At 66.9% G+C, this 55,493-nt stretch carries 49 protein-coding genes and 1 riboswitch (1 of these 50 cut by a window edge); of the genes, 18 read left to right on the top strand and 31 right to left on the bottom strand.

Going from position 1 to position 55,493, the window contains the following annotated elements; all coding sequences use genetic code 11:
- From pqqE to nosP, 13 genes are all read right to left on the bottom strand, one after another.
- A protein-coding gene (pqqE, locus tag ACFOLG_RS17360; RefSeq protein WP_386094398.1) for a pyrroloquinoline quinone biosynthesis protein PqqE crosses the window boundary here: on the bottom strand, window positions 1–154 show its start. The gene continues 974 nt to the left of window position 1, outside the view; only the first 154 of its 1,128 coding nucleotides appear in the window; the start codon lies at window positions 152–154; its stop codon lies off the left edge, out of view.
- Window positions 147–419: a pyrroloquinoline quinone biosynthesis peptide chaperone PqqD gene (pqqD, locus tag ACFOLG_RS17355; RefSeq protein WP_386094396.1), complete on the bottom strand. Its 273-nt coding sequence runs from the start codon at window positions 417–419 to the stop codon at window positions 147–149. Before pqqD ends, pqqE begins: the two co-directional genes overlap by 8 nt.
- Window positions 413–1,165, bottom strand: a complete 753-nt coding sequence (gene pqqC / locus ACFOLG_RS17350) for a pyrroloquinoline-quinone synthase PqqC (protein WP_386094393.1) — start codon at window positions 1,163–1,165, stop codon at window positions 413–415. The genes pqqD and pqqC overlap by 7 nt, the downstream gene beginning before the upstream one ends.
- Window positions 1,158–2,084 (bottom strand): pyrroloquinoline quinone biosynthesis protein PqqB, encoded by a 927-nt coding sequence (gene pqqB, locus ACFOLG_RS17345; RefSeq protein WP_386094390.1) that lies wholly within the window; start codon window positions 2,082–2,084, stop codon window positions 1,158–1,160. Before pqqB ends, pqqC begins: the two co-directional genes overlap by 8 nt.
- A gap of 10 nt (window positions 2,085–2,094) precedes the next feature.
- On the bottom strand, window positions 2,095–2,175 hold the full coding sequence (gene pqqA / locus ACFOLG_RS17340; protein WP_088964997.1) for a pyrroloquinoline quinone precursor peptide PqqA: 81 nt from the start codon (window positions 2,173–2,175) through the stop codon (window positions 2,095–2,097).
- Between the two features lie 223 nt (window positions 2,176–2,398).
- Entirely contained in the window at window positions 2,399–3,334 is a 936-nt protein-coding gene (locus ACFOLG_RS17335) for a quinoprotein relay system zinc metallohydrolase 1 (protein ID WP_386094387.1), read from the bottom strand.
- On the bottom strand, window positions 3,331–4,164 hold the full coding sequence (locus tag ACFOLG_RS17330; protein WP_386094384.1) for a quinoprotein dehydrogenase-associated SoxYZ-like carrier: 834 nt from the start codon (window positions 4,162–4,164) through the stop codon (window positions 3,331–3,333). The genes ACFOLG_RS17335 and ACFOLG_RS17330 overlap by 4 nt, the downstream gene beginning before the upstream one ends.
- 20 nt (window positions 4,165–4,184) lie before the next feature.
- The gene (locus tag ACFOLG_RS17325; protein ID WP_386094381.1) at window positions 4,185–5,012 is read right to left on the bottom strand and encodes a substrate-binding periplasmic protein; all 828 of its coding nucleotides are present in this window, start codon (window positions 5,010–5,012) and stop codon (window positions 4,185–4,187) included.
- A 4-nt stretch (window positions 5,013–5,016) separates the two neighbouring features.
- Window positions 5,017–5,451 (bottom strand): cytochrome c-550 PedF, encoded by a 435-nt coding sequence (gene pedF / locus ACFOLG_RS17320; protein WP_386094378.1) that lies wholly within the window; start codon window positions 5,449–5,451, stop codon window positions 5,017–5,019.
- Window positions 5,448–5,840, bottom strand: a complete 393-nt coding sequence (locus ACFOLG_RS17315) for a DUF779 domain-containing protein (RefSeq protein WP_386094375.1) — start codon at window positions 5,838–5,840, stop codon at window positions 5,448–5,450. The genes pedF and ACFOLG_RS17315 overlap by 4 nt, the downstream gene beginning before the upstream one ends.
- A gap of 659 nt (window positions 5,841–6,499) precedes the next feature.
- Window positions 6,500–8,020 (bottom strand): aldehyde dehydrogenase, encoded by a 1,521-nt coding sequence (adh, locus tag ACFOLG_RS17310; protein ID WP_349589076.1) that lies wholly within the window; start codon window positions 8,018–8,020, stop codon window positions 6,500–6,502.
- Window positions 8,021–8,223: 203 nt separating this feature from the next.
- On the bottom strand, window positions 8,224–10,773 hold the full coding sequence (locus ACFOLG_RS17305; protein WP_386094372.1) for a hybrid sensor histidine kinase/response regulator: 2,550 nt from the start codon (window positions 10,771–10,773) through the stop codon (window positions 8,224–8,226).
- Window positions 10,766–11,923, bottom strand: coding sequence for a nitric oxide-sensing protein NosP (nosP, locus tag ACFOLG_RS17300; RefSeq protein WP_386094369.1), 1,158 nt, complete (start codon window positions 11,921–11,923; stop codon window positions 10,766–10,768). Before nosP ends, ACFOLG_RS17305 begins: the two co-directional genes overlap by 8 nt.
- A 141-nt stretch (window positions 11,924–12,064) precedes the next feature.
- Here nosP and ACFOLG_RS17295 point away from each other — a divergent pair, with 141 nt between their 5' ends.
- Window positions 12,065–12,613, top strand: a complete 549-nt coding sequence (locus ACFOLG_RS17295) for a PQQ-dependent catabolism-associated CXXCW motif protein (RefSeq protein ID WP_386094366.1) — start codon at window positions 12,065–12,067, stop codon at window positions 12,611–12,613.
- Window positions 12,614–13,172: 559 nt separating this feature from the next.
- Here ACFOLG_RS17295 and ACFOLG_RS17290 read toward each other — a convergent pair.
- The 4 genes from ACFOLG_RS17290 to ACFOLG_RS17275 are packed head-to-tail and all read right to left on the bottom strand — an operon-like array spanning window position 13,173 to window position 16,850.
- On the bottom strand, window positions 13,173–13,946 hold the full coding sequence (locus ACFOLG_RS17290; protein ID WP_386094363.1) for an ABC transporter permease: 774 nt from the start codon (window positions 13,944–13,946) through the stop codon (window positions 13,173–13,175).
- Window positions 13,943–14,668: an ATP-binding cassette domain-containing protein gene (locus ACFOLG_RS17285; protein ID WP_386094360.1), complete on the bottom strand. Its 726-nt coding sequence runs from the start codon at window positions 14,666–14,668 to the stop codon at window positions 13,943–13,945. The genes ACFOLG_RS17290 and ACFOLG_RS17285 overlap by 4 nt, the downstream gene beginning before the upstream one ends.
- A complete protein-coding gene (locus ACFOLG_RS17280; protein ID WP_386094358.1) occupies window positions 14,665–15,657 on the bottom strand; it encodes a YVTN family beta-propeller repeat protein in 993 nt (330 codons plus the stop codon). The genes ACFOLG_RS17285 and ACFOLG_RS17280 overlap by 4 nt, the downstream gene beginning before the upstream one ends.
- 26 nt (window positions 15,658–15,683) lie before the next feature.
- Entirely contained in the window at window positions 15,684–16,850 is a 1,167-nt protein-coding gene (locus ACFOLG_RS17275) for an ABC transporter substrate-binding protein (protein ID WP_386094355.1), read from the bottom strand.
- A 240-nt stretch (window positions 16,851–17,090) separates the two neighbouring features.
- Here ACFOLG_RS17275 and ACFOLG_RS17270 point away from each other — a divergent pair, with 240 nt between their 5' ends.
- The 8 genes from ACFOLG_RS17270 to ACFOLG_RS17235 all read left to right on the top strand — a co-directional run bounded on the left by ACFOLG_RS17270 (window position 17,091) and on the right by ACFOLG_RS17235 (window position 24,716).
- Window positions 17,091–18,863 carry a PQQ-dependent methanol/ethanol family dehydrogenase gene (locus ACFOLG_RS17270; RefSeq protein ID WP_386094352.1) on the top strand — a complete coding sequence of 591 codons (1,773 nt, stop codon included), beginning with the start codon at window positions 17,091–17,093 and terminating at the stop codon, window positions 18,861–18,863.
- Between the two features lie 51 nt (window positions 18,864–18,914).
- Complete coding sequence (locus ACFOLG_RS17265) at window positions 18,915–19,235, top strand: c-type cytochrome (protein WP_386094349.1); 321 nt, start codon at window positions 18,915–18,917, stop codon at window positions 19,233–19,235.
- Between the two features lie 180 nt (window positions 19,236–19,415).
- Window positions 19,416–20,069, top strand: a complete 654-nt coding sequence (locus tag ACFOLG_RS17260; RefSeq protein WP_386094346.1) for a response regulator — start codon at window positions 19,416–19,418, stop codon at window positions 20,067–20,069.
- Window positions 20,070–20,167: 98 nt separating this feature from the next.
- On the top strand, window positions 20,168–20,764 hold the full coding sequence (locus tag ACFOLG_RS17255; RefSeq protein ID WP_386094343.1) for a LemA family protein: 597 nt from the start codon (window positions 20,168–20,170) through the stop codon (window positions 20,762–20,764).
- Window positions 20,761–21,621, top strand: coding sequence for a TPM domain-containing protein (locus ACFOLG_RS17250; protein ID WP_386094340.1), 861 nt, complete (start codon window positions 20,761–20,763; stop codon window positions 21,619–21,621). Before ACFOLG_RS17255 ends, ACFOLG_RS17250 begins: the two co-directional genes overlap by 4 nt.
- Window positions 21,622–21,698: 77 nt before the next feature.
- The gene (locus ACFOLG_RS17245; RefSeq protein WP_386094338.1) at window positions 21,699–22,103 is read left to right on the top strand and encodes a DUF1289 domain-containing protein; all 405 of its coding nucleotides are present in this window, start codon (window positions 21,699–21,701) and stop codon (window positions 22,101–22,103) included.
- Window positions 22,104–22,188: 85 nt separating this feature from the next.
- Entirely contained in the window at window positions 22,189–22,788 is a 600-nt protein-coding gene (locus ACFOLG_RS17240) for a methyltransferase domain-containing protein (RefSeq protein WP_386094335.1), read from the top strand.
- 119 nt (window positions 22,789–22,907) lie between these two features.
- Window positions 22,908–24,716, top strand: coding sequence for a methyl-accepting chemotaxis protein (locus tag ACFOLG_RS17235; protein ID WP_386094332.1), 1,809 nt, complete (start codon window positions 22,908–22,910; stop codon window positions 24,714–24,716).
- A gap of 71 nt (window positions 24,717–24,787) precedes the next feature.
- On the opposite strand, the gene ACFOLG_RS17230 is transcribed toward ACFOLG_RS17235, so the two are convergent.
- The 6 genes from ACFOLG_RS17230 to ACFOLG_RS17205 form a co-directional block, all read right to left on the bottom strand.
- Window positions 24,788–25,348 carry a TMEM165/GDT1 family protein gene (locus ACFOLG_RS17230; RefSeq protein ID WP_386094329.1) on the bottom strand — a complete coding sequence of 187 codons (561 nt, stop codon included), beginning with the start codon at window positions 25,346–25,348 and terminating at the stop codon, window positions 24,788–24,790.
- A gap of 10 nt (window positions 25,349–25,358) precedes the next feature.
- Window positions 25,359–25,520: riboswitch (yybP-ykoY riboswitch) on the bottom strand.
- 99 nt (window positions 25,521–25,619) lie between these two features.
- Entirely contained in the window at window positions 25,620–26,183 is a 564-nt protein-coding gene (gene efp / locus ACFOLG_RS17225; RefSeq protein WP_088964968.1) for an elongation factor P, read from the bottom strand.
- Window positions 26,184–26,240: 57 nt separating this feature from the next.
- Window positions 26,241–27,392 carry an elongation factor P maturation arginine rhamnosyltransferase EarP gene (gene earP, locus ACFOLG_RS17220; RefSeq protein ID WP_386094326.1) on the bottom strand — a complete coding sequence of 384 codons (1,152 nt, stop codon included), beginning with the start codon at window positions 27,390–27,392 and terminating at the stop codon, window positions 26,241–26,243.
- A gap of 75 nt (window positions 27,393–27,467) precedes the next feature.
- A complete protein-coding gene (locus tag ACFOLG_RS17215) occupies window positions 27,468–28,154 on the bottom strand; it encodes a ParB-like protein (RefSeq protein WP_386094324.1) in 687 nt (228 codons plus the stop codon).
- Window positions 28,155–28,270: 116 nt separating this feature from the next.
- The gene (locus ACFOLG_RS17210) at window positions 28,271–29,611 is read right to left on the bottom strand and encodes a glutamine synthetase family protein (RefSeq protein WP_386094321.1); all 1,341 of its coding nucleotides are present in this window, start codon (window positions 29,609–29,611) and stop codon (window positions 28,271–28,273) included.
- Between the two features lie 14 nt (window positions 29,612–29,625).
- Window positions 29,626–29,787, bottom strand: a complete 162-nt coding sequence (locus ACFOLG_RS17205; RefSeq protein WP_386094318.1) for a hypothetical protein — start codon at window positions 29,785–29,787, stop codon at window positions 29,626–29,628.
- Between the two features lie 190 nt (window positions 29,788–29,977).
- Between ACFOLG_RS17205 and ACFOLG_RS17200 the strand changes: the two genes are divergently transcribed.
- Both ACFOLG_RS17200 and ACFOLG_RS17195 read left to right on the top strand, forming a co-directional pair.
- Window positions 29,978–33,268: a DUF748 domain-containing protein gene (locus ACFOLG_RS17200; protein ID WP_386094315.1), complete on the top strand. Its 3,291-nt coding sequence runs from the start codon at window positions 29,978–29,980 to the stop codon at window positions 33,266–33,268.
- 203 nt (window positions 33,269–33,471) lie between these two features.
- Window positions 33,472–36,351, top strand: a complete 2,880-nt coding sequence (locus tag ACFOLG_RS17195) for an adenosylcobalamin-dependent ribonucleoside-diphosphate reductase (protein WP_386094312.1) — start codon at window positions 33,472–33,474, stop codon at window positions 36,349–36,351.
- 453 nt (window positions 36,352–36,804) lie between these two features.
- On the opposite strand, the gene ACFOLG_RS17190 is transcribed toward ACFOLG_RS17195, so the two are convergent.
- From ACFOLG_RS17190 to ACFOLG_RS17170, 5 genes are all read right to left on the bottom strand, one after another.
- Window positions 36,805–37,410, bottom strand: coding sequence for an HD domain-containing protein (locus tag ACFOLG_RS17190; protein WP_386094309.1), 606 nt, complete (start codon window positions 37,408–37,410; stop codon window positions 36,805–36,807).
- Window positions 37,411–37,644: 234 nt separating this feature from the next.
- Window positions 37,645–37,875, bottom strand: a complete 231-nt coding sequence (locus tag ACFOLG_RS17185; RefSeq protein WP_386094307.1) for a vir-repressed protein — start codon at window positions 37,873–37,875, stop codon at window positions 37,645–37,647.
- Window positions 37,876–38,597: 722 nt separating this feature from the next.
- Window positions 38,598–39,287 (bottom strand): substrate-binding periplasmic protein, encoded by a 690-nt coding sequence (locus tag ACFOLG_RS17180; protein WP_386094304.1) that lies wholly within the window; start codon window positions 39,285–39,287, stop codon window positions 38,598–38,600.
- A 191-nt stretch (window positions 39,288–39,478) separates the two neighbouring features.
- Window positions 39,479–40,540, bottom strand: a complete 1,062-nt coding sequence (locus ACFOLG_RS17175) for a PLP-dependent cysteine synthase family protein (RefSeq protein WP_386094301.1) — start codon at window positions 40,538–40,540, stop codon at window positions 39,479–39,481.
- Between the two features lie 68 nt (window positions 40,541–40,608).
- Complete coding sequence (locus ACFOLG_RS17170) at window positions 40,609–41,514, bottom strand: LysR substrate-binding domain-containing protein (protein WP_386094298.1); 906 nt, start codon at window positions 41,512–41,514, stop codon at window positions 40,609–40,611.
- A gap of 100 nt (window positions 41,515–41,614) precedes the next feature.
- On the opposite strand from ACFOLG_RS17170, the gene ACFOLG_RS17165 reads away from it, so the two are divergent.
- The 3 genes from ACFOLG_RS17165 (at window position 41,615) to ACFOLG_RS17155 (ending at window position 44,813) form a co-directional block, all read left to right on the top strand.
- Window positions 41,615–42,853, top strand: a complete 1,239-nt coding sequence (locus ACFOLG_RS17165; RefSeq protein WP_386094296.1) for an MFS transporter — start codon at window positions 41,615–41,617, stop codon at window positions 42,851–42,853.
- 9 nt (window positions 42,854–42,862) lie between these two features.
- Window positions 42,863–43,354, top strand: coding sequence for a RidA family protein (locus ACFOLG_RS17160; protein WP_386094293.1), 492 nt, complete (start codon window positions 42,863–42,865; stop codon window positions 43,352–43,354).
- Window positions 43,355–43,508: 154 nt separating this feature from the next.
- Window positions 43,509–44,813, top strand: coding sequence for a hemolysin family protein (locus tag ACFOLG_RS17155; protein ID WP_386094291.1), 1,305 nt, complete (start codon window positions 43,509–43,511; stop codon window positions 44,811–44,813).
- Between the two features lie 206 nt (window positions 44,814–45,019).
- Here ACFOLG_RS17155 and ACFOLG_RS17150 read toward each other — a convergent pair whose 3' ends face one another.
- Complete coding sequence (locus ACFOLG_RS17150) at window positions 45,020–47,581, bottom strand: putative bifunctional diguanylate cyclase/phosphodiesterase (protein WP_386094288.1); 2,562 nt, start codon at window positions 47,579–47,581, stop codon at window positions 45,020–45,022.
- 246 nt (window positions 47,582–47,827) lie between these two features.
- Between ACFOLG_RS17150 and ACFOLG_RS17145 the strand changes: the two genes are divergently transcribed.
- Window positions 47,828–49,102, top strand: coding sequence for an O-acetylhomoserine aminocarboxypropyltransferase/cysteine synthase family protein (locus ACFOLG_RS17145; protein WP_386094797.1), 1,275 nt, complete (start codon window positions 47,828–47,830; stop codon window positions 49,100–49,102).
- A gap of 149 nt (window positions 49,103–49,251) precedes the next feature.
- On the opposite strand, the gene murI is transcribed toward ACFOLG_RS17145, so the two are convergent.
- Both murI and apbC read right to left on the bottom strand, forming a co-directional pair.
- Window positions 49,252–50,040 carry a glutamate racemase gene (gene murI, locus ACFOLG_RS17140; RefSeq protein WP_386094286.1) on the bottom strand — a complete coding sequence of 263 codons (789 nt, stop codon included), beginning with the start codon at window positions 50,038–50,040 and terminating at the stop codon, window positions 49,252–49,254.
- An 11-nt stretch (window positions 50,041–50,051) separates the two neighbouring features.
- Complete coding sequence (apbC, locus tag ACFOLG_RS17135) at window positions 50,052–51,215, bottom strand: iron-sulfur cluster carrier protein ApbC (protein ID WP_386094283.1); 1,164 nt, start codon at window positions 51,213–51,215, stop codon at window positions 50,052–50,054.
- A gap of 218 nt (window positions 51,216–51,433) precedes the next feature.
- Here apbC and ACFOLG_RS17130 point away from each other — a divergent pair, with 218 nt between their 5' ends.
- The 3 genes from ACFOLG_RS17130 to ACFOLG_RS17120 all read left to right on the top strand — a co-directional run bounded on the left by ACFOLG_RS17130 (window position 51,434) and on the right by ACFOLG_RS17120 (window position 55,422).
- Window positions 51,434–52,684: an MFS transporter gene (locus ACFOLG_RS17130; RefSeq protein WP_386094280.1), complete on the top strand. Its 1,251-nt coding sequence runs from the start codon at window positions 51,434–51,436 to the stop codon at window positions 52,682–52,684.
- A 217-nt stretch (window positions 52,685–52,901) separates the two neighbouring features.
- On the top strand, window positions 52,902–54,971 hold the full coding sequence (metG, locus tag ACFOLG_RS17125; RefSeq protein ID WP_386094277.1) for a methionine--tRNA ligase: 2,070 nt from the start codon (window positions 52,902–52,904) through the stop codon (window positions 54,969–54,971).
- Window positions 54,972–55,236: 265 nt separating this feature from the next.
- Window positions 55,237–55,422: a hypothetical protein gene (locus ACFOLG_RS17120; RefSeq protein WP_386094260.1), complete on the top strand. Its 186-nt coding sequence runs from the start codon at window positions 55,237–55,239 to the stop codon at window positions 55,420–55,422.
- Window positions 55,423–55,493 lie beyond the last annotated feature (71 nt).

The raw sequence follows: 55,493 nt of genomic DNA, 5'->3' as shown, positions 1-55,493 counted from the left end.
CGGTGTCCAGCTCGTGGCTGGCCGGAGTGAGCGCCAGCGGGTTGGAACAGTAGGCGCAGCGCAGCGGGCAGCGGTGAGTGAGTTCCAGCAGGATGGCCAGTGGCGGTTCCAGCTGGCCTGTGGCGGTGGTATCAGTCGCGGTGGTATCAGTCATGGCGCAGAAAACCTTTCTCGCTCATGGTGGTGAACAGCGTCAGCACGTCCTGCTGCACGGTGTCCAGCGGTGCGGCGAATTCTGCGGCCAACCCTTCGCACAGCTGGCCGATGTTGACGCCGGCGCTGCGCTCCAGGCACAGCCGCGCCAGCTCGTCGATGATCAGCATGCGCTCCGGCCCCAGCAGCACCCAGCGCTGGCGTACCTTGTCGTGCTGCAGCCGGGTGCCGGGGGCGAGGCGCACGCTGTCGGTGAGGCTCAGCATGGTGGCTGCGCCGGATCGAAGGCGCCGGGCGGGATCATGCCGGGGGCCACGTAGGCGCTGTACAGCGCGTCCAGCTGCGCCCACAGCACATTGCACTTGAAGGTCAGCGCGTCCAGCACGCCCTGCTGCTCGGCGACAGTCAGCGCATGGCGCTTGATGTAGTCCAGCGCGAAGTCGGCATCGCGCGGCGCCTGCGTCAGGCGGCGGCGGAAGTAGGCCAGCACCTTGTCGTCGATGAAGTCGTAGTTTTCCAGCAGCCCGACGATGCGCTCGCGGTGGATGGCCGGGGCGAACAGTTCGGTGAGGCAGGAGGCTACCGCCACCACCGGCGGCTGGCGGGCGACGAAGTCCACGTAGGCTTCTACCGCATACACGGTGGCCGGCAGCGCGCCCTGGCGCGAGATCACGTAATCGCGCGGCAGGCCCAGGCCGTCGGTGAGCACCAGCCAGCGCTCGATGCCGCCTTCCTCGTCGCCGTAGCCGTCGTGGTCGAGGATGCGTTGCACCCATTCGCGGCGCAGCTCGCGGTCGTGGATGCGGCTGATCAGCGCCGCGTCCTTGCGCGGAATCGCCGCCTGGTAGCAGTAGCGGTTCAGCGCCCAGGCCTGTACCTGGCCGAAGTTCAGCTTGCCACCGTGCAGCAGGTGGTGGAAGGGATGCAGGTTGTGATAGCGCGCGTGGCCGATGGTCCGCAGCGCGTCTTCCAGTTCCGCCGGCGACAGCGGGGCAGTGAGTGGCTTATTCAACGCTGAACTCCATGCCGTCGTGCGCCAGCTGCCAGCCGGCGGCGGCAATGGCGGCGCGCTCGGGGCTGTGCGGCAACAGGACGGGGTTGCTGTTGTTGATGTGGATGAAGCGCTTGCCGGCCAGCGGCACGTCGCGCCACAGCGCGATGCTGCCGGCCGCGCCGCTCATCGGCAGGTGGCCCATGCGCGCGGCGGTCTTGTTGCCAAGGCCGGCGCGGATCATCTCGTCGTCGGTGTAGGTGGTGCCGTCGAACAGCAGGCTGTCGCCGGGGCGCAGCCGTGCCTTGATGGCATCCGGCAGCGCGGCACAGCCTGGCAGGTAGATCAGTCGCCCCACGCTGTCGGTGGTGGAAAGCGCCAGGCCGATGGTGTCTTCCGCCACGCTGCCAAAGTTGGCCGCAGCCGGGTCTTCCAGCCACAGCGCCACCTTGCCGGGAATGGTGAAGGCTTCCACCCGCACGCCGCTGTCGCTGCCGTCGGCAGTCAGCACCGGCTGCAGCTCATCCAGTGCCAGCGCGCGGCGCGGTACCAGCTGCCGATCCAACACATTGAACACCGCGTTGGCGGCGAGGATGCCCTGCACGCGGCCGGTGGCGTACAGCGCGAACGGCTCGGCCTCGCGCAGCGACAGCAGGCCGGCGATGTGGTCGACATCGGCATTGGTCAGCAGCACCGCCTGCAGCGGGGTGGAACGTGGAAAGTGTTGCGGTTGCAGCGCCGGCACGGCGGCCAGCTGCTGGCGGATGTCGGGCGAAGCGTTGATCAAGACCCAGCGCGCGCCATCGGCCGAGACGGCGATGGAGGATTGCGTCTGCGCTGCCAGCCGGCCGTCACGGGCGGCGCGGCAGGCATCGCAGGCGCAATTCCATTGCGGCAGACCGCCTCCGGCCGCCGCGCCCAGCACGATGACGCGCAACATGGTGGCCGCCTCAGCGCTCGGCGCACATGTAGCAGTTGATCTCGCAGCCGAGCGAAACTTCGATCACTTGCGGGGTTGTCCAGGTACGCATGGTGAATCCTCCTGTTGGATAACGAATGCCGGGATGGCCAGCTCACTATAAGAAGCTGGCCGCGCCGGGAGAATGCGACTTTAGTCGCAGGCTTGGCCGCGGCGCGGCAGATAAAAAAACACCCGCCGTAGCGGGTGCCAAAAGGCCCGAATCTGGCCGCCCGGAGGAGGTGGGCGGTGGCAGCGGGGGGCTGCCGTTCGGGGCCGGGGTGATCGGGGCGGCCTCAGCGGCCATCCACGGCCGGTAGCGCCGCCTGCTCGTAGCGGCCATACAGGAAGCCGACGCTGCGGCGCCATTCGTCGCGCGCCTCGGCCCAGGCGGCGAACTCGGCCGGCAGCGGCAGCGCCATTACCTCGTTGGGCGTCAGCCCGCGCTCTGCCGCCGCGCGCAGGCTGGCATCCAGCCATTGCAGGTAGCGGCGCGTGGCGCGGATCGGTGCCGCATCGCGGCTGGGCGGGCCGTGGCCCGGCACCAGCAGCGTGAACGGCAGCGCCTCTAGCCGCTGCAGTGCCGCCAGCCAGTCGGCGATGCTGGCATTGGGCAGCGTCGGGGTGCGGCCATTGAACACCTGGTCGATGGCATACAGCACGCCGCTGGTGTGGTCGAACACCGCGATGTCGGACTGGGTATGGCCGGGCACGGCGATGAACTCCAGCCGGTGGCCGCCGATGTCGCGCAGGCCGGTGGTCAGCGGCGCGGTGGGCAGCTGCACCTCGGTGCCCTGCATGCGCTCGCCCACCAGCCGGTACAGGTTCTCGGCCAGCCCTTCCGCCTCGGTGCGCAACATGCTGCTGGTGCGCTCGTCGGCGCGGATCGGCACATCGCGGAACGCCTGGTTGCCGAGGAAATGGTCCGGGTGCTTGTGGGTGATGATCAACTCGTGCACCGCCTGGCCGGTGGTGCGCTCGATCACCCGGCGGTACTGCTCGCCAAAGGCGCGCGACGGGCCGCTGCCGAGCACCACCACGCCGGCCTTGGTGGCGATAAAGGCGGTGTTGACCAGAAAGCCGCCGTTGGCGGCGCTGAAGTAGCCGGTATCGGCGACCACCACCCAGCTGTCCGCCGCAACCTGCTGCGGCTGGATCGGGTAGTCCTGCGCCTGAGCGACAGGGGCCAGCAGGGCCAGCCACAGGCAGCAACGTTGGCCGCAGACTCTCATGGTTGCTCCTGCAGGCGGCCGTGATAGAAGTTGCCATCGCTGTCGCTGGCGCTGACTTGCAGCGGGCCGGGTGCGGGCGACGCCAGCTGCAGGGTGAACAGCGGGTTTTCCGCCAGCGGCGGCTGCAGCGCCAGCTCGGCCAGCGGCTGGCCGGCGGCGTCGCTCAGCCGCAGCGTGTCGAGGTGAAAGCGCGGCGTGTTGCCCACCAGCCCGGTATCCATCGGGTGCATGATGCGCAGGCGGATGCGCTGCCGGGCGTCCTGCTGCCAGACGCGGCCATACAGCCGGCCCAGCAGCGTGCCCCAGTCGGTGCTGTTGCGGGTGGCGGTGGGCAGTGCGCAGCCGCCGCCGGGGGCGTCCACCAGCTGGCCGCCGACATGCCACACGCCGTCGGCGGTGCGGGCGGCGGCGCGCACCGGCGTGGCCTGGTTGACGCGCATCGCTACCGCAAACACAGGCTGCAGCCGCAGCGGGCGCATGCGCAGCGCCAGCGGCAAGGGGTTGTAATCGGCAAACAGCAGCAGCTCGTCCACTTGCCCCAGCGCGCTGGCATCCACGCTCACCGGCACGCGCTGGCCGTCCTCCACCTGCCGCGGCAGGCTGACCTTGACGCGGTCGTCGAACACCGCCGGCTGGCCCTGCAGCACGGTGCGCTGCATCACCTCCCACATCACCGAGTGCAGCGGGTCGGCGGCCTGGTCGGCGGCGCGGGCGGCCTGCGGCAGCAGGCACAGCAGCGCCAGCAGCATGGCGTTGCGGCCAACGTTGGCCGCAGTTTGCCTGGCATCAGGGCTGCGCCAGGCGGCGGCGGGCAGTGTGCGGGGTGTCATGGCGCTCAGCATGCGGCGGCTCAATGCTCGTCCGGCGGACGATAGCTGGTGTGGTAACGCTGGAACATCGCCGCCAGCTGGCCGCTGGCGCGCAGCTCGGCCAGCGCATCGCTGACCGCCCAGGCCAGATCGCGCAGGCTTTCCTTGGTGGCCATGCCCACTTCCCAGCTGGCCTTGCGCAGTCCCGGCGTCTGCGGCTGGCCCAGCTGCCACTGGCCGCCGCGCAGCAGCCATTCCAGCTCGCTTTGCGTGCCGAACGTAGCCGTGGCACGGCCGTCCTGCAGCGCGGCGCTGGCGGCGGCCGGGGTGGGGTAGTGCTGCAGCTGGCCGCGCAGGCGGCCGGCCTGCAGTGCCGACAGGTACAGGTCGGCCAGGCTGTCGTTTTCCACCGCGATTTTTTCCGTGCCGATCTGCCAGCTGGAGGCCGGCACGCTGCTGCCGGCCCACGCCAGCTGTTCGCGGTAGTAGGCGCCGAACAGGAAGGCGTTGTCGTTGCGCCGCGCCAGCTCCGCATCGAACGGCACATGCAGCATCAAATCGGCGGTGCCGCCGCCGAGGTAATGGCCTTTCCACACCGCGTTGCGCAAGTCGCCGTCGACATCGTCGGCCGGGGTCAGCGGCATGAAATTCACCGTCAGCCCCAGCTTCTTGCCGATGGCGCGCGCCAGTTCGACATCGATGCCGCCCAGCTCGCCGTCGTGCACGAAGGAGAATGGCGGGAAGTCGCGATACACCGCCACCCGCAGCACGCCGCCGGCTTTCAGGTCGTCCAGGTTGGCCGCACGGGCGGCCGGTAGCGCGAGCAACGGGGCCAGCAGCAGCGCGGCCAACAGCTGACGGCGACGCATGGCCTTACTCCTGGTGCACGGTGTCGAGCCAGGAGCGGATCGCCCAGGCCGCTTCCTGCGACAGGATGCCCTCGAACGGCGGCATGTAGGTGACGCCGTTGCGGATGGAGCCGAAGCGGAAGCGACCCTGCAGGATGGCGTCGCCTTCCTCGCCTTCCGGCAGCTTGCGCAAATCCGGGGCGATGCCGCCGGAGATGGCGTCGATGCCGTGGCAGCGCGCGCAGTTCTGCGCGAAGGCGGAATGGCCGATGCGGATGGCTTCCGGGTTGCCGCGGTAGGGGTTGACGTCCAGCCAGTCCGGGCCGAGTTTTTTCAGATTGCCGGTATCCACCGGCTGCGGGGTCACATCGCCATGGGCGCCGGCCAGGCCGGACAGGGTCAGGCTGCCGGCACAGGCCAGCAGGGTCAGGGTAAGCAGGCGGCGGGTAACGGCTTTCATGGGATGTTTCCTTGTTGCGCGGTGGTGGGGGAATCCTTGGCCAGTGTGGCCAGTTCTGCATCGCTGAACAGGCGCGAGCGGGTGATGAAGCGCACGCCTTCCGGCGCCTCCACCGAGAAACTCGAGCCCCGACCGGGTACCAGGTCGATGGTCAGGTGAGTGTGTTGCCAGTATTCGTACTGAAAGGCGCTCATGTAGAACGGTGCGCCGGCGATCTCGCCCAGCAGCACGTCCTGTCCGCCGAGGTGGAATTCGCCCTGCGGGTAGCACATCGGCGCGCTGCCGTCGCAGCAGCCACCGGATTGATGAAACATCAGCGGGCCGTGGCGTGCGGTAAGCATGTGCACCATGTCGGCGGCTGCGGGGGTGATATCGACGCGGCTGACCATGTGAGCCTCCGTGGCCAGGCACCGTGGTGCCTTGCAGCTGGGTGGAAGGGACAGCGGTTGGCCGCAAGGGCCGGCCGCCGTGGGGTTCAGCAAGCAGTGGCGGAGGAGCCAGCGGGGGATGCAGCCAAGCTGTCCGGAGACAGACCGGCCGTTACGCGGTGCTCATCCTGCCAAACCTGCGGTGAGGTGCATTGCGTGCGGGTCGCCGCTGGGGCGGGAAGCGCCGCGGTAGCAGTGCTACCGCCAGCATCCCGGCGCCAGTTGCGGCCTGTGCAGCGGCACGGGTAACTGCAAACCAAATCTGCGGTGACGTGCGTCGCGAGCGGGTCGCCGCTGGTGCGAGAAGCGCAGCGGTACAAGTGGTACCGCGAGCATCACAGCGCCGGCCCCGGCCGCACATCAGCACGGTTAACTTCGTAAGTCTGCGGTGGCGTGCGTCGCGAGCGGGTCGCGGCTGGGGCGGGAAGCGCAGCGGTACAAGTGCTACCGCGAGCACCCCGGCGCCGGCCCCGGCCCGTGCAGCAGCACGCCAACCAGACTCCGAGCGAGTAAGCATTCGTGGCGAGCGGCTCAAGGTCGCGGCGAGAAGCACAGCGGTACAGCTGGTACCGCGAGCATCACAGCCGCGAGATTGCGCCGCGCAGCAGAATGCTTGCCGCTCAGAAGAAGCCCAGCGCGTTGGGGCTGTAGCTCACCAGCAGGTTCTTGGTCTGCTGGTAGTGGTCCAGCATCATCTTGTGGGTTTCGCGGCCGATACCGGACTTCTTGTAGCCACCGAACGCGGCGTGCGCCGGGTACAGGTGGTAGCAGTTGGTCCATACACGGCCGGCCTTGATGCCGCGGCCCATGCGGTAGGCCAGCGAGCCGTCGCGGGTCCATACCCCGGCACCCAGGCCGAAGCTGGTGTCGTTGGCCAGTTGCAGCGCTTCCTCGCGGGTCTTGAAGGTGGTTACCGCCACTACCGGCCCGAAGATTTCTTCCTGGAACACGCGCATCTTGTTGTGGCCGGCCAGGATGGTCGGTTCCACGTAGTAGCCGCCGGCCAGCTCGCCACCCAGCTCGGCGCGGCGGCCACCGGTCAGCACTTCGGCGCCTTCCTGACGGCCGATGTCGATGTAGGACAGGATCTTGTCCAGCTGCTCGGCGGAAGCCTGGGCGCCGATCATGGTGCTCATGTCGTACGGGTTGCCCTGTTTGATGGCCTTCACACGGGCCACGGCACGCTCGATGAAGGCGTCGTAGATGGATTCCTGCACCAGCGCGCGGCTCGGGCAGGTGCACACTTCACCCTGGTTCAGCGCGAACATGGCGAAGCCTTCCAGTGCCTTGTCGAAGAACTCGTCGTCGGCGTTCATCACGTCTTCGAAGAAGATGTTCGGCGACTTGCCGCCCAGCTCCAGCGTGACCGGAATGATGTTTTCGGACGCGTACTGCATGATCAGGCGGCCGGTGCTGGTTTCACCGGTGAAGGCCACCTTGTTGATGCGGGTGTTGGTGGCCAGCGGCTTGCCGGCTTCCAGGCCGAAACCGTTCACCACGTTCAGCACGCCCGGCGGGATCAGGTCGCCGATCAGCTCCATCAGCACCATGATCGCCATCGGGGTCTGCTCGGCCGGCTTCAGCACCACGCAGTTGCCGGCGCCCAGGGCCGGGGCCAGTTTCCAGGCGGCCATCAGCAGCGGGAAGTTCCACGGAATGATCTGACCCACCACGCCCAGCGGCTCGTGGAAGTGATAGGCGATGGTGTTCTCGTCGATCTCGCTCAGGCTGCCTTCCTGGGCCCGCACGCAGCCGGCGAAGTAGCGGAAGTGGTCGATGGCGAGCGGGATGTCGGCGGCGTTGGTCTCACGCAGCGGCTTGCCGTTGTCGGCGGTTTCCACCGCGGCGATGAACGGTGCGTATTGTTCCAGGCGGTCGGCGATGCGCAGCAGCACGTTGGCACGCTCGGTCGGCGAGCTGCGGCCCCAGCGGTCGGCGGCATTGTGGGCGGCATCCAGTGCCAGTTCGATGTCTTCGGCGGTGGAACGGGCGATCTCGCACAGCGGCTGGCCGGTCACCGGGCTCAGGTTGGTGAAGTACTGGCCGCGTACCGGGGCCACCCACTTGCCACCAATGAAGTTGTCGTACTGGCTGCGCAGCGGGATGGTGTTCTGGATTGCATTCAGGGTCTGTTGCAACATGATTTCCTCCGGGTTCTGGTGACGTGCCGGCAATGTGATCTCTGGCCTGGCAGTGATTGCATTGTGCGAAGCGAACGGAGGTTCCACCATGCTACTTTGGTCGCAGATCCAGGCGGGGCGGGGCTTGGCGGGGAGGAGTGGGTGGCACGGGTTGCGGCCAACCCGTGCCGTGCTGGCAGTGCCGCCGCTGGCGGCGGGCGGGTTCAGGGGTTGGCCGCAGCCTGGGTCAGGTGCGCCAGCAGCGTGCGCAGCCGCGCCGGGCGCACCGGCTTGCCCAGCCACGCCCAGCCGCCGTCGTCGGCCAGCTGGCGCACTTCGTCGCTGCGGTCGGCGGTGATCAGCGCCGCCGGCAGCGCGCGCCCCAGGTAGTGGTTCACGCTGCGGATGGCATCCACGCCGGTGGCGCCGTGGTCGAGGTGGTAATCGGCCAGAATCGCGTCCGGCACCACGTTCTGCTGCTGCAGCAGCGCGATCGCCTCACTGGCGGAGGCGGCGGGCAGCGGCCGGTAGTGCCAGTCGCTCAGCAGCGTGCACATGCCTTCTAGGATGCTGGCCTCGTTGTCGATCAGCAGGATGGTGGCGCCCTGGCGCTGCGGCGGCAGCGCCTGCGGCGGCGGCGCTTCGGCCGGTGGTGCGATGGCCACCGCGGCGGCGTCGCCATACGGCACCACCACGCCGAACAGCGAGCCGCGGCCGAACTGCGAGCGCACCACGATGCGGTGCCCCAGCCGCCGCGCCAGCCGGCTGACGATGGCGAGGCCGAGGCCCATGCCCTTGGCGCCCAGGCTGTGGTGTTCCGGCAGGCGCTGGAATTCCTGGAACACCAGGGCCAGTTTTTCGGTGGGGATGCCCAAGCCCTGATCCCACACCCCGATCAGCAGCCCGTCCGGCTGCGGCCGGCAGCCCAGCAGGATGCCGCCCTGGCGGGTGTAGCGGATGGCGTTGGACAGGAAGTTGCGGATCACCCGCCCCAGCAGCACCCAGTCGCTGTGCACGATGGCGCGGCCGGCGTGCAGTTGCAGGCGCAGTGATTTGGCCTCCGCCAGTGGGCCGAACTCTTCCGCCACCTGCTCCAGCAGGCTGGCTACCGGGAAGTGGCGCAGCTCGGTTTCCACCGCGCCGGCATCCAGCCGCGAGATTTCCAGCAGGGTGTTGATCAGGTCGTCCACCGCCTCCAGCGCGGTGCCGGTCTTGTCCACCAGCGGCCGCGCGGTGGGCGACAGCGCCTGCCCGGCCAGCGAGGCGAGGAACAGCCGCGCCGCGTTCAGCGGCTGCAGCAGGTCGTGGCTGGCGGCGGCAAAGAAGCGCGTCTTGCTGTGCTGCGCGTCCTCGATGGTGCGGATCGCTTCGCGCAGGCGGCCGTTGGCCACCGACAGCTCGGCGGTGCGCTCCTCCACCCGCACTTCCAGTTGTTCCTTGGCCTGTTGCAGCGCCTGCGCGGCATGGCGGCTCTCGGTGATGTCCTGGATCAGCGCGAAGAAGCCCAGCACGCTGCCGTCGGCAGCAAAGTGCGGGATGAAGGTGGCGCGCGCGAACTCGATGTGCTGGCGCGGCGCCGGCAGCGTCAGCTCGAACACCGAGGCCTCGCCGGCCAGCGCCTTCTCCACGTAGTGGCGGCGCACGTCGAACAGCTCCGGCCCCAGCACCTCGCGCATGGTGCGGCCGTTGATCTCGGAGCGCGGCATGCCGAACCAGCTCTCGTAGCCGAGGTTGGTGAAGCGGTAGATCTGCTGGTTGTCGACGTAGGCGATCAGCGCCGGCATGGCGTCGGTCACCAGCCGGATCTTGGCCTCGCTGTCGCGCAGCGCCTGCTCGGCCTGCTTGCGTTCGCTGATGTCGGCATAGCTCATCACGAAGCCGCCGCCCGGCATCGGGTTGTACTGCACTTCCAGCGTCAGCCCGGCCGGGGTGGCGTGCTCCAGCGTGCCGCCCAGCGGGCAGCAGCGCGCCCATTCCGCCAGCTGGCCGGCTTCCAGCTCGGCCTGCGTCGGCTGCGTCAGCTCGACGAAGCGCTGGTTCCATTCCATCAGCCGGCCGTCGCGGTCGAACACCGCAATGCCCTGGCGGATGCTGTTCATGGTGGCGTGCAGCAGCTGCGAGTGTGCCGCCAGGTCGCGCTCGCGCAGCAGAGTTTCCTGGCGCTTGATCTCGCTGATGTCGGTGTAGATCGCCACCCGGCCGCCGCCGGCGATCTGCCGCTCGCTCACCCGCTGCCAGCTGCCGTCGCTCATCGCCAGGATCAGACTGTCCTGCGCCGCCTGCTGCTGCGCCAGGCGCATGGCGATCCAGCCCTCCGGATCGGCCTCGGCATCGCGGATCAGCCGCGCCGCCACCGCCGCGCGCACCAGCTGCTCGAACGGCAGGCCGGGGGCGATCAGCTGGCGCAGGGTAGGGAACATCTCGGCAAACTTGCGGTTGCAGTGCAGCAGGCGGTTGTCGCTGTCCCACAGCGCAAAGCCGTCGGCAATGGTTTCCACCGCCACGTTGAGCTGGTTCTTGGCCAGCTCGGCGGCCAGCTTGGCCTCCTGCAGCGCGAAGTTGCTGGCCTCCAGGTCGGCCATGGCTTTTTCCAGCGCGCGGGTGCGCTCCTGGATGCGGGTTTCCAGCTCGGCGGCCACCTGGAAGAAGGTGAAGGAGTTGCCGTTGTCGGCCAGCCCCAGTTCCACGCGACGCATCAGCGCCTCGTTGATCTTGCGCAGCTTGGCGTTGTCGCGCTCCAGTGCGGCCAACCTGTCGGTGTCGTGTTCAGTCATGGCCGTGTCCGTAGCCGATGGCGATGCCGGTGAAGGTCTGGTTCACGTGCATCGCCTGGTATTGCTCGCCGTAGGTGGAAAAGCCGATCACCGCGTTGGCCGCCAGCAGCCCGGACAGGCGGGCGATGGCGTCCGATTGCAGCAGCGGCAGCGTGCGCAGGATGCAGTCGAAGCCCAGCACGATCTGGAACGCCCCCAGCCGGCTGCGCAGGTCGTGGAAGGTGCGCGCCAGGTTGTCGACGATGTCCACCGCGCGGGTGCCGGACAGCACGATGCCTTCGTCCACCGCGCAGAAAAAGCTCAGGCTCAGGTCCGGGTTGATGCGCTGGATGGAGCGCACATACGGCACGCCGCCGACATTGAGCACCAGCGGGTGCGCGGCGAACGACAGCGGCGACAGTTTTTCCGGCACCACCCCCAGCAGGCGCGCGTACTCGGCGGCAGCCGGCTCGGCGTTGATCTCGGTGACCAGCCGCCGCTCGCTGTCGGCCTCGGTCACCACCAGCCGCTCGCCGCTGCGCACGGTGTGCTCGGACTTGAACACCTCGAACGGATGCGGCGTGGCCACCAGTATCAGCACCGCGCTGTCGCTGACGAATTCGCCGTCCACCAGCACATGGGTGCGCTCGAAGCGCATATTGTCGCCGGCCGAGCCGCCGCAGATCGGGATGTCGCCCAGCGCGCGCGCCAGCCGCCCGGCCAGCTGCTCCTCGCGCGCCGACAGCCCGTCCACCAGCAGCAGCGCGAAGGTGCGCCGCTCCAGCGGGAAACCGGCCTTCTGCCCCAGCGCGTAGCGCGCCGCCATCACCGTGCCCAGCGCGTCGGACAGATCGAACTCCGGCAGCGCATCGATGCGCTTCACCACCGAGAAGAAATCCGGTGCGGCAAAGCTGGCGCCGACGATGGAATGGCAGCGGTAGCCGTCCGGGCTGATCTCGCCGGCGGTGGTGCAGCCCACCACCGGCACGTCGCCGAAGCGGCGCGCCAGCGCGGCGGCCAACTTGTCCAGCTGGTAGTCGGGGGCGACGAACAGCAGCACCAGCGAGCAGTCCGGCTGCCACAGCTGCTGGTAAAGCTCGTCGGCGGCCTGTTCCGGATCGGCGCTGTACACGTGGCAGCGCCGCACCGGCTGGGTTTGGCTGGCAATCATCGGTTTCCATCCATCCTGTTGTGTTGTGTCGCCGTTGGCGGCGTTGTTCTTGTCGACTGTTGCAGCATAAAACGAAAGTCGAATGGCGGCACCCTTGTTGCCTTGCCATGCTGGCAGCGTGTCATCCACGGAGCCGCCGCCATGAGCCTGTCGCGCATCAGTGTTGCCCTGTTGCTGCTGCTGGGCAGCCATCAACTGTGTCATGCCGGGCCGGTGGCGCTGCCGGACGGCTACCGCCTGCAGCACTATCGCGCCCCGACGCCGGACGTGCTGCCCGGCGCCACGGTGCTGGATACCGCCGCGTTGCAGGCGCTGCTGGCCGCCGGCCGGCCGCTGCTGCTGGACGTAATGGCCGCCGGCCAGGTCACCGACGATGCCGGCGCCCGGCACTGGCTGCCGGCCAAGCCGCGTCTGCATCTGCCGGGCAGCGTGTGGCTGCCCAATGTCGGCTACGGCGAGCTGGAGCCGGCCATCGCCGGCTACTTCCAGCGCGAGCTGGCGCGGCTGAGTGGCGGCAAGTTCGAGCAGCCGCTGGTGTTCTACTGCCTGCGCGACTGCTGGATGTCGTGGAACGCCGCGCGCCGCGCGCTGAGCCTGGGCTACCGCAATGTGTACTGGTACCCGGCCGGCAGCGACGGCTGGAGCGAGGCCGGGTTGCCGCTGGTGGCGGCGGTGCCGCTGCCGCTGTAGCCCCGCTATTTCTTTCGGTCGTAGCCCGGATCAGCCGCAGGCGCATCCGGGCTCAAACCTGTTCTATTCCTGTTGCGGTGCTTGCGCGCATCCCCGGATGCGCTGCGCTTATCCGGGCTACATCGCTTGTGTCCGCTGCGCGGACGCTGTTTTTTCTTGCCGCTTCCTGCACCTTTCTTTTGCGCTACCTGTGCTGTTCCCGCTGCAATCAGCTGGTTGGCGAAGCGGGACGCGGCAATGCCAGGGCCTGTTGTGACCGCGCCCCAGTCCCGTTGGGCCGCGCCGGCAAAAAGGTTGGCCGCAAGGTTTTAAGGCGGCGCCTGAGCCGTTTGACGTTAGCAAACGGCGAATCGCCGACGCCTTGCGGCCAACCTTTTTGCCGGGGTTTCGCGGCACATCGGGTCGCCTTTTCTTTGGTACCTTTCTTTTGGCGAAGCAAAAGAAAGGTACCCGTCCGCCGCGCGGCAGCGGCAATGCCAGCACCGTCCGCGCAGCGGACACAAAACCAGCCAGCCGAGTGCGCGCCAGCAGCGTACCGCCCGCACTCTGCGACCAACCTTCACGCCCGCTGCCGCGGCCGGTAGCCCCATAGCGCCAGCAGCAGGCACACGCCGGTGGCCAGCAGCGTGTTGGCGATGGCCTGCTGCTGCCACTGGCCGTACAGCGCGAAGCGGATCATCTCCACCGCGTCGGTAAACGGGTTGAGGCTACACAGCCGGTACACCCACTCGCTGGCCTCCTGCATCTTCCACAGCGGGTACAGCGCCGAGGACAGGAAGAACAGCGGGAACACCACGAAATTCATCACCCCGGCGAAGTTCTCGATCTGCCGCACCTGCGACGACAGCACCATGCCGGCGGCGCCCAGCAGCAGGCCGCTGAGTACCAGCGCCGGCAGCACGCTGACGAAACCGGCCCACGGCAGATCGACGCCGGACAGGCGGGCGAGCAGCAAGAAGGCGTACACCTGCAGCAGCGACACGCACATGCCGGCAAACAGCCGCGAGAACAGCAGGAACGGCAGTGGCTGCGGGCAGGTCAGCAGCACGCGCATGCTGCCCATCTCGCGGTCGTACACCATCGACAGCGAGTTCTGCATGCCGTTGAACAGCTGCACCATGCCCACCAGCCCCGGCACGATGTACACGTCGTAGGTGATATAGGTTTCGTACGGCGGGGTGATGGCGATGCCCAGCGCGGCGCGGAAGCCAGCGGCGAATACCAAGAGCCAGATCAGCGGCCGCACCAGCGCGCCGAAGAAGCGCGAGCGCTGCTGCAAGAAGCGGCGCATCTCGCGCACGATCACCGCCCACAGAATGCGCAAGCTAGTCATGAGGCCGCTCCGGTGTGGTGCTGGAACCAGCCGCCCAGATCGTGGCAGCCAGCATCGGCCAGCAGTGGCGCCACCGCGCCGGACGCCAGCAGCCGGCCGCGGTGCAGCAAGGCCAGCTGGTCGTGTTGCGGGTCGATCTCGTCCACCAGGTGGGTGGCCCACAGTAGCGCCAGGCCTTCATCCTGCGCCAGTGCGTGCAGGTGGGCGATCAGCTGCTGGCGGGTGGGCAGATCCAGCCCAACGGTGGGTTCATCCAGCAGCAACAGCGCCGGGCGATGCAGCAGCGCGCGGGCGATTTCCACCCGCCGGCGGTGGCCGCCGTTGAGCTCGCGCACCCGTTCGCGGCGGCGGGCGGCCAACTGCAGCCGCTCCAGCTCTTCGCCGATGCGCAGTTGCAGCTGCTTGCCGTGCAGGCCCTGCAGCGCGCCGAAGTAGCTCAGGTTCTGCTCCACCGTCAGATCCAGGTCCAGCGTCGGCTGCTGGAACACCACGCCGACGCGCGCCAGCGCCTGCGCCCGCAGCGGCTGGCCGAAGATATGGATGCTGCCCTCGCGCACCGCCAGCAGGCGGGTGAGCAGGCCGAACAGCGTGCTCTTGCCGGCGCCGTTGGGGCCGAGCAGGATGCAGCACTGGCCGGCCTCCACCCGCAGGCTGAGCTTGTCCAGCGCGCAGCGGCTGCCGTAGTGGTGGCTCAGGCCGGCGATGCTCAGCGCGGCGTTCATGAGCCGCTCACCACCACCCCCCACGGGTAGCGCCCGACCGGGATGGACTTCAGCACTTTCAGTTCGTCGACGTCGATCAGCGACACGTCGTTGCTGATGCCGTTGGTCACCCACAGCTGTTTCTCGTCGGCGGAGAACTCGGCGTGCCACACGCGGCGCCCCACCAGCAGGTACTTCAGCGGCTGGTAAGTCCTGGCGTCGATCACCGCCACATGGTTGGCCGGCCCCAGCGGCACGAAGGCGTAGCGGCCGTCACGCGTCAGGCGGATGCCCACCGGCTGGATGCGGTCCTTGGGGATGCCGGTGATGGCGAAACGGATGGTGCGCAGGCGCTTGCGGCTGGCGACGTCGATCACCGACACCGTGCCGCCCACCTCGCTGCTGACCCACAGCAGCTTGCCGTCCGGGCTGAAGCGGGCGTAGCGCGGGCGCTGGTCTACCAGGGTGTTGTCCACCAGCTTGCGGCTGGCGGTGTCGATCCAGTGCACCATATTGGTGGTCTCGGAGGTGTTCACTGCCCAGCGCCCGTCCGGGCTGACCGCCATGCCTTCCGGTTCCACGCCGACATCGACCTGGCCAGATACGCGGCGGCTGGCGAGGTCGATCATGGTCACCACATTGTTGTTCTCGTTGGCGATGTACAGCGTCTTGCCATCCGGCGCCAGCGCGAACTGCTCCGGGTCTTCGCCGGAGGGCAGGTTGTGGCTGATCTTGCCGCTGGCCAGATCCAGCACCTGCACGGTGTTGTCGTCGCTGGCGCAGATGTACAGCGACTTGCCGTCCTTCGACAGCGTCAGCCCGCGCGGGCGCTTGCCCACCGCGATGGTCTTCACCACCTTCAGGCTGTTGCTGTCGATCACCGACAGGGTGTTGTCCTTTTCGTTGGATACGTAAACGTTGGCCGCAAGGCTGAGCTGGCTGGCGGCCAGCAGCGCGCTCAGGGCCAGCAGCGCGCTCAGGGCCAGCGGGCGGAAGGGGCGGGTGTGCATGGCATGTCCTTGTCGGTGGGGCGGGGCTACTTGCCCTGGCAGCTGACTTCCGGGGCGTCGAAGCCCAGGGTGTCCAGGTCGGTACGCGGGTGCAGGAAGCCGTCCTGCGGCGACAGGCTCACCAGCGCGCGCGGTTGCGCCACCATCATCGGCTGGCGCAGTTCACCGTTCCACGGCCGGTACGACAGCGTGCGACCCTTGAAACCGGCCAGCTGGAAATCCGGGCCGCGGATGTAGGCGGCCAACCTGGTGGCATCGCCGCTGCCGGTGCGGCTGGCGGCCTCGCCGACGCTGCGCACCGCCGCCCAGGCGGCGTAGTCGACTGCCTGCATGCCGCGGCCGCTGTGGGTGTGGAAGCGGTTCTGCAGCTGCACCGCACCCCATTGCTCGGCGGCGGCGTGCCAGCCGTCGGCCACCAGGCCCTGGGTGCCGGCCACCGGCCGCGGCAGCCAGGTGCGGTAGGACAGGTAGTCGCCGAAATCGCCGCTTTCATCGGCCACGATCAGCACGTCGTAATCGCCGCCCTGGGTGAATACCGGTACTTCGCCCTGCGCGGTGCGGCGTGCGTCGTGGCCGTAGTTCCAGCCCTTGTCCAGCACGATGCGGCCGCCGAAGCGCTTGGCGGCGCGGCGGATGGCGGCGGCGTACAGCTTGTCTTCCGGCCTGGGACCGGTGACCAGGAACCACTTGTTCCAGCGCCGGGTGGCCAGGTATTGCGCCAGCGCATCGGCCTGCATGGCGCGCCCCGGCAGGGTGTGCAGCAGGTTGGCGCGGCACTGGCTCTGGCGCAGGCGGTCGTCCGGCGCGCCGGCGTTGAAGAACAGGTAGCGCTTGGCCGCCGGCTGCTGCAGCAGCCGGTCGATGGCGGCGGCGCTGACATTCAGCACCACCAGCCCGGCGCCCTGCTTGTCCAGCCGCGCCAGCATGTCGGCGCCGCTGGCGCCCAGCGGCACGTCGATGCGCTTCAGCTCGAAGCGCTGCTGCAGGAATTTGCCGGTGGTGTTGTTGTCGGCCAGCCCCAGCTCGGCGCCGGCGCGGCCGAGGTCGGCCGGGCGCGGCTCGATATTGGCCAGCGGGTTGGCCGCAGCGCGCGCTTCTTCCAGGTAGCTGATGCGGATGCTGGTCTGCGCGCTGGCGGCCAGGCTCAGCAGCGCGGCAGCGGCACAGGTGGCGAGTCGGGGCAGGGTGGACATGGCACGGCCTTGCAGGTGGGGGTGCTTGCAGCGTGGCGCAGCGCCCCGGCAGCGTCCATTCGACTTAAGTCGCATGCCCGCGAGGCCAATTTGCGACTTAAGTCGAATTGGCCCTCTGCCGACGGCTACCCAGAATGCAGAGCGTGTTCCCCACCGGTTGCCGCGGCAACAGCAGGACGGACACCACCGGCCCGGAGCCGAGTTCCGATCCGGCACCCACTACAACATCAGGAGAGCGAGATGAGAAAACCCCAGACACAGCGGCACTGGCGCCTGACCACGCTGTCATCCCTGTTGGCTGCCGCCCTGCTGGCGCCGGCGGCCAGCGCGGCAGTCAGCGACAAGGACATCCTCAACGACAGCAAGACGCCGCAGGACGTGGTGTCCTACGGCATGGGGCCGCAGGCGCAGCGCTTCAGCCCGCTGACCCAGATCAACAGCAAGACGGTGAAGAAGCTGGTGCCGGCCTGGAGTCTGTCGTTCGGCGGCGAGAAGCAGCGCGGCCAGGAAGCGCAGCCGCTGGTGTACGACGGGGTGATCTACGTCACCGCCTCCTATTCGCGTGCCTACGCGGTGGATGCGCGCAGCGGCCGCAAGCTGTGGGAATACAACGCCCGCCTGCCGGACGGCATCATGCCGTGCTGTGACGTGGTGAACCGCGGCATGGCCATCTACGGCGACCTGGTGTACTTCGGCACGCTGGATGCGCGGCTGGTGGCGCTGGATCGCAAGACCGGCAAGGTGGTGTGGACCAAGAAGGTGGGCGAATACAAGGAAGGCTATTCCTACACCGCGGCGCCGATGGTGGTGAAGGGCAAGCTGATCACCGGCGTGTCCGGCGGCGAGTTTGGCGTGGTGGGCAAGGTGGAAGCGCGTGATGCGCTCAGCGGCGAGCTGGTGTGGTCGCGGCCGGTGATCGAAGGCCACATGGGCACGCTGAACGGCAAGGACAGCACCGTCACCGGCAAGCTGAACGCCAGCTGGGAAGGCGACCAGTGGAAGCAGGGCGGCGGCGCCACCTGGCTGGGCGGCACCTACGACCCGGAAACCGACACCATCTTCATGGGCACCGGCAACCCGGCGCCGTGGAACTCGTGGACGCGCAAGGGCGACAACCTGTACACCGCCTCCACCCTGGCGCTGAACCCGGACACCGGCGAGATCAAGTGGCACCTGCAGACCACGCCGCACGACGGCTGGGATTTCGACGGCGTCAACGAATTCGTGCCGTTTGACCTGAAGAAGGACGGCAAGGTGATCAAGGCCGGCGCCAAGGCCGACCGCAACGGCTTCTTCTTCGTGGCCGACCGCACCAACGGCGACCTGCTCGGCGCCTACCCGTTCGTGTCCAAGATCACCTGGGCCAAGGGTTTCGATCTGAAGACCAAGCGCCCGATCTATAACACCGAAGGCCGCCCGACCAACCCGTTCGACCCGGCCACCCAGGGCGAAGACGGCAAGGGCAAGCCGGTGTTCGCGGCGCCATCGTTCCTCGGCGGCAAGAACTGGATGCCGATGGCCTACAGCCCGAAATCCGAGCTGTTCTACGTGCCCAGCAACGAGTGGGGCATGGATATCTGGAACGAGCCGATCAGCTACAAGAAAGGCGCTGCCTACCTCGGCGCCGGCTTCACCATCAAGCCGCTGTATGAAGACCATATCGGCGTGCTGCGCGCCATGGACCCGAAGACCGGCAAGATCAAGTGGGAGTACAAGAACCCGGCACCGCTGTGGGCCGGGGTGATGAGCACCGCCGGCAACCTGGTGTTCACCGGCACGCCGGAAGGTTACCTGAAGGCGTTCGACGCCGAGAACGGCAAGCAGCTGTGGCAGTTCCAGACCGGCTCCGGCATCGTCGGCAGCCCGGTGACCTGGCAGATGGACGGCGAGCAGTACGTGGCGGTGGTGTCCGGCTGGGGCGGCGCGGTGCCGCTGTGGGGCGGCGAGGTGGCCAAGAAAATCACCAATATCTCGCAGGGCGGCAGCCTGTGGGTGTTCAAGCTCAGCCAGTAATCCTTAGCAGCGCGGCGGCGGGTGAGCTGCCCGCCGCCGCCGGGAGCAATCATGATCAAAGCAATGCATATCGTGCTGGCAGCCACTCTGCTGCTGCCCGGCCTGGCTGCGGCCGAGCCTTCGGTTGGCGAAACCCTGGCCAAGAAAAACGGCTGCTTTGCCTGCCACAGCGTGGCGCGCAAAGTCATCGGCCCGGCTTACAAGGATGTGGCCGACCGTTATGATGGCGACAAGGGCGCCATGGACAAGCTGGTGCACAAGGTGAAGGACGGCGGCAGCGGCGTGTGGGGGCCGGCCGGCATGCCGCCGCATCCGCAGCTGAAGGATGACGACATCCGTACTATCGTGAGCTGGATACTGGCGCAGAAATAAGCGCCGCCGCTCCTTGCTGCCTTGTCCAGGTTGGCCGCAGCGCCAGTGCCGTGCGTCGCGGCACCGGCCGGTGGCAACTCCGGCACCCTGTTAGCGTGGCTGCGCTGCCCTTGCGGCAGGCGGCATGATCAATCCGACAACCGGCCGCCGCCGGTTGTCCTGTTGTGCAGGTGAGCGAGCATGGATGCGACGGTGCTGATTGCGGATGACCATCCGCTGTTTCGCGAGGCAATGCGGCTGGTGGTGGCCAGCGCGCTGGGCGAGGGCTGCGAGATTGTCGAGTGCGAGTCGCTGGACGCGGCGCTGGACGCGGTGCGCGCCAACCCGGCCATCGAGCTGGCGATGCTGGACCTGAACATGCCCGGCATGGACGGCCTTACCGGGCTGGCGCGGCTGCGGCAGCAGGCGCCCACGCTGCCGCTGATTGTGGTGTCGGCCGACGAGCGCATCCATACCGTGGAATCGGTGCTGGCGGTGGGGGTGTCCGGCTTTATTCCCAAGTCGTTCTCGCGCGAGCTGATGAGCGCGGCGGTGAACGCGGTGCTGGATGGCGAGATCTTCCTGCCGCCGGCGCTGGCCGACCGCGACACCGGCGCGCCGAGCAGCAATCCGGCGCAGCTGCAGGACCTGGCCAGCCGCCTGGCGCTGCTGACGCGGCAGGAGCGCACGGTGCTGGACTACATCGTCAACGGCAAGTCCAACAAGGTGGTGGCCATCGAGCTGAACATCGCCGAAAGTACCGTCAAGGCGCACGTGTCCGCCATCCTGCGCAAGCTCAAGGTATCCAGCCGCACGCAGGCGGTGATCAAGGTAGGGGCGCTGCTGCGGATGTGAGCGCGGCGGCACTGGTCATGACAACTGCTTTGGCGTAGGGTTGGCCGCAGGCGCCGCATGGCGCATGCCGTTGTTCATTACCCTCGCAAGGAGCTTTCATGCGCACACTGCTGCTTTCGCTGCTGCTGGCCGGCAGCCTGTCCGGCTGCGGCTACAACAATCTGCAGGCGGGCGACGAAGAGATCAAGGCCAGCTGGTCCGAGGTGCTGAACCAGTACCAGCGCCGCGCCGATCTGGTGCCCAACCTGGTGAATACCGTCAAGGGCTATGCCACGCACGAACAGAGCGTGCTGCAGCAGGTGACCGCCGCGCGCGCGCGGGTGGGCAGCATCCAGGCCACGCCGGAGCTGGCGGCCAACCCGCAGGCGCTGGCGCAGTTCCAGGCGGCGCAGGGCCAGCTGGGCAGCGCGCTGTCGCGGCTGCTGGTGGTGTCGGAAAACTACCCGCAGCTGAAGGCCGATGCCGGCTTCCGCGATCTGCAGGCGCAGCTGGAAGGTACCGAGAACCGCATTACCGTGGCGCGCAACCGCTATATCAAGTCGGTGCAGGAGTACAACATCACCGTGCGCAGCTTTCCGTCCAACCTCACCGCGATGGCGTTCGGCTACCAGGTGAAACCCAATTTCAGCGTGGAGAACGAAAAGGCGCTGGCCACGCCGCCGCGGGTGGACTTCTCCGCTTCGGCCGCGCAATGAGTGCCGGCTGGCAACGCGGCCTGCTGCTGCTGTGGCTGTGCCTGGCCAGCAGCCTGCTGCTGGCGCAAGTGCCGGTGCCGGCGCTGAGCGCCCGGGTGATCGACCAGACATCCAGCCTCGACAGCCAGCAGCTGGCGGCGCTGGAACAGAAGCTGCAGGCCTTCGAGCAGGCCAAGGGCAGCCAGCTGGCGGTGCTGATCGTGCCGACCACCGGCGAGGAAAGCATCGAGCAGTATTCGCTGCGGGTGGTGGAGCAGTGGCAGCTGGGGCGCAAGAAGGTGGACGACGGCGCGCTGCTGCTGATCGCCAAGAACGACCATGCGCTGCGCATCGAGGTGGGCTACGGGCTGGAGGGCGCGCTGAACGATGCCACCAGCAAGCGCATCATCAGCGAGGTGATCGTGCCGCAGCTGAAGCAGGGCGATTTCTACGGCGGCCTCGATGCCGGCGTGACGCGCATCATCGCGGTGATCAACGGCGAAGCGTTACCGCCGCCTGCGGCCAACGTTGATGACAGCAGCGACGAGGCGTGGACGTTTGTGCCGTTCGCGGTGGTGTTCGCCACCATTCTTGGCGGCGCGCTGCGGCAGATGCTGGGCCGCTGGCTGGGCGCCGCCGGCAGCGCCGCGGCGGTGGGCGGCATGCTGTGGTACCAGCTGGGCTGGCTATGGCAGGCCGGCCTGGTGGCCGCCGCCGTGTTCGTGCTCACGCTGCTGTTGCGGCCGGGCCGCGGCGGTGGCGGCGGTTTTGGCGGTGGCCGTGGTGGCGGTTTTGGCGGTGGGCGCGGCAGTGGTGGTGGCGGTTTCGGTGGCGGCGGCGGTGGTTTTGGCGGCGGCGGCGCTTCCGGGCGCTGGTAAGGTTGGCCGCAGCGACTTGCCAGCCAGCCGGCAGGCGCTACACTGCGGCGCTGGACGCCGAATCGAACAGGAAAGACATGCAGCAAGCAGCAGAAACGCCGTGCATTGGCGTGTGTTCCACCGCCATTGGCGATGATGTCTGCCAGGGCTGCGCGCGCACCTTTGCCGAGATCAGTTGCTGGTACGAGCTGGACGCCAGCACCAAGGCGCGGGTATGGGCGGCGCTGCCGCGGCGGCGCGTGTGGCAGGCATTGGCCAAGGTGGCCGGCGGCCACTTGCAGATCAGCGACGGCGCGGCGGGCGAGCAGGCGCTGCTGCAGCTGGCTGACGGCCGCCTGCTGCAGATGGCACTGCCGCAGCAGCAGGCCGGCGCGCGCTACGTGCCGCTGCAGCTGGACGGGCGGCAACTGGCGCTGACGGTGTCCGACAGCGCCTGGCCGCAGCAGCTGCAGCAGTTTTTGTCGTCAGCACCGGCCGGGTGATGGTGGACATTGCTGGCGATGGGTGTTGTCGCTGTCGGGTGGCACTGCGCTGGCCGGCGTATCGGGTACAGGAGTGGATGGAAGCATGGCAGTGAACAGTGGCGATGCCGCCTTTTGGGATGTCCGTTACCAGCAACACAGCATGCCGTGGGATAGCGCCGGCCTGCCGGGAGGGTTTGCCGGCGAGGCGCAGCGGCTGCTGGCCGCCGGTGCGCGGCGCGTGCTGGTGCCGGGTTGCGGCTCGGCCTACGAGGTCGAGGCGTTGCTGCAGCATGGCGCCCAGGTGCTGGCGGTGGACTTCAGCGCTCCGGCGGTGGCGCGTGCCCGGGGGCTGCACCCGCACTGTGCCGATGCCATCGTGGAGGCCGATTTTTTCTCCGCCGCGGTGAGCGGCGAATGGGACTGGGTGTACGAGCGCGCCTTCCTGTGCGCGTTGCCGCCGGCGCTGCGGCCGCAGTACGCGGCGAAGATGGCCGCGTTGCTGCCGGCGGGCGCCTGCCTGGCAGGCTATTTTTATCTGGGCGAGCAGCGTGGCGGCCCGCCCTATACCATTGCCGCCGACAGCCTGCAGGCCTTGCTGGGGCCGCACTTCACGCTGGAGCAGCAGCGGCAGTTGCCGGGCAGCCTGCCGGTGTTCGGCCAGCAGGAGTACTGGATGTGCTGGCGCAGAACGCAGGAAGCTTGATCACTATCAACGGTTACTGAATAGTCAGTGCCGGAATTTATAGATAACATCGATAACCGCCACCGGCCCCGATTCATTACCGACGGTACACAACAAAAAACCAAGAGGAGAAAGCGCGCATGGACTGGTTCTGGAAGAGCTATGACTTGATAGAGAAAACCTTCTGGAATTCTCTGACCAAAAAACTGTGCGCCTTTTTCTTCATCAGCCTGTTCCAGCTGATCCTCATCGGCTACGTCTATCTGGCGTTGAGCGACATCCGCGAGCTGGTGAGCACCCAGACCATCAACAGCGCCAGCCTGACGCAGATCCATGCGCTGCTGGATCGCACCATCTACTGGTCGTTCGCCATCTGGGGCGTGTCGCTGCTGTTCATCGCCTTCATGGTGTGGTACCTGCGCTACCTGATCGTGCGGCCGATGCAGATGATCATCGACATCTTCCGCGAGATCGGTGCCGGCGAGGGCGACCTGTCGCGCGAGATTCCCACCATCACCCATGATGAGATCCGCGACCTGTCGCTGTCGTATAACGAATTCCTGCACAAGATGCGCGAGATCATCAGCAATGTGCGCACCATGACCATGCGCATCGCCATGGATTCCGCGCGCACCCGCAAGACCATCCACGAATCGGTGGAAAGCGCCGGCCAGCAGGCCACGCTTGCCAGCCAGGTCAGCGTGTCCAGCGAGCGCTCCAGCAGCGGCGTGACGCAGGTGTCCGCCGATACCCAGCAGATCTCCGTAACCACGCTCAACAACCTGGAGATCGCCCGCGCGTCGTACGCCGAACTGCAGGATGCGGCGGGCAAGATCGGCAGCGTCAGCGAGCGGGTGGGGCAGTTCAACCTGACGGTGGACGAGCTGTCCACGCGTTCGGCCAGCATCAAGGCGATTGTCGACCTGATCAAGGAAGTTTCGGAGCAGACCAACCTGCTGGCGTTGAACGCGGCGATCGAAGCGGCCCGTGCCGGCGAGGCCGGCCGCGGTTTCGCGGTGGTGGCCGACGAAGTGCGCAAGCTGGCGGAGCGGGTGAAGGTGGCCACCGACGAAATCTCCGGCAATATCGACGGCATGCTGGGGCTGGTGAAGGACACCAAGGACGAGACCAACCTGATCACCGCTGACACCCAGCAGGCGCGCGAGGTGGTGAACCGCTCGTCGCAGCATTTCGGCCGCATGATGGGCGACTTCGAAAGCACCGCACACAGCATGACGCAGATCGCCGGCACCATGAACGAGTTTGCCAGCACCAATCGCCAGATCACCGCCAACGTGTCGGAGATCCACGGGCTGAGCAACGCCGTGGCCGACAGCCTGAAACAATCGGAAGAGGTGTCGGTGGCGCTGTCGCGGGCGGCGGAAGAGGTGCAGGAACTGGTGGCGCGCTTCATCTTGGGCGAGGGCGTGCTGGACGAGTCCATCGCCATCGCCAAGCAGGCGCGCGAGCAGCTGCAGAAAACCCTGCAGCAGGCGGTACAGGAAGGCTGCGACGTGTTCGATCAGCGCTACCAGCTGATTGCCGGCACCAACCCGCCGAAGTACCACACCAATTACGATGTGAAGCTGGAAAAATCGCTGCAGCAGGTGTACGACCGCGTGGTGCAGCAGGTCAGCGGCGGTCGCTTCTGCCTGATGGTGGATAACAACGGCTACGCGCCCACCCACAACAGCTTCTATTCCAAGCCGTTGACCGGCGATGCCGCTACCGACCTGGTGGGCAGCCGCGACAAGCGCCTGTTCAACGATGCGACCGGCATCAAGTCGGCGCGCAACCAGCAGCCGTTCCTGCTGCAGACCTATATGCGCGATACCGGCGAAATCCTGTCGGAAATCGCGCTGCCGATCAGCATGAACAACCGCCACTGGGGCGCGATCCGTGTCGGTTTCGACCCGATGGTGATGCTGGAGGCCGGCAGCAAGCCGTAAACGTTGGCCGCATGGCCAGTCAACATCCAAGGGGCCCGCTGGGCCCCTTGTCGTTGCTGCGCCTCAGGCGCTCAGGCCAGGAAAGTCAGCACGCCGACCACCACGAACAGCCCGGCGGCGACGCGGTGCACCAGCTCGGTCGGCAGCTTGCGCGCCGCCACTTCGCCCAGCAGTACCGCCGGCACGTTGGCGACCATCATGCCCAGCGTGGTGCCCAGCACCACGGAGACGGTATCGTGATAGCGCGCCGACAGCGCCACGGTGGCGATCTGGGTCTTGTCGCCCATCTCGGCCAGGAAGAAGGCGACACAGGTGGCGCCGAACACGCCCAGCTTGTCCAGCAGGCGGGTGTCGTCGTCCAGCTGGTCCGGGATCAGCATCCACAGTGCCATGGCGATGAACGACGCCCCCAGCAGCCACTTCAGCACATCCATGTTGATGTAGCTGCTGGCGAACTGCCCCAGCCAGGCGGCGCCGAAGTGGTTCAGCACTGTGGCGGTGAAAATGCCCAGGATGATGGGAACGGGTTTCTTGAAGCGGGTGGCCAGCAACAACGCCAGCAGCTGGGTCTTGTCGCCGATTTCGGCCAGGGAAACAATGCCGGTGGAGAGCAGGAAAGCTTGGGATAACATGAGGATTCCAAAGGGGCTGCGCACGACACATGACCCGTCAAGACGCAGCCCCGGCAAAGTCTGTGACGAATCATGAGTCTTGCCAGACATTGCTGTCGCTTGCGCCATGGCTGAACAGCCAAGTGTGTTGACGCAAGCCCCCGCTTTCTCGCGGGTCGGCTACTCCCTCAGGATGCGGCGGATGATACCGTTGCTGCCCGCCGGCGGCAAGGTTGGCCGCATAAAAAAACCGGCAGCGCAGGCTGCCGGTTTTGCGAACAGAGGCGGGCGATCAGGCGCGCTTCTTGAATTCGTTGGTGCGGGTGTCGATTTCGATCAGGTTGCCGATTTCAACGAAGGCCGGCACCGGAATCTCCAGGGTGGTGCCCTTGATGCGTGCCGGCTTCAGTACCTTGCCGGAGGTGTCGCCACGTACGGCCGGCTCGGTGTATTCCACTTCGCGAACCACGGTGGTCGGCAGCTCAACGGAGATGGCCTTGCCGTTGTAGAAGGTCACTTCGCACTTGTCTTCCATGCCGTCGATGATGAACGGCACCACTTCTTCCATGTTCTCGGCTTCAACTTCGTACTGGTTGAACTCGGTGTCCATGAACACGTACATCGGGTCGGCGAAGTAGGAGTAGGTGCACTCGCGCTTTTCCAGTACCACAACGTCGAACTTGTCGTCTGCACGGTAAACGGCTTCGGAAGCCGAACCGGTCAGCAGGTTCTTCATCTTCATTTTCACAACGGAGGAGTTGCGGCCGGATTTGGAGAATTCGGCTTTCTGCACGACCATCGGGTCGCTGCCTACCATGAATACGTTACCAGCGCGGAGTTCCTGAGCGGTTTTCATGCGTCTAAAGTCCTAAAGTCTTGAATCAGAATCGGAAACGGGTTTCCGGAAAACCCGCTATTGTAGCTGCTTTTTGGCAAATTGCACCAGATTCGTCGCCAGATCGCCGTGCGCCAGCTGTTGCTGTGGCCAGCGCCGCGCGTGCGGTTGCCAGGCGGGCAGCGTCGCCAGCAGCCGCGGCCAGGCATCGGGGGCCAGCGCATCGCGGTTCCAGCCCTGATGGAAGTCGCGGATGGCGGTGGCGCTGGCCGTTGGCAGCGCTGCCAGATAGCGTTGCAGGAAGGCATCCAGTTTTTCCAGATGCGCGTCCTCGTCCTGGCGGTAGATGTGCCAGATGAACGGCCGTCCGGCCCACTGCGCCCGCACGAAGCTGTCCTCGCCGCGCACGATGTTCAGATCGCAGCTCCACAACAGGCGGTCGTAGCCGTCCTGGTCGGTCATCGGCAGCACGCATACTTCCAGCGCGCCGTGCTGGAAGCGGTCACCGGGCCGCGCCGGCTGCTGGATGCCGATGCCGGCCAGCACGTCCGGCAGCACGCGGCCCTGTGGCACCAGCAGCTGTACCGGCGCCGTGCCTGCGGCCAACGTGGCGGCCCACTGCGCCGCCGCCGGGGTATCGTAGGCGAACAGGCTGAGGCGCAGCCCGCCAGCCGGGCAGGGCGGCACGCCGCGTGCCTGCCAGTAGGCGTCCTGCGCGGCGCGGTCCGCCTGCCAGGCGTCACGCGCGGCCAGCAAGCCGCCTTCGCACAGCAGGCCGCCGCTGTGTTCGTCAAAACCGGGAAAGAAGAAGTACTTGGTCAAGGGCAGTCGCGGATGCGGCGAGGCCATGCGGTGGCAGCCGGCCACCCAGTCTTCCGCCGACAGGTATTCCAGGTTCAGCCACACCGGCTTTTTTGCCCGTGCCGCCATCGCCTGCTGGTAGGGCTCCGGCAGCTCGCAGGCAAAGGCTTCGATCACTACGTCGGCCACCGCGAAATCGCTGCCGAACGGCTGGCGCCAGTGGCGCACGCGGATGTCGCCCAGTATCTGTTCGGGGAGGCTCGCATCCAGCGCCGGCGCGATGCGCGCGAAGCTCGCCAGGTCGTCCACCCACAGCGTCACCTCGGCGGCGTGCTCGGCCGCCAGCTGGCGCGCCAGGCGCCAGGTCACGCCGATGTCGCCGAAGTTGTCGATCACGGTGCAGAAAATGTCCCAGCGCAGCGGCGGCATGTCGGTCTCCTTGAATGGCTGCGCAGCATAGCGCAGCCGGCGGCGCAGCTCAAAACGCCAGGGTTGGCCGCAGGCTCAGCGGCAGGCCTTGCCGGGGTAGCCCGGCAGCGCGCTGGCATCCGGCTGGCAGGCTAGCTGCTTGGCCTGCTGCAGCCGCGCCGGCAGGCTGCTGCGATCCAGCGGCGCCCAGCCCATGCGCTGCCCCAGCCAGCTGGCCCAGGCGAATTCCACGAAGTACACCTCGTCACGCTTGCCGAAGTAACCGTCGTCCTGCAGCAGGCCGGCCAGGCTGCGGTACGGGTAATCCGGCAGCGCCGCCAGGGTGGTAGGCAACGCGGCCGGGTCCAGCGGCTGGCCGTGCTCGTCGCGCAGCCAGGCCCAGTGCTGCGCCTGCATCTGCGGCCAGAAATCGTCGGCGTGCGGCAGGTGGCCGATTACCTGCACGCTGGCGGCAGTTACGCCGATGCGCAGCAGCGCGCTGGCGAAGTGGTGGCGATCCACCAGGTACAGCCGGCCTTGCGGGCCGATCACCACCGGGATCGCCTTCTTGCGGATTTTGCTCGCCAGCTTGTCGGCGGACAGCGCGCGTAGTTCCTCCGCCTCGTCCGCCACCTGCAGCATGCCGACGCCACCCTGGGTGGGGTGCAAGGCAGCCAGCGGGGCCTCGCACCACTCTCCCGTCGCGGTGTCCGGCAGGCAGGGGGCGGCGCCGGCGAGGCGGGCGGCGAGCAGCAGGGGCAGAGCGAGCGGCAGCAGGCGCATGGCGATATTCCGGTGGCAAAAGCTGCACGCTAAGCCGTGGCGTATGTAGCTGGCAAGCAGGATGCAAAAAGGCCGGGCAGCTGCCCGGCCTGTATGGCGTTACCTCGCGTGGCGGCTTACACGTGCAGCAGCAGGAAGCGGCGCTCCCACGGGCTGATCACGTCGAAGAACTCGCGGTACTCGGCCTCCTTGATGGCGCCATAGGTCTGGATGAAGTGCTCGCCGAAGATCTCCGCCAGCGGCTGGCACTTGAGCAGCATGTCGATGGCGTCGTCCAGGTGGCGCGGCAGCTGGTGCGGCTGCTCGTAGGCGCTGCCGGTCAGCGGCTCGCTGGGCTTGATGCGCTGTTGCATGCCCAGGTAGCCGCAGGCCAGGCTGGCGGCCAGCGCCAGGTAGGGATTCACATCCACGCCGGCCAGGCGGTTTTCCACCCGCCGCGCTTCCGGCCCGGAATGCGGCACGCGCAGGCCGCAGGTGCGGTTGTCGTAGCCCCAGCTGAGGTTGATCGGCGCCGAGGTGAAGCGGCTGAGGCGGCGGTAGCTGTTCACGTACGGCGCGAAGAACGGCATCGCCGCCGGCAGATAGGTCTGCAGGCCGCCGATGAAGTGGAAGAAGGCGTCTGATGCGCTGCCGTCCGGCTGGCTGAAGATATTGCGGCCGTCGGCATCCACCACGCTCTGGTGGATGTGCATGGCGCTGCCCGGCTGGCCCTGCATCGGCTTGGCCATGAAGGTGGCGTACATATTGTTGCGGATCGCCACCTCGCGCACGGTGCGCTTGAACAGGAACACCTGGTCGGCCAGCGCCAGCGGGTCGCCGTGGTCGAGATTGATCTCCATCTGCGCGGTGCCCATCTCGTGGATCAGCGTATCCAGCTGCAGGCCCTGTGCCTGGCACCAGTCGTACATCACATCGAAGATGTCGTCGTATTCGTTGACGGCGTCGATGCTGAAACTCTGCATCCCGGCCTCGGTGCGGCGGGTGCGGCCAACCGGCGGGCGCAGCGGGATGTCTTCGTCGGGTTCCACCTGTACCAGGTAGAACTCCATTTCCGGCGCCACGATGGCGGACAGGCCTTCCTGTTCATACAGCTTGAGGATGCGCTTGAGCACATTGCGCGGCGCCAGGGCGGCGTCGCTGCCGTCGAAATTGACGCAGTCGTGGATGATCTGGGCGGTGGGTTCCTTCGCCCACGGTACTGGGCGCACGGTGGCGGCATCCGGAATCAGGCGCATGTCCGGGTCGGCCACCGAGGTGAAATCCTGCTCCGGGAAATCGCCGGTCACGGTCATGCTGAGCACGGCTTCCGGCAGGCGCAGGCCTTCGGCGGGGTTGTACTTGTGGCGCGGCACGATCTTGCCGCGGGCCAGCCCGGTCATGTCTGGGATCAGGCACTCTACTTCGGTGATGTGGTTGTCATCCAGCCATTGCTGGATCGCTTGCGCATTATGGGTCATGAGTTGGCTCGGAATCAGGTATGGGCGCCGGAGCTGGTGCAGCGGCGTTCGTGGTTCAGCAGTGTCTTGCGGCGCTGCGCCAGGGTGAGGAAAGCCAGCGTGGCGCACAGGCGCTGGTCGCTGGGGTGGCGGGGCAGGGGCTGGCGTTGGTAACCGAACCCGTACAGATCAATCAAAATGCGTGTCCTTTCGCGGTATAGAATGAAAGATGAAAATTATCGCTGCTGATCAATGTTTAAAATCATCATCAGGCGAGCGTCATGCTAAAAGCAGCAAGCGCCCGGCGGCAACTGTGCCGCGCGTCTGCCGTGGGCGGTTGTGGAAGAAAGACGACAACCATGTCCCGTGCTACAGGACTGTTTAATTATGAATGAAGAGAATTCGCCGGAGAGCACACCCGCCGGCCACGGTGCTGCCCGTCGCTGGGGCAAACGCCTGGGCTGGGCCGGCGGCGGCATTGCCCTGCTGATGGCCGGGCTGTGGGCCGGCGTGCCCAAGGCGGTGGATTACGCCGCCGACAACTGGGCACAAAAGGTTGGCCGCAAGCTGACGCTGGGCAAGGTGGAGTTCGCGCCGTGGGCGCTGCGGCTTACCGTGCACGACGTGGCGCTGCGCGACCGCGACGGCAGCAGCCTGTTCAGCGCCGCGCGGCTGAACGTGGACGCCGAGGCGCTGCCGCTGCTGATCGGCCGCTTCCAGTTCGACGACATCACGCTGGACGTGCCGCAAGTGTGGGCGAGCCGCAACCGGCAGGGTGAGTGGAACTGGACGCGGCTGCTGCGCGATGCCACCGCCGGCGCCGAGCCGCAGAGCAAGGAGAAGTCCGAGCCGGCCAAGCTGCTGATCCGCATGCTGGCGCTGAACAAGGGCCGCGTGCACCTGCAGGACGCGCTGGCCGGCGATGTGCAGCGCCAGGTGCTGCCGCTGGATTTCCGGCTGCAGAACCTGTCCACGCTGCCGCAGAACAATGGCCGTTACCAGCTGGCGGCGGAGCTGGACGACGGCACCCGCCTGGCCTGGCAGGGCAGCCTGCTGCTGCAGCCGCTGCAATCCGACGGCGTGCTGCAGGTGGATGGCCTGACGCTGAAGGGGCTGTGGCCGTATGTGCAGCCGTATCTCAAGTTGGCCGCACCCGAGGGCAAGCTGGCGCTGAAGCTGCCGTATCACTTCGACCTCGCCGGCGTGTCGGCCAGCGTGTGGTCGCGCGGCTTCAGCGCGCGGCTGGACGGCCTGGCAGCAGCGGCGCCGCACACCGGCAGCCCGTTCAAGCTGGCCAGCCTGACAGTGAGCGACGGCCAGTTCGCGCTGATCGGCAAGCAAGTGCAGCTGGGCAAGGTGACGTTGTCCGGCGGTGAGTTCGCCACCGTGCTGGATGACAAGCAGCAGCCGGACTGGTTGGCCGCATTGCCGCCGGCAGCGCCCGCGCAACCTGCGCCCCAGCCGGTTGCCAACGCCGCCGAGCCGGGCTGGCAACTGAGCCTGGCGCAGCTGCGGCTGGAGAACTGGCAGCTTAAGGCGGTGCATCAGGGTTTTATCAGCCCGCTGGCAGCCAGCCTCAAGCTGGACAGCCTGCAGGCCGGCATCAAGCTCGATGCCAAGGGCGCGCTGAAAGTGGGCGGCGCCACGCTGGCGCTGTCGCAGCTGGCGCTAGCCAGCGGCGGCAACGCGCCGTTCGCCCAGCTGGGCGGGCTACAGCTAGCCAGCAGCGAGCTGGATCTGGCGGCGCGGCGCATCACCCCGGGCGATATCAGCCTGCAGGGGCTGCAGCTGGCGGCCCGCCGCGACAAGGCCGGCAAACTGGACATCGTCGAGGCGTTGCGCCAGCGCGGCGGCCAGAATGACACGGCGGCCGCACCCACCCAGCCGGCGGCGCCGGCCTGGCAGCTGCGCTACCCGAGCGTGACGCTGGCCGGCGGCAACGTCAGCTGGCAGGACGCCACCACTGCCACGCCGGTGGCACTGCAGCTGGCAGAGCTCAATGCCAAGGCCAGCGGCGACCCGCAGCAGGGCTGGGCGCTGCAATTGGGCGCCGCGCTGGGCAAGGGCAAGCTGCAGCTGGATGCCACGCTTGCGGCCAACCTGCAGGACATCAAGGGCCAGCTGCAATCCAGCGGCCTGCCACTGCAGGGCGTGGCGCCGTACGCGCTGGACAGCACCGTGCTGCGCTTTGGCGGCGGCGAGCTGTCCACCGCGCTGGGCTTCGCCGTCAACGGTGGCCGCTGGCAGGCGGACGGCAAGGCGCAAGTGGACAAGCTGGCGCTGTTCGAGCCGGGGCGGCGCGAGCCGCTGCTGGGCTGGCAGCAGCTAGCGGTGAGCGGTATCAAGGCGCAGCCGCAGCGGGTGAGCATTGCCGACGTGCGGCTGGTGGCGCCGCAGTTGCGCTTTATTCTGGATGAAAAGCGGGTGCCCAACTTCGCGCACCTGATGAAGCCGCAGCCGGCCGCGGCCAAGCCGGCGGCCAGCGCCAAGACGACGGCGGCCAGCGCCGCGCCGGTGGTGGACGTGCGTGCCATCCGCGTGCGCAATGCGCGCATGGACTTTGCCGACCTGGGGCTGCAGCCCAGCTTCGGCACCCGCATCCACTCGCTGTCCGGTACCGTGCTGGGCCTGTCCAGCAAGCCGGGCCGCCGCGGCACGGTGACGCTGGACGGCCGCGTCGACCAGTTCGGCGACGTGCGCATCCGTGGCGCGCTGTCGCCGTTCGAAGTGACCCGCGACCTGGACATGACGCTGAACTTCCGCAATATCCCGCTGGGCAGCCTCAACCCGTACTCGATGACCTTCGCCGGCTGGCAGATCACCGACGGCCGGCTCACCACCGAGCTGCGCTACCTGCTGAAAGACCGCCAGCTCAACGGCGACAACCGCGTGGTGATCGACCACATCCAGCTGGGCGACGAGGTGGCCAATTACGACGGTACCCGCCTGCCGCTGCGGCTGGCGGTGGCGCTGCTGGAAGACAGCGACGGCCGCATCGACCTGGCACTGCCGGTGGCCGGCAGCCTGGATCAGCCGGAGTTCTCCTACGGCCACCTGGTGTGGCAGGCGCTGCGCAACATCCTGGTGAAGGTGGTGACCGCGCCGTTCCGCGCGCTGTTCGGTGGCGAGGGCTTCGACGAGATTTATGCCGATGCCGGCGACGACCGCATCCCGCCGCCGGAACGCGAGAAGCTGGGCAAGCTGGCCGAGCTGATGCTGAAGCGGCCCAAGCTGGCGCTGGCCATCGGCGGTGGCTACGACGCCGAGCAGGACAGCCGCGAGCTGGCGCGCTACCGCGTGGACAGCGACATCCTGAAGCGCGCCGCCTACCAGCTGCAGCCGGACGAGCCGCTGCCGCTGCCGGACATGGGCGACCCGGCGATCCGCAAGGCGGTGGGCGATGTCTACGCCGCGCAGATCGGCCGCTTCGCCTGGCTGAAACGGGTGGCCAGCGAGAAGGATACCGCCGAGCGGGCGCAAGCGATGCGCCAGGAGCTGCTGGCGGCGCAGAAGGTGGACCAGGCGGCGCTGAGCGCGCTGGCCACGGCACGCGGCGAGGCGGCACGCAAGCTGCTGCTGGCGGCACAGCCGGCGCTGGCAGACCGCGTCAGCGTGCTGGAGCCGGACAAGGTGAAAGCCGACAAGGACGGCGTGCCGCTGCTGATCAAGCTCAAGTAAACAAGACAGTGCACCATGCGGCCAGGCTGGATGACAGCCTGGCCGCAGTCGTTTGGCATCGCGCGTTGCCGGCTGTTGCAGCGCTGCCGCACAAGGTTGGCCGCAAGCTGTCCGCCGGGACAGCTTTGATGGCTATCAAGGTCATGAGCCGCTATATCTAGTTAGATTCCATTTTTTCTGACACCACATATAGCGGGGACGGCATGAACCGGGATAACAGCGTCGTGTTTGCGGAACAGGATATTTCGCGCGAAGTACTGCTGGAAAAATACGCCAAGAACGGCGAACAGTCGGTAAGCGAAGTGCGCCTGCGCGTGGCCCAGGCACTGGCCGCGCTGGAGCAGGAGCCGCAGCGCTTCGCCCCGCTGTTCTACGAGGCGCTGGACGGCGGCTTCATCCCCGGTGGCCGCATCAACTCCGCCGCCGGCACCGACCTCAAGGCCACGCTGATCAACTGCTTCGTGCAGCCGGTGGGCGATGCGGTGTCCGAGGCCGAGAATGGCAAGGTCGGCATCTACGAGGCGCTGCTGCAGTCGGCCGAGACCATGCGCCGCGGCGGCGGCGTCGGCTACAACTTCAGCCGCATCCGCCCCAAGGGCGCGCGGGTGAAGGGCACCAACAGCCGCGCCTCCGGCCCGGTGTCGTATATGCGCGTGTTCGACCGCAGCTGCGAGACGGTGGAATCCGCCGGCGCGCGCCGCGGCGCGCAGATGGGGGTGCTGGATGTCAGCCACCCGGACATCGAAGCCTTCATCCACGCCAAGGACCAGGGCGACCTGGCCAACTTTAACATCTCGGTGGGGGTGTCCGACGCCTTCATGCAGGCGGTGGATGCCGACGGCGACTGGGAGCTGACCCATGCGGTGGCGCCGGCGTCCGACGCCTTCCCCGGCAGCTACCAGCGTGACGACGGGCTGTGGGTGTACCGCAAGCTGCGCGCCCGCGAGCTGTGGCAGCAGATCATGCACTGCACCTATGACCACGCCGAGCCGGGCGTGCTGTTCATGAGCAAGATTAACGCCGACAACAACCTGTCCTACTGCGAGGTGATCGAGTCCACCAACCCCTGTGGCGAACAGCCGCTGCCGGACTACGGCTGCTGCGACCTGGGCTCCATCAACCTGTGCAAATTTGTGCGCCAGCCGTTCGGCGAGGCGCCGAGCTTCGACTACAAGGCGTTCGAGAAGGTGGTGCGCACCTCGGTGCGCATGCTGGACAACGTGCTGGACCTCACCGTGTGGCCGCTGCAGGAGCAGCTGCGCGAGGCGCAGAACAAGCGCCGCGTCGGCCTCGGCTTCACCGGCCTGGGCGATGCGCTGATCATGCTCAAGGTGCGCTACGACAGCGAGGAAGGCCGCAGGTTGGCCGCCAGCATCTCTGAGCACATGCGCGATGCCGCCTACGATGCCTCGGTGGATCTGGCCATCGAGAAGGGCGCCTTCCCGCTGTTCGACGCCGACAAGTACCTGGCCGCGCCGCACTGCGCCAGCCGCCTGCCGGACAAGCTCAAGGCGCGCATCAAGAAGCACGGCATCCGCAACTCGCACCTGCTGTCCATCGCGCCTACCGGCACCATTTCGCTGGCCTTCGCCGACAATGCCTCCAACGGCATCGAGCCGCCGTTCAGCTGGTACTACACCCGCAAGAAGCGCATGGCGGACGGCACGCAGCAGGAATACCTGGTGGAAGACCACGCCTACCGCGTGTACCGCATGCAGGGCGGCGATACCAATGCGCTGCCGGACTACTTCGTCAGCGCGCTGCAGATGAGCGCGCTGGACCACATGCGCATGGTGGCGGCGGTGGCGCCCTATGTGGATACCGCCATCTCCAAGACCGTGAACGTGCCGGGCGATTACCCGTTCGCCGACTTTGAAAGCCTGTACCTGGAGGCCTGGCGTGCCGGGCTGAAGGGCATCACCACCTACCGCCCCAACAGCGTGCTGGGCTCGGTGCTGTCGGTGGAGCCGACGCCTGCGGCCAACCCGGCGCCCAGCCAGCAGCTGCCGCAGGACCTGGGCAATCAGAACGACCCGGACCGCCGCATCACGCTGAACACCGCACCAAGCCCGGCGCTGGCCAGCCTGAAGTGGCCGCACCGCCCCAAGCTCAAACACGGCAACCCGTCGTGGACCTTCATGGTGGAAGGCGAGGAGGGCGACTTCGCGGTGATGGTGGGCCATATCGAAGGCCAGCAACCGGGCGAGGCGCCGCTGCCGTTCGAATGCTGGGTCAACGGCGATGTGCCGCGTGGCCTGGGGGCGATTGCCAAGACGCTGTCGATGGACATGCGCTGCCGCGACCGCGCCTGGCTGGCCGCCAAGCTGGACGCGCTGGCGGCTACCCGCGGCGACCGCCACTACCGCGCCGAGCTGGGCGACGGCCCGGTAGGCAGTAGCGCCGCCGCCGCCGCGCTGGGGCGGGTGGTGAAATACCGTGTCGAGCAGCTGGGCGCACTAACGTTGGCCGCAAGCGATGCCACCCCGGTGATGGACGCGCTGTTCGCGCGCAAGGAGCCGAAATCCGGCCCCGACGGCACCATCAGCTGGTCGGTGGATGTGGTCAACCCGCAGACCGGTGACGATTTCGTGCTGTTCGTGAAGGAACTGGTACTGCCCACCGGCCAGCGCCGGCCGTACTCGCTGTGGCTGGCCGGCCACTACCCGCGCGAGCTGGACGGGCTGTGCAAGATGCTCAGCCTCGACATGCGGGTGATCGACCCGGCGTGGATCGGCATGAAGCTGCGCAAGCTGTTGAGCTATGCCGAGCCGCAGGCCGACTTCTTCGCCCGCACCCCGGGCAGCGACAAGTCGCAGAGCTGGCCGTCCACCGAAGCCTACCTGGCGCGGCTGGTGATCCATCGCTACGCCATGCTGGGCATCCTCAGCGAGGACGGGGTGCCGGTGGAGGAAATGGGGGTGATGGTGCCGGAGCAGGGCGACCTGTTCGAAAGCGCGGTGGTGAGCGTGGCGCCGGCGCAAATGGCCGGCAAGGCCTGCCCGGAATGCGGCAACCGCGCGCTGATCAAGAAGGACGGCTGCGAGTTCTGCACCGCCTGCGGCCACGTGGGGGCGTGCGGTTAGCGCGGCGGGGAAACGACGGCAACAGCTTGAGCCGTGACGCCAATGGCGACGCAGCGCCTGCGGCAAGCAAACGGCCTCCCAATCGGGAGGCCGTTTGCATGTCTGGCAGTTGCTGGTCGCTGGCGGAGCGGCGCTGCGGCGGCGCTGCGGCCTCGGCGGACGTTCACCGTTGTCCGGGGCTGCGGCCGTGCACGGCCAGACAGCGGGCGCGCAGTACCTTGCCACGCGCGCTGGCATTGCGTCCGGACGCGTGCTGTCGACACCACTGAGCCGTCAGGCTTGGGGAAACAACGTCTGCACCGCGCAGCTCGCGTGCGTTGAGGCAGGGCCCGCTGCCTGGCAAAGCAATGCTGCCAAGCGCCATGCCCGCCATGCTCTGAATCGACGCCGGGAGCGTAGGCGAATACGCACGCCGGGCAGCGCCTGTGCCGTAGCTGGCACAGCCGCGGCCATTCATTGCTTGTGCTGGCTGCCGGCCGTTTGCCCGGCAAAGTGCCGGATTACCCATTGTTCGCACACGGCCCACAATTGCGGTGCTCCGCGTTTGATCACCGGGCCATATCGGGAGACAACCTGTGCCAGCGAAACATTGTTTTCCGTCCAGGTGCCGCCACCGGTGAAGACATTGATGAGCAGCGGTTGCAGGCGGTCGAGCGCCTTGGCGAACTTCGCGTCTTCGCTCTCGGCACGTTCGAATTCCTGCCATAAGGCAAGCAGCTCGCTGCCTTGCTGCGGCGGCAGCAAGCCAAACAGTCGCACTGCCGCTGCGGCTTCCTGCTTGGCCTGCACGTCGCTGGAAAACCCGGCATGGAGAGGGAAGTCGCCAACGTCGATCTCGACAATGTCGTGCAGTAACAGCATCTGGATGACACGGTTGCTGTTCACGGGGGCAGCGGCGTAGTCATGCAGCAGCAAGGCATACAGTGCCAGATGCCAGGAATGCTCGGCCGAGTTTTCCTTCCGGCTTTGGTCCAGCAGTGGCGACTGCCGCACCACGCTCTTCAGACGGTCGATTTCTCTGAGAAAATTTAACTGCTGTTCCAGTGCTGTCGGCGGCATGCGATTCCCGCGGCAAAAAGTGGCGTAACCGGATTATAGCGAACCGAGCGACGCGGGCCTGCTGGGGGGCGATGAGCTGGCCGAGGGTTGACGGCAACTATGGCCGGGAGAAAGCACCAGGCCCTTGCGCATAGCGCAAGGGCCTGATCATGTCGCCGGCATGGCGGGTGGAGAGGCGCAGCGGCGAGGTTGTGTGTCTGAACGGCGGGCGGCCGCGGCCCGGGGGGCTGCAGCTTAGCAGCGGCCTTTCATTGCCTGGCCCGGAGGGCAGAAGCCGCCACGATAGTAGCCGCGGTCGTCATCGTCGTCGTCGTAGCGGTCATGGTAGTGGCCAGAGCCGTATACCGGCACCACCACGCGCGCAGGCTCCAGCACGATGGGGGAGCGCACGTGCACGCGGGCCGGCTGCACTACGCAGGCAGACAGGCTGCCGGCGGCGATCAGGGCGAATAACAGGGTTTTCATGGTGTTCTCCGTTATGGCTGGGCTACCCCCGTGGCGGGGGTAGCCGGAAATTGGTGCCTGGCGGCCGGCGATGGCGGCGGTGGGCCCCGCTCTTGGAGAGGAGGGTGGCGGCAGCAAGGGTGCCGCTTGTTGCGACCATGGCTGGCAGGAGTGGCCTGCCGGGCAGGCTCGGCACGCGGCCGGTGGCGCAGGCACTCCGAGCATAAGCCAAGCTGGCAGCCAGCCCTAGTGGAAAGCTGCTAACAATTATTAAGGTTGTATTCCGTTGATGACGGCCCCGATAAGAAGCCGGGCGGCGGCCTGCCCGCTACTTGCCGGTTAAGGCGGGGCCAGGCTGGCGCTGGGCGCGCGCCGTGGCGGTTTCGTTGCTGCGATGCTGGCCAGGCGGCGGCTGCCGGCGTGGTGATCGCAGCGCTGCGCGCTGTGCCGTCGCCGCGCCAGGTTCATTGCGGCTAGGCACGGCAGCGTCTGTTCGCCGTGGGGCGGCACAAAACGTTGGCCGCAGCAGTGCGGCACGGTCGTCATGGCCGCCGTACAGCGGCCGTGAAACCCGCTCCCGGCAGGAGCGTGCGCCTGTCACCAGCGGGTAACACGCGGCGTGTATTGTGCTCGGCAACAGCTGATTGTTCCCGTCTGCTGCCGTGTGTGTTTGTTCGGCCCGCCTGGCGGGCCTTTTTTCTTGCCTGTGCTGCTGGCTTGCGGCTGCCGGGGGCGCTGCCAGCCTAGGGTGGCGTTAGCGGCGACAGCACCTGGTTGATGCGCTGCAACAGCTGCAGGTTGGCCGCAGAGCGCGGCAGCGCCAGGTAGGTGGGGTTGGTGGCAAACACGCCCCGCGCTTCCAGCTGGCCGCCCAGCAGCGGCTCGATGCTTTCGCGGATGCCGATCAGGTAGTCCAGCCGTCCCAGTTTGAGTTTTTCCACGTTCTGCGCATCGCGGCTGGCTTCGTCCGCCTGCAGCGCGCCGCGCTCGCGCGCCTGGCTGAATTCGTCGGAATAGAACCAGCCGGACAGCACGCCGACACGGCGGCCGTTGAAGCTGGCGATCGTGCTGTAGTGCGGCAGGGCATCGCCCTTGCGGCCATACACGGTCAGCACTTCGTGATACAGCGGCTTGCTGAACAGGTAGCGCTGCTGCCGCGCCGGGTTGCTGTAGATGCCGGCCACGCCGTGGCTGCCGCGTTCCAGGTAGGCCAGCGCCCGTTTCCACGGCATGGTTTCGATGCTGATGGCGATGCCGCTGCGGCGCGCCAGCGCCTGCAGCTGCTCGGCGTACAGCCCGGCCGGGCGGCCGCTGCTGTCGGCGTACATGAACGGCGGGTTGTTGGCGTCGATGGCGACCTGCAAGTGTGGCTGCTGGGCGTGGGCCGCCGGCAGCAGGCAGAGCAGCAGCCAGGCAAACAGACGATTGGGCATCGCTTATCCTTGCGCGCGTGGCTATCCAGGCGGTGTGGTGTTGCCGCGCGGCAGCGTGCCGGCGGCAGGGGCCGCTGTTTGTAGCGTAGACGGCCCGGGCGGTGAACGCAGTATTGTAACTGCATAAATCGCCCGGCCGGCACTGCGCTGGTGGCCAGGGTTGGCCGCAGCCGGCAGCCCGCTGCCGCGGCTCAGGCCTGCCAGCGGCCGTGCTCGAAGAACTGGCGGTAGCGCTGCAGCCACGGCTGGATGTCGTGGCCGCCGGCGGCCAGCCAGCCGGCATCGTAGTAGCTGTTCAGGTAGCGGTTGCCGTCGTCGCAGATCAGCGTGACGATGCTGCCGCTTTCGCCGCGGCGCAGCATCTCGTCCATCAGCACGCACACGCCGTAGAAGTTGGTGCCGGTGGAGCCGCCGCATTTGCGGCCCAGCACTTGCTCCAGAAAATGAATCGCCGCGTAGCTGGCCACGTTGGGCACGCGGATCATGCGGTCGATCACGGTCGGGATGAACGACGGCTCCACCCGCGGCCGGCCGATGCCTTCCACCCCGGAGCCGCCCTCGCAGGTGCAGTCCGGGTCGCCGCTTTCATAGCTGGCGTAGAACGCCGAGTTTTCCGGGTCCACCACACAGATCTGCGTGTTTTTCTGCTGGTAGCGCACGTAGCGGCCAAAGGTGGCGCTGGTGCCGCCGGTGCCGGCGCCATTGATGATCCAGCTTGGCTCCGGGTGCGGCTCCAGCGCCATCTGCTTGAAGATGGTGTCGGCGATATTGTTGTTGCCGCGCCAGTCGGTGGCACGCTCGGCGTAAGTGAACTGGTCCATGTAGTGGCCGTTCAGCTCATGCGCCAGACGCATGGATTCGTCGTAGATGGTGGCCGGGTCGGTGACCAGGTGGCAGCGGCCGCCGTAGAACTCGATGGCGCGGATCTTCTCCTGCGAGGTGCTGGCCGGCATCACCGCGATGAACGGCAGCCCCAGCAGGCGGGCGAAGTAAGCTTCCGATACCGCGGTGCTGCCGCTGGAGGCCTCGATTACCGGCGTGCCTTCGCGGATCCAGCCGTTGGACAGCGCGTACAGGAACAGCGAGCGCGCCAGGCGGTGCTTGAGGCTACCGGTGGGGTGGGTGGATTCGTCCTTGAAGTACAGCTGGATGTCCGGGGCGGACGGTATCTGCAGCGGAATCAAATGGGTGTCGCTGGAGCGGTTGAAGTCCGCCTCGATCTTGCGCACGGCTTGCATCAGCCAGGTTCTCATCGGTGTTTCCCTTTTAGCTCTTGGTTATGGTGTGGCTGCCGGCGCGCCGGCGGCAAGGTTGGCCGCATTCATGCCGTGGCCTGCGCCTGGCCGACCCCCAGCAGGGTGCTGACAAAGGCGGCCACCAGCGGCGAACTGTCATGCTGGCGCCAGGCCACCGTCAGCGTCATGTAGGCGTCGGCGTCGCTCAGCGGCAGGTAGCGGATGTCCGGCAGGTGCACGCATTGTAGCGGCGACGGCAGCACGGCGATGCCGAGGCCGGCGGCCACCAGCCCGATCTGGGTGGTGGCTTCGCCGGCCAGCTGGTGCACCTGCCAGTCGAAACCGCTTTGCCGCGCCAGGCTGTGCAGGCGGGCGTTCAGCCAGTTGCCGTTGCCGGCCGGGTAGCCGATCACCCGCTCGCCGGCCAGCTCGGCAATGCTCACGCTGGCGCGCGCCGCCAGCGGGTGGCTGATGGGCAGCACCGCGCTCAGCCGGTCGCGCTTCACCTCGCGCACTTCCAGCCCCGGCGTGTCCTCGTCGCGGTTGAAACGCACCACGCCGACATCCAGCTTGCGCTGGCGCAGCAGCTGGAACTGCTCGCGGGTGAACTGTTCGTGAAAGTGCAGGGTAACGTCCGGATGACTGGCGCGAAACTGTTGCAGCGTGGCCGGCAGCACCGCCATCAGCGGCAGCGACGAGGTGAAGCCGATGCGCAGCTCGCCGATCTCGCCGCGTGCCGCGCGCCGCGCCTCGTCGGCCGCCAGCCGCGCGTCGTCCAGCAGCGCGCGGGCACGCAACAGGAAGCGCTCGCCGGCGGCGGTGAGGCGCACCGCGCGCTGGTGGCGCTCCAGCAGCTGCACGCCCAGCTCGTCTTCCAGTGCGCGGATCTGCTGGCTCAGCGGCGGCTGGGCGATGTGCAGCCGTTCCGCGGCGCGGGTGAAGTGCAGCTCCTCGGCCACGGCGACGAAATAGCGCAGATGACGCAGTTCCATTGATATGTTTTCCGTCTTAAATATAAAGGAAATATATATTGGACGTTGGTAACTGACCAGCCTAGGCTGGCGTTGTCGAGTCTGTTTCTGTGGTGTTGTGATGTCTACTGCGACCTGCGCCGCGTCTGCGGCCAACCTTTCCGCCCAGCCGCATGCCAGCGGTTCCAGCGCCTGGTGGCGCGCCACCTGGGCGGCCGCCATCGGCGGCTTTGCCACCTTTGCCCTGCTGTATGGCGCGCAGCCGCTGATGCCGCTGCTGGCCGCGCATTACGGCCTGTCGCCGGCCGCCGCCAGCGGCGTGCTGTCGGTGGCCACGCTGCCGATGGCGCTGATGCTGATTCCGGCCAGCCTGCTGGCCGAGCGCTTCGGCCGCACCCGCATGATGGTGGCGTCGCTGGCCGGCGGCGTGCTGCTGTCGTGGCTGGCGGCGTTCAGCGACAGCTACGGCTGGCTGCTGCTGTGGCGCGGGCTGTTCGGCGTGGTGATGGCCGGCCTGCCGGCGCTGGCGCTGTCCTACCTGTCGGAGGAGCTGGATGCCGGCTCGCTGGGCAGGGCGGTGGGGCTGTATATCGCCGGTAATGCGCTGGGCGGCATGAGCGGCCGTTACCTGGCCGCGGTGGTGGCCGATGCCGGCGGCGTGCAGCAGGGCCTGCTGGCGCTGGCGGCACTGGGCACCCTGACCGCGGTGGGCTTCTGGAAGCTATTGCCGGAATCGCGCCGTTTCGTGGCGCGGCCGCTGTCGCTGGCCGGCGTGCTGGCCGACAGCCGCCAGCACTGGCGCGATCCGGGGCTGGCACGGCTGTTCGTGCTCGGCTTCATGCTGATGGGCGGCTTCGTCAGCCTGTACAACTACCTGGGCTTCCGCCTGCAGGCGGCGCCGTTCTCGCTGAGCCAGAGCAGTATCGGCCTGATCTTCCTGCTGTACGTGGTGGGCATGGCCGCCTCCACCATCGCCGGGCGCCTGGCCGACCGTCTCGGCCGCCGCGAGGTGCTGTGGAAGATGGTGGCGCTGATGCTGCCGGCCATTGCGCTGACGCTGGCCAATAGCCTGTGGCTGGTGGTGCTCGGCGTCGGCCTGTTCACCTTCGGCTTCTTCGCCGCGCACGCGGTAGCCGCCAGCTGGGTCGGCCGCCGTGCCAGCCATGCGCGCGGTCTGGCGTCGGCGTTCTATCTCACCTCATACTATGTTGGCTCGGCACTGATCGGTTCCGGCTCCGGCCTGATGTGGCGGCTGGATGGCTGGCTGGGCGTGGCTGGCCTGATCGCCGCGTTGCTGGGGCTGTGCCTGTGGCTGACCTGGCAATTGCGCCGGGTGGAGCCGTTACCGCAGACGGTTTGAGGAGAGAAGATGTCAGCAGAACAAACGTTGGCCGCATACTGCGCCGATGTCGGACTGGACCCGGCGGCAACCCTGCAGATCGGTGGCCAGTACACGCCGGTGTTGCGGCATGGCAATGAGGTGTTCATCAGTGGCCAGGTGCCGCGGGTGGGCGACGCGGTGGTGGTCACCGGCAAGGTGGGCGACGACTGCAGCGAAGAGGCGGCCTGTCAGGCGGCGCGCATCAGCACCTTGCGCTGCCTGATTCTGCTGCAGCAGACGCTGGGTTCGTTGCAGGCGGTGGCGCGGGTGTTGCGCATGAATGTGTATGTGCAGAGCGCCGCCGGCTTCAGCCGCCAGAGCGAGGTGGCCAATGCCGCCTCCGAGGTGCTGTACCGCGTGCAGGGGGAAGCCGGCGTGCATACCCGCACCTCGCTGGGGGTGTATCAGCTGCCCAAGAATGCGGCGGTGGAAATCGATATGCAGGTGGCGGTGCATCCCCTGGCTGCGGCAAGCGCGTAGCTACTGACCCCGCCGGCCAATGCCGGGACGATGCCTGATGTCGCTCCCGGCCTGATGGCATGGACATCGGCAGCTGCTGCCAACGTCATGACTGGTGAAATCGGCGTGGGCATGTAGAATGGAGTCTTCTGCGTAAAAGGGGTCTCCCTGTCCAATGGACGTGCTCATATTAGTTGTCCTGTTTTTGCTTAACGGCATTTTTGCCATGACCGAAATCGCCATCGTCTCCTCGCGCAAGGTTCGCTTGCAGCAGTGGGCAGACGAAGGCAACCGCGGCGCCGCCGCCGCGCTCCGGCTCGCCGAAGAGCCCACCCGCTTTCTCTCCACCATCCAGATCGGCATCACCCTGATCGGCATTCTGTCCGGTGCCTTCGGTGAGGCCGCCATTGCCGACCGCCTGCAGGCCTACCTGCTCACCGTGCCGCTGCTGGCCGAACTGGCACGCCCGATCGCGCTGGGCGTCACCGTGATCGGCATTACCTACTTCTCGCTGATCATCGGCGAACTGGTGCCCAAACGCATCGGCATGCAGAACCCGGAGCTGCTGGCCTCCATCCTGGCCCGTCCGATGCTGCAGCTGGCCCGCGCCACTTCGCCGCTGGTACGGCTGTTGAGCCTGTCCACCGAGGCGGTACTGCGGCTGCTGGGGGTGAAAAAGAACAAGGATCCGTCGATCACCGAGGAAGAAATCAAGGTGCTGATGGAGCAGGGCGCCGAGGAAGGCATCTTCGAGCGCGCCGAGCAGGAGCTGGTGGAAAACATCTTCAGCCTGGACGAGAAGAAGGTGGTCGCCATCATGACGCCGCGCAAGGACATCGTGGTGCTGGACGTGGACGACCCGATCGAGGAAAACCTGCGCATCGTGCGCGGCAGCGTGTTCACCCGTTACCCGGTGGTGAAGGGCGGCTTCGAGAACGTGCTGGGCTTCGTGCAGGCCAAGGATCTGCTGCACCGCCTGCTGGAAGACAAATCGGTGACGCTGGAAGGGCTGACCAACCCGCCGCTGTACGTGCCGGAGGCGATCACCCCGATGCAGCTGCTGGAGCAGTTCAAGCGCACCCGCAACCACACCGCGCTGGTGGTGGACGAATACGGCGAGATCGAGGGCCTGGTGTCGATCAACGACGTGCTGGAAGCCATCGTCGGCGACCTGCCGACCGATATTTCCGACAGCGATCAGGAAATCGTGCAGCGCGACGACGGCAGCTGGCTGGTGGATGGCATGATGGCGCTGGACGACTTCAAGGAACACTTCGACCTGGACAGCATCGAGGGCGAGGAGTCCGGTGACTTCCAGACCCTGGGCGGCTTCGTGATGTTCATGCTGGGCAAGGTGCCGGCCGCCGCCGACAAGGTGGAGTGGCACGGCTTCGTGTTCGAGGTGGTGGACATGGACCGCACCCGCGTCGACAAGGTGCTGGTGATTGCGCCGCCGGCGGAACTGAACGCCGCCTCGTAAGCGCCCTGCTGCTTGCCTGCCAAACGCCCCGCCTGCTGCGGGGCGTTGTCATGTTGGCCGCAGCGTGGCGCCGCCGGGGGGGGATGGCTGGCGCCGGCGGCCAGGGCGGCGCTAGCTGCTGCGGCTGCCGGGGCAGCGCGCCACCACGTCGCCTGCTGGCGCGGCGACACTGCCGCGTGTCCACTCGCGCGGACACGGCATGGCGCCTAGCCGGACTGCCGGCAGAATGCCAGGTAGTCGGCCTCCGGCATCGGCCGCGCCAGATAGTAACCCTGCACGTAGTGGCAGCCGTGCGCGCGCAGGAAGGCCAGCTGCTCGGCAGTTTCCACCCCTTCGGCCACGGTCTGCACGCCGATGGCGCGCGCCAGCGCCAGAATGGCCTCCACCACCGCCTGGTTGCGCGGATTGCCGGCCAGGCTGCCGATAAAGCGCTGGTCGATCTTCACCTTGTCCACCGGCAGCTCCACCAGGTAGTTGAGCGACGAGTAGCCGGCGCCGAAGTCGTCGATGGCGATGCGGAAGCCGGCGGCGCGCAGCTCTTGCAGGATGCTGCCGATGGCGGCTAGGTCCTGGATCAGCGTCGACTCAGTCAGCTCCAGCTCCACGCTCGACGGGTCGATGCCGCTGGCCTGCAGCTGGCGCGCCAGCTTGGCCGGCAAGTCGCCCAGCGCCAGCTGCTTGGCCGACAGGTTGATGCTGACGATCTGCGGCAGGCCGGCATCGCGGCTGCGGGCGACGAAGTCGCAGGCGCTGTCCAGCACGTAGTCGCCAATGGCCTCGATCAGGCCGTGGTTCTCGGCAAACGGGATGAACACGCCGGGCGAGGCGTTGCTGCCGCCCTGCGGCCAACGTAGCAGCGCCTCGGCATACGGCGCCAGCCCCGGCTGCTGCGGCAGTACCGGCTGGTAGTGCAGGGTGAACGCCCGTTGCTTGACCGCGCTGCGCAGGTGGGTGAACAGCGCCATTTCCTCTTTCAGCCGCTCGCCGATGGCCGGCTCGAAGAAGCTGTAGCGGTTGCGGCCCAGCGCCTTGGACTGGTACATGGCGGCATCGGCATGCTTCATCAGCGTGGTGACGTTGTCGCCGTCCTCCGGGTACATGGCGATGCCCAGGCTGCCGCCGATCTCGGCATCGCGCTCGGTGAGGCGGAACGGCAGCCCCAGCACCTGCAGCAGCGCCTCGCAAATCAGTGCCACCTGGGCGGGCGTGCTGTCGCGCAGCACCAGGCAGAATTCGTCGCCGGACAGCCGCGCCACGGTGTCCTCGATGCGTACGGTGCCGCGCAGGCGCTCGGCCACGTCCATCAGCAGCTCGTCGCCGGCCTTGTGGCCCATGGTGTCGTTGACGAACTTGAAGCGGTCCAGGTCCAGCATCAGCACGGCGAAGTTCTGCCGTTCCTGGCGCGCGATCTCGATCTCGTGTTCCAGGCGGTTTTTCAGCATCACGCGGTTGGGCAGCGCGGTCAGCGGGTCAAAGTAGGCCATGCGCCGCAGCTGGTTTTCCGCCGCCTTCATCTGGGTGATATCGGACAGGATGCCCACGTAGTGGGTGAGGCTGCTGTCGCTGTCGTACACCGCGTTGATGGTGAGCAGCGCGTGCACCAGCGCGCCGTCGACATGGCGGTTGACGATCTCGCCCTGCCAGCGGCCGCGGTGCGACAGCTCCTGCCACAGCTGGCGGTAAAACTCGTTCGGGTGGTGGCCGGAGCGCGAGATCGGCGGCCGCTGCCCCACCAGCTCTTCCAGCGTGCGGCCGGTCATCTGCAGATAGGCGTGGTTGGCGGTGATGATGCGGGTGTCCGGGGTGGTGATCAGCACCGCGTTGTCGGTGTTGCGGAACACGATCTCGTACAGGCGGCGGTGCTTTTCCGCCTCGCGGCGCTGGGCGATCTCGTCCTGCAGCTGGCGGTTGGCCGTCTGCAGGTGGGCGGTGCGCTCGGCCACCTGCTGCGCCAGCTGCTGCTGTGTCTGGCGGTTGTCTTCCAGCGACTGGCGAAAGCGTCGCAGCGCAATCACGATGGGCTGGAAGCTGCGTTCCGGCTGCGGCGGCAGGCTGATGGCGGTGTCGCCGGCGCTCAGCTGCAGCAGGGTGCGCTCGGTCAGGTGCATCTGGCTGCCGATGCGGCGGAAGGTGCGCATCAGCAGCAACAGCAGCACCAGCATCAGCGACAGCAGCGGGATTTCCACCAGCTGGAAGCGGGTGCTGGTGTCGTGCAGATTGCTGTCGAACGCCTGTTGCGTGGCCTGTTCCTGCAGCTGCACCAGCTCGGACAGCTGCTCCATGTCGTCGCGCACCTGGCGGGTGACGAAACTGGCCTGGCGCCGGGCGTGCTGGCTGTCGGCCTGCACCAGCAGCAGCAGGCCGGCCACCTGCTGGCTGAAACTGTGCAGGTTGCGGCCGATCTGCTGCTGCAGTTGCACGATCTCATCGTGGCGCGCCTGGCCGGGCGGCGGCGGCCGCAGTTGCACCGGCAGCCGCGCCAGCTGCGCCAGGCGGCCTTCGATGCTGGCGATGCGGCGGTTCACTTCCTGGTATTTCAGCGTGTCGTCGTTGTCGTCTTCCAGCAGCTGGCTGAGCTGGTTCTGGATGATGCCCAGCAGGCTGAGCAGCTGGCTGCTGGTCTGCAGGTTGGCCGCATGGGTGCGGTTGATGCTGTTGAGCTCGCGCACCATGCGCTGGTTGGCATGGTGGTAGAACAGCACGATGCCGCCCAGCATCGCCAGTAGCAATAACAGCATCCAGCCCAGCTGCTTGCTGGGCGACTGCATGGAAAAAAGTGGGCGCAATGACATTGGCACGATGGGGGCTAAAGGCTACTGCAGCATAGATGAAATCGGGTCGACCGCCAGCTCGCCCTTGGTGCAGGACAGCTGCCAGGCGATTTTGATCAAGTTATGCAAAATTATTATTTTGTTGTGTTGCAACACGGGGTTAAGGTGAGCTGCGGCTGCATTTTCCGCCAGCCGTTCAATCAATACAACCCAACGGGACACAAAGAGATGAGCAACAAAGCACTGAAGCTGGAAACCATCGCCGTACATGGCGGCTACAGCCCGGACCCGACCACCAAGGCGGTGGCGGTGCCGCTGTACCAGACCACCAGCTATGCCTTCGACAGCACCCAGCACGGCGCCGACCTGTTCGACCTCAAGGTGCAGGGCAATATCTACACCCGCATCATGAACCCCACCACCGCGGTGCTGGAACAGCGCGTGGCCGAGCTGGAAGGCGGCATCGGCGCGCTGGCGCTGGCCTCCGGCATGGCGGCCATCACCTACGCCATCCAGACCATTGCCGAGGCCGGCGACAACATCATCGCCACCAGCACGCTGTACGGCGGCACCTACAACCTGTTCGCGCACACCTTCCCGCAGCTGGGCATCGAGGTGCGCTTCATCGACCCGCGCGAGCCGCAGGCGATTGCGGCCAACGTTGACGCGCGCACCAAGGCAGTGTTCTGCGAATCCATCGGCAACCCGCTGGGCAATGTGGTGGACTTCGGCGCCTTTGCCGAGGAAGCGCACCGCCACGGCCTGCCGCTGATCGTCGACAACACCGTGCCGTCGCCCTATCTGTGCCGCCCGTTCGAGCACGGCGCCGACATCGTGGTGCACAGCCTCACCAAGTACATGGGCGGCCACGGTGGCAGCATCGGCGGCATCATCGTCGATTCCGGCAAGTTCCCGTGGGGCGAGCACAAAGAGCGCTTCGTGCGGCTGAACACCCCGGACGTGAGCTACCACGGCGTCAACTACGTGGAGGTGCTGGGCGCCGCCGCCTACATCGCCCGCGCCCGCGTGGTGCCGCTGCGCAATATGGGCGCCGCCATCTCGCCGTTCAACGCGCACCAGATCCTGCTCGGCATCGAAACCCTGGCGCTGCGCATGGACCGCATCTGCGACAACACCCTGACCGTGGCGCAAAGGTTGGCCGCACACCCGGTGGTGGAGTGGGTGGAATACGCGGCGCTGGAAGGCCACCCCAGCCGCCCGCTGGTGGATAAATACCTGGGCGGCCGCGCCTCCGGCATCCTGTCGTTCGGCATCAAGGGCGGGGTGGAAGCCGGCGGCCGTTTCATCGACGCGCTGCAGCTGGTGACCCGGCTGGTGAACATCGGCGATGCCAAGAGCCTGGCCTGCCACCCGGCCTCCACCACCCACCGCCAGCTGTCGCCGCAAGAGCAGTTGCGCGCCGGGGTGCGGCCGGAGATGGTGCGGCTGTCGATCGGCATCGAGCATATCGACGATATCTGGGCCGATGTGGAACAGGCGCTGCAGGCGGCGGGCTAGGGCCGGGTGTAGGGTGGGCAAAGGCCGCAGGCCGTGCCCACCTGCAGCGTACCGGTGTTGCCGGTGGGCACGCTGCGCTTTACCCACCTACAAAAAACATGCGGCCAACCTTTGAGGGTTGGCCGCATGTTTCATGGCAGAGGGACGGTTCAGCCCGGCAGCGGCAAATACTCCACCGCGTCGTCGCGGCCCAGTATCTGCTGCATGAAGGCATGCATGCTGCCGCTATCGTCGGTGCTGACAAAGCGGTATTGCGCCACGGCATCTGCCGGCGCGGCCAACTGGTGTTGATCCAGCAGGCGCGCGGTCTGGCGTACCACCGCGTCGCTGGGGTCGATCAGGTCGATGTGCGGCGGCAGCAGCTGGCGCAGCAGCGGCGCCAGGAACGGATAGTGGGTGCAGCCCAGCACCACGTGGTCCACCCCGGCGGCCAGCAGCGGTGCCAGCGCGCGATTCACCGTGTCGCGGGCCTGCGGGCTTGTCAGGTCGCCACTTTCCACCAGCTCGACAAAGCCTTCGCCCGGCTGGCTGACGATCTGGGCGTGCTCGCTGAACTGGCCGGCCAGCTCGTGGAACTTGCTGCCGGCCAGCGTGGCGCGGGTGGCCAGCACGCCGACCTTGCCGCTCTGCGTGGCCTGCACCGCCGGCTTGATCGCCGGCTCCATGCCGACAATCGGCAGCACCGGGTATCTGGCGCGCAGATGACGCACCGCGGCGCTGGTGGCGGTGTTGCAGGCGATCAGCAGCAGGCTGGCGCCCTGTGCCAGCAGGTAGTCGGTGATCACTTCGGCGCGGGCGATGATCTGGGCCTGCGGGCGCGGGCCGTACGGGCAATAGCCCTGGTCGGCCAGGTACAGCACCGACTCGTGCGGCAGCGCCTGCACCAGCTGGCGCCATACCGACAGGCCGCCGAGGCCGGAATCGAACATGCCTATCATGCGCCGTCCGCTCAGTTGTTCTGGATCACGATCTTGGGGATCTTGCTGGAGAAGTCGCGCGCCTTCTCGCCCACCTTCACTGCCAGCTTGCGGGCGATGTCCTGGTAGCGCGCCGCCAGCTTGCCGTCCGGCTCGGCGATCACCGTCGGCTTGCCCTCGTCGGTGGCCAGGCGGATGGACAGGTCCAGCGGCAGCGAGCCCAGCACCGGCACGCCGTACTGCTCGGCCATGCGCTCGGCGCCGCCGTGGCCGAAGATGTGCTCCTCGTGGCCGCAGTTGCTGCACACGTGCATGGCCATGTTCTCGACAATGCCCAGTACCGGCACGCCCACCTTCTCGAACATCTTCAGGCCTTTTTTCGCATCCAGCAGCGCGATGTCCTGCGGCGTGGTGACGATGATGGCGCCGGTTACCGGCACCTTTTGCGACAGCGTCAGCTGTACGTCGCCGGTGCCCGGCGGCATGTCGATCACCAGGTAGTCCAGCTCATGCCACAGTGTGTCGTTCAGCAGCTGCTGCAACGCCTGGCTCACCATCGGGCCGCGCCACACCATGGCCTGGTCCTCGTCCACCAGGAAGCCGATGGACATGGTCTGCACGCCGTATGCCAGCAGTGGCTGCAGCTTGCCGTCGTTCACTTCCGGCTTGTGGCCCTGCAGACCCATCATCAAGGGCTGCGACGGGCCGTAGATGTCGGCGTCCAGAATGCCGACGCGGGCGCCTTCTGCCGCCAGCGCCAGCGCCAGGTTGGCCGCAGTGGTGGATTTGCCCACACCGCCCTTGCCGGACGATACGGCGATGATGTTCTTCACTCCCGGCAGCGGCGACAGGCCGCGCTGCACCGAGTGGCTGGTGATCTGGCTGCTCACGTTCACCTGCGGCTGGCGGCCGGCGGCAAACGGCGCCAGCGCGGCCAGGAACTCGTCGCGGATGGCGGCGAAGCGGCTCTGCGCCGGGTAGGGCAGGCTAACGTTCAGCACCAGTTGCTGCGCATCGTTGGCCGCAATGCTCACGCCCTTGGCGTGGCGGTAGGGCTTGCCGGTGTCGGGGTCGATCAGGGTGCCGAGTGCGGCCAGGATGTCGTCGTCGCCGTGGGTCGGGGTAGAAGTCATGGTGGAGTTCCGTGCGGAGTCGTCGGCGCCGGCGCCGAACAGTTTGCCGAGTCGGGAGAACATAGCGTGTGGCCTGGTTGGATAGCCGAGCATTTTAGTCGGATTTGCCGGCGGGTACGAGCCGGCGCGCTGCCGGAAATGATAGCCCAAAGCTTGCCGACTGTGCGCCGGCGCGCGGTCCGCGGCATGGGCGCTTGGCCAACCCGCTGATTTCGCGTAGAATCCGCCCCTTTTTTCGCGCGAAATGGTGCAATGTTTCGCGAGGCAGTCGAGGTTTCCGTTTGAATCAGCAACACAAGATTTCCCGCCTCAACCTCACCGCGCTGCTGTTCCCGCTGGCGCTGGTGCTGTTCGAGTTCGCCGTCTACATCGGCAATGACATGGCGCAGCCGGCCATGCTGCTGGTGGTGCAGGAGTTCGGCGTCGACACCTCCTGGGTGCCGCTGTCGATGACCGCCTACCTGCTGGGTGGCGCGCTGCTGCCGTGGCTCACCGGCCCGCTGTCCGACCGCTTTGGCCGCCGTCCGGTGCTGCTGGGTGGGGTGGTGTGGTTCACCGCCAGCTGCCTGGCTACCTATCTGGTCAACGACATCCACAGCTATATGCTGCTGCGCGTGCTGCAGGGCTTCGGGCTGTGCTTCATCAATGCCGTCGGCTACGCCGCCATCCAGGAAGCGTATGCCGAAACCACCGCGGTGCGCGTTACCGCGCTGATGGCCAATGTGGCGCTGATCGCGCCGCTGGCCGGCCCGCTGGCCGGTGCCGCGCTGGTGACGCTGGCGCCGTGGCGCACCGGCTTCCTGCTGATCGCGCTGTGCTCCTTCATCGCCCTGCTGGGCCTGTGCTGGAAGATGCCGGAAACCCGCCAGCCCTCGGCCGAGGTCAAGCTGACGCCGCGCGCGCTGTGGCAGGGCTATTCGCGCCTGCTGCGCCATGGCCGTTTCGTGCGTGCTGCACTGTGCATCCCGCTGCTGGCCATGCCGCTGATGGCGTGGATTGCGCTGTCGCCGGTACTGCTGGTGGAAGACCTGGGGCTGTCGGCGCTGCAGTACGGCCTGTGGCAGATTCCGGTGTTTGCTGGTCTGATCGGCGGCAATCTGCTGCTGGCACTGCTGGCCGAGCGCTGGCCGCTGGGTCGCTCGGTGATGGTGGGTATGTGGCCGCTGCTGGCCGGCCTGGCGCTGATGCTGGGTGGTGTGTTGTTCGGCAGCGAAAAACATGTGTTCCTGGCGCTGGGCATGTCGCTGATGGCACTGGGCGAGGGGCTGTCCTTCGCCGTGCTGTACCGCTTTGCGCTCACCGCCAGCATCCAGGCCAAGGGCATTGTCTCCGCCGGCATGAGCATGCTGTCGATGGCCGGCTACGCGCTGGGTATCGAGCTGTTCCGTTGGGCCTACCTGGCCGCCGGCCTCGCTGGCTTTGCCGCTTTGTCACTGCTGTTCGCCGCCGGTTTCGTGCTGCTGGCCCGCCCGCAGGTGAAGCTGGCGATGGCCGAGCGCGCCGATCCGGACCTGCTGCCGCAGGGCGCATAAACAGAAGGTTGGCCGCAGGCTGATGCGGCCAACCGGTTGCGGACACGCGCATGTGCACCGCGGCCAGCGGCCCCGGCAGGGCCGGGCCGCGTCAAATCCAGCGCCGGCAGCCTTGCCGTTTTTTCGTCCGCGCCCTTTCGGCTAGCGAAAGGGCACTGGCAACAACAGGCTTGGCCGCTATAATCGACCGTTTCAGAATACCAACCGGGATGCACCCATGACCAAACCCAGCAAACGCAAGATTCTGGTAACCAGCGCATTGCCGTACGCCAACGGCGCCATCCACCTCGGTCACATGCTGGAGCATATCCAGACCGACGTCTGGGTGCGTTTCCAGAAGATGCGCGGTCATGACTGCCACTACGTGTGTGCCGACGATACCCACGGCGCGCCCATCATGCTGGCGGCGGAAAAGCAGGGCATCACCCCGGAGCAGCTGATCGAACGCGTGCAGAGCGAGCATCTGGCCGACTTCAGCGGCTTCCACATCGGCTACGACAACTACTACAGCACCAACTCGCCGGAGAACAAACACTTCGCCGAGCACATCTACAAGACGCTGAAGGCCGACGGCAAGATCGTCAGCCGCACCATCGAGCAGCTGTTCGACCCGGAAAAGCTGATGTTCCTGCCGGACCGCTTCGTGAAGGGCGAATGCCCGAAGTGCGGTGCCAAGGACCAGTACGGCGACAACTGTGAAGTGTGTGGCGCCACCTACAACCCCACCGAGCTGAAGAACCCGTACTCGGCGGTGTCCGGCGCCACCCCGGTGCTGAAGACCTCCGAGCATTTCTTCTTCCGCCTGGGCGAGTGCGTGGACTTCCTCAAGGGCTGGACCGGCGGCAGCAGTGTGCGCGCCGACGGCGTGAGCCAGCCGCACCTGCAGCCCGAATCGCTGAACAAGATGAACGAGTGGATCGAAGGCGGCCTGCAGGACTGGGACATCAGCCGCGATGCGCCGTACTTCGGCTTCGAGATTCCGGATGCGCCGGGCAAGTACTTTTACGTGTGGCTGGATGCGCCTATCGGCTACATGGCCAGCTTCAAGCACCTGTGCGAACGCACTGGCATCGACTTCGATGACTACTTCCGCGCCGATTCCGACGCCGAGCTGTACCACTTCATCGGCAAGGACATCCTGTACTTCCACGCGTTGTTCTGGCCGGCGATGCTGAAATACGCCGGCTACCGCGCGCCCAGCGGCGTGTTCGCCCACGGCTTCCTGACCGTGGACGGCCAGAAGATGTCCAAGTCGCGCGGCACCTTCATCACCGCCAAGAGCTACCTCGACTGCGGCCTGAACCCGGAATGGATGCGCTACTACATCGCCGGCAAGCTCAACGGCCGCATCGAAGACATCGACCTGAGCCTGGCCGACTTCGTGGCGCGCGTGAACTCCGACGTGGTGGGCAAATACGTCAACATCGCCAGCCGCGCCGCCGGTTTCCTCACCAAGCGCTTTGGCGGCCAGCTTGCGGCCAACCTTGAAGACGAAACCCGCCTGCTGGGCAATATCGCGAATGAGGCGGAGAACATCGCCGCCGCTTTCGAAGCGCGCGAGTACGCCAAGGCGCTGCGCGAGATCATGGCCATTGCCGATATCGTCAACGGCTACGTGGACGCCAACAAGCCGTGGGAGCTGGCCAAGCAGGAGGGGCAGGACGCGCGCCTGCAGGAAGTGTGCAGCGTGCTGATCAACGCCTTCCGCCTGCTCACCATCTACCTGAAACCGGTGCTGCCCAAGCTGGCGGAGAGCGTGGAAGCGTTCCTCGACATCGCGCCGCTGCAGTGGGCCGATGCGCAGCAGCTGCTGCTGAACCACACCATCAAACCGTACCAGCACCTGATGCAGCGCATCGACCCGGTGCTGATCGAAAAACTCATCGAAGCGAACAAACAGAGCATGGAAGCACAAGCACCGGCCGCTGCGGCCAACTACGAGCCGCTGGCCGACACCATCAAGATCGACGACTTTGCCAAGCTGGACCTGCGCGTGGGCAAGGTGCTGGCCTGCAACTTCGTGGACGGCTCCGACAAGCTGCTGCAGTTCAGCGTCGACCTGGGCTTTGAAACCCGCAACATCTTCTCCGGCATCCGCGCCGCCTACCAGCACCCGGAACAGCTGGTTGGCCGCAAGGTGATCGTGGTGGCCAACCTGGCCGAGCGCAAGATGCGCTTTGGCGTATCGCAGGGCATGATCGTGTGCGCCTCCGGCACGGAAGACGGCTCCGGCCTGTTCCTGCTGGATGCCGACGACGGTGCCGAACCAGGCATGCGCATCGGCTAAGCTGCCCGCGCGCCGCCGCTGTGACAACGCCCCGCATTGCGGGGCGTTTTGTTTGCGCGTGTCACGGCGCTGTCATCTGCCATCGCTAAGCTGCCGCTGTTTGCATCATGCCCGCTACGGATAGCCGCCAAAAGTTGCGCCAGCGCAAGGCGGGAACTCCGTGAAACTACGTATGGTCAATGCAATCGTAAGTAGGTAATTTGTTGAGTTAATCTATCGTTTAGTCCCACTGTGCATAACAAGAACGACAATGTAAGGAAAAGTCATGAAAATCAATGAACTGTTGCCCGGCCATAACATCCTGGAAACCACCGATAGCGGTGAAACCCTGCGCTTTGAGGTGGTGACCGTACGCGCCATCGGCCGCCGTTATGAAATTACCATGCGTACCCCGGCAGGATTGGAAAGCGTGCTGTACCCGGCCAATGCCTATGTACAGATTGCCGCCTGAAGCGGCGAATAAATTTTTCGACAAATAGCTTGACGCTGCCGCGGGCTTTGCGTACTATTAGTCCTCTCTGC

This window comes from Vogesella facilis, from assembly GCF_042648525.1.
Classification (GTDB): Bacteria; Pseudomonadota; Gammaproteobacteria; order Burkholderiales; family Chromobacteriaceae; genus Vogesella; species Vogesella facilis.
This window is presented reverse-complemented; position numbering and strand designations above follow the sequence as displayed.

What these genes read in the sequence shown, in the direction of transcription:
- nosP (WP_386094369.1), bottom strand. Translation starts at nt 11,923, where the DNA reads ATGATTGCCAGCCAAACCCAGCCGGTGCGGCGCTGCCACGTGTACAGC.
- ACFOLG_RS17190 (WP_386094309.1), bottom strand. Translation starts at nt 37,410, where the DNA reads ATGCCGCCGACAGCACTGGAACAGCAGTTAAATTTTCTCAGAGAAATC.
- ACFOLG_RS17155 (WP_386094291.1), top strand. Translation starts at nt 43,509, where the DNA reads ATGGACGTGCTCATATTAGTTGTCCTGTTTTTGCTTAACGGCATTTTT.
- ACFOLG_RS17285 (WP_386094360.1), bottom strand. Translation starts at nt 14,668, where the DNA reads ATGAACGCCGCGCTGAGCATCGCCGGCCTGAGCCACCACTACGGCAGC.
- ACFOLG_RS17200 (WP_386094315.1), top strand. Translation starts at nt 29,978, where the DNA reads ATGAATGAAGAGAATTCGCCGGAGAGCACACCCGCCGGCCACGGTGCT.
- pqqA (WP_088964997.1), bottom strand. Translation starts at nt 2,175, where the DNA reads ATGCGTACCTGGACAACCCCGCAAGTGATCGAAGTTTCGCTCGGCTGC.
- ACFOLG_RS17170 (WP_386094298.1), bottom strand. Translation starts at nt 41,514, where the DNA reads ATGGAACTGCGTCATCTGCGCTATTTCGTCGCCGTGGCCGAGGAGCTG.
- ACFOLG_RS17255 (WP_386094343.1), top strand. Translation starts at nt 20,168, where the DNA reads ATGCGCACACTGCTGCTTTCGCTGCTGCTGGCCGGCAGCCTGTCCGGC.
- ACFOLG_RS17290 (WP_386094363.1), bottom strand. Translation starts at nt 13,946, where the DNA reads ATGACTAGCTTGCGCATTCTGTGGGCGGTGATCGTGCGCGAGATGCGC.
- efp (WP_088964968.1), bottom strand. Translation starts at nt 26,183, where the DNA reads ATGAAAACCGCTCAGGAACTCCGCGCTGGTAACGTATTCATGGTAGGC.
- metG (WP_386094277.1), top strand. Translation starts at nt 52,902, where the DNA reads ATGACCAAACCCAGCAAACGCAAGATTCTGGTAACCAGCGCATTGCCG.
- ACFOLG_RS17175 (WP_386094301.1), bottom strand. Translation starts at nt 40,540, where the DNA reads ATGAGAACCTGGCTGATGCAAGCCGTGCGCAAGATCGAGGCGGACTTC.
- ACFOLG_RS17270 (WP_386094352.1), top strand. Translation starts at nt 17,091, where the DNA reads ATGAGAAAACCCCAGACACAGCGGCACTGGCGCCTGACCACGCTGTCA.
- ACFOLG_RS17325 (WP_386094381.1), bottom strand. Translation starts at nt 5,012, where the DNA reads ATGCGTCGCCGTCAGCTGTTGGCCGCGCTGCTGCTGGCCCCGTTGCTC.
- ACFOLG_RS17260 (WP_386094346.1), top strand. Translation starts at nt 19,416, where the DNA reads ATGGATGCGACGGTGCTGATTGCGGATGACCATCCGCTGTTTCGCGAG.
- earP (WP_386094326.1), bottom strand. Translation starts at nt 27,392, where the DNA reads ATGCCGCCGCTGCGCTGGGACATTTTCTGCACCGTGATCGACAACTTC.
- ACFOLG_RS17330 (WP_386094384.1), bottom strand. Translation starts at nt 4,164, where the DNA reads ATGACACCCCGCACACTGCCCGCCGCCGCCTGGCGCAGCCCTGATGCC.
- adh (WP_349589076.1), bottom strand. Translation starts at nt 8,020, where the DNA reads ATGTTGCAACAGACCCTGAATGCAATCCAGAACACCATCCCGCTGCGC.
- ACFOLG_RS17195 (WP_386094312.1), top strand. Translation starts at nt 33,472, where the DNA reads ATGAACCGGGATAACAGCGTCGTGTTTGCGGAACAGGATATTTCGCGC.
- ACFOLG_RS17295 (WP_386094366.1), top strand. Translation starts at nt 12,065, where the DNA reads ATGAGCCTGTCGCGCATCAGTGTTGCCCTGTTGCTGCTGCTGGGCAGC.
- ACFOLG_RS17265 (WP_386094349.1), top strand. Translation starts at nt 18,915, where the DNA reads ATGATCAAAGCAATGCATATCGTGCTGGCAGCCACTCTGCTGCTGCCC.
- ACFOLG_RS17215 (WP_386094324.1), bottom strand. Translation starts at nt 28,154, where the DNA reads ATGCGCCTGCTGCCGCTCGCTCTGCCCCTGCTGCTCGCCGCCCGCCTC.
- ACFOLG_RS17275 (WP_386094355.1), bottom strand. Translation starts at nt 16,850, where the DNA reads ATGTCCACCCTGCCCCGACTCGCCACCTGTGCCGCTGCCGCGCTGCTG.
- ACFOLG_RS17280 (WP_386094358.1), bottom strand. Translation starts at nt 15,657, where the DNA reads ATGCACACCCGCCCCTTCCGCCCGCTGGCCCTGAGCGCGCTGCTGGCC.
- ACFOLG_RS17230 (WP_386094329.1), bottom strand. Translation starts at nt 25,348, where the DNA reads ATGTTATCCCAAGCTTTCCTGCTCTCCACCGGCATTGTTTCCCTGGCC.
- ACFOLG_RS17240 (WP_386094335.1), top strand. Translation starts at nt 22,189, where the DNA reads ATGGCAGTGAACAGTGGCGATGCCGCCTTTTGGGATGTCCGTTACCAG.
- pedF (WP_386094378.1), bottom strand. Translation starts at nt 5,451, where the DNA reads ATGAAAGCCGTTACCCGCCGCCTGCTTACCCTGACCCTGCTGGCCTGT.
- pqqD (WP_386094396.1), bottom strand. Translation starts at nt 419, where the DNA reads ATGCTGAGCCTCACCGACAGCGTGCGCCTCGCCCCCGGCACCCGGCTG.
- ACFOLG_RS17305 (WP_386094372.1), bottom strand. Translation starts at nt 10,773, where the DNA reads ATGACTGAACACGACACCGACAGGTTGGCCGCACTGGAGCGCGACAAC.
- ACFOLG_RS17315 (WP_386094375.1), bottom strand. Translation starts at nt 5,840, where the DNA reads ATGGTCAGCCGCGTCGATATCACCCCCGCAGCCGCCGACATGGTGCAC.
- ACFOLG_RS17120 (WP_386094260.1), top strand. Translation starts at nt 55,237, where the DNA reads ATGAAAATCAATGAACTGTTGCCCGGCCATAACATCCTGGAAACCACC.
- ACFOLG_RS17210 (WP_386094321.1), bottom strand. Translation starts at nt 29,611, where the DNA reads ATGACCCATAATGCGCAAGCGATCCAGCAATGGCTGGATGACAACCAC.
- ACFOLG_RS17250 (WP_386094340.1), top strand. Translation starts at nt 20,761, where the DNA reads ATGAGTGCCGGCTGGCAACGCGGCCTGCTGCTGCTGTGGCTGTGCCTG.
- ACFOLG_RS17235 (WP_386094332.1), top strand. Translation starts at nt 22,908, where the DNA reads ATGGACTGGTTCTGGAAGAGCTATGACTTGATAGAGAAAACCTTCTGG.
- ACFOLG_RS17245 (WP_386094338.1), top strand. Translation starts at nt 21,699, where the DNA reads ATGCAGCAAGCAGCAGAAACGCCGTGCATTGGCGTGTGTTCCACCGCC.
- ACFOLG_RS17165 (WP_386094296.1), top strand. Translation starts at nt 41,615, where the DNA reads ATGTCTACTGCGACCTGCGCCGCGTCTGCGGCCAACCTTTCCGCCCAG.
- ACFOLG_RS17185 (WP_386094307.1), bottom strand. Translation starts at nt 37,875, where the DNA reads ATGAAAACCCTGTTATTCGCCCTGATCGCCGCCGGCAGCCTGTCTGCC.
- ACFOLG_RS17160 (WP_386094293.1), top strand. Translation starts at nt 42,863, where the DNA reads ATGTCAGCAGAACAAACGTTGGCCGCATACTGCGCCGATGTCGGACTG.
- murI (WP_386094286.1), bottom strand. Translation starts at nt 50,040, where the DNA reads ATGATAGGCATGTTCGATTCCGGCCTCGGCGGCCTGTCGGTATGGCGC.
- ACFOLG_RS17180 (WP_386094304.1), bottom strand. Translation starts at nt 39,287, where the DNA reads ATGCCCAATCGTCTGTTTGCCTGGCTGCTGCTCTGCCTGCTGCCGGCG.
- ACFOLG_RS17150 (WP_386094288.1), bottom strand. Translation starts at nt 47,581, where the DNA reads ATGCAGTCGCCCAGCAAGCAGCTGGGCTGGATGCTGTTATTGCTACTG.
- apbC (WP_386094283.1), bottom strand. Translation starts at nt 51,215, where the DNA reads ATGTTCTCCCGACTCGGCAAACTGTTCGGCGCCGGCGCCGACGACTCC.
- ACFOLG_RS17335 (WP_386094387.1), bottom strand. Translation starts at nt 3,334, where the DNA reads ATGAGAGTCTGCGGCCAACGTTGCTGCCTGTGGCTGGCCCTGCTGGCC.
- pqqB (WP_386094390.1), bottom strand. Translation starts at nt 2,084, where the DNA reads ATGTTGCGCGTCATCGTGCTGGGCGCGGCGGCCGGAGGCGGTCTGCCG.